Below are 57,671 nucleotides of genomic sequence, written 5' to 3'. Positions count from 1 at the left end.
TGTGACACCGCTCGGCGTTTCCGACCACAGCATCGTCATCGAGGCGTTGAACCGTAATGCGAGGTATATCCGCGGCAGGCTCGGGCAACAGCTTCGGCAGATGAAATACATGCCGGAGGTGCGGTTCCGCGACGATACCAGCTTTGACAACTACAAGAAAATCGACGAGCTGCTGCGTTCGCCCGAGGTGCAACGCGACCTCGACGGCGATAATGACGAACAATAAACAGAAGAGACGCATGTCCAAACCACGCAAACCCAAGGGCCGGCCGATTTCCGGCTGGCTGATCCTCGACAAGCCGGTGGATTTCGGCTCGACGGAAGCCGTTTCCAAGATCAAGTGGCTCTTTAAGGCGCAGAAGGCCGGTCATGCCGGCACGCTCGATCCGCTCGCCTCCGGCATGCTGCCGATCGCGCTCGGCGATGCGACCAAGACCGTTCCCTATGTGATGGACGGCCGCAAAATCTATGAATTCACGGTCAGCTGGGGCGAGGAACGCGCGACGGACGATCTCGAGGGCGACGTGACCGAAAGCTCGGACAAACGCCCGAGCGAACAGCAGATCCGCGATATCCTAGCCAGCTATATCGGCACCATCAGCCAGGTGCCGCCGCAGTTTTCGGCGATCAAGATATCGGGTGAACGCGCCTATGATCTGGCGCGCGAAGGCGAAGTTGTCGAGATCCCCTCGCGCGAAGTCGATATCTTCCGGCTGACATTGCTCGCCTGCCCGGATGCCAATACCGCGCATTTCGAAGTCGAATGCGGCAAGGGCACCTATGTCAGGGCGCTCGCCCGCGATTTCGGCCGGGAGCTCGGCTGCTATGGCCACGTGTCCGGGCTGCGGCGCACCTTCGTCGCGCCGTTCGCGGAAGAGGCCATGGTGCCGCTCGCAGACCTTGTGGCGCTGGAGGCAATCGAGGATATGGACGAGCGGCTTGCCGCCCTCGATGCGCTGCTGATCAACACCTGCGAGGCGCTTTCCGCCCTGCCCCATCTCGTCATCAACGACGATCAGGCGCACCGGCTGAAGATGGGCAACCCGATCCTCGTGCGTGGCCGCGATGCGCCGGTTGCCGAAAGCGAAGCCTATGCGACGGCCCGCGGCAGGCTGATTGCGATCGGCGAGATCGGCCAGGGCGAGTTTCGCCCGAAGCGGGTTTTCGGCTGAGTCTGTACAGCTAACGATTGTCAGGCGTTAGCGATGCGATATCTTCCTTTCGGGCCGTGGCGGCCCGAAGGGCCATGGCGGCCCGACAAGGGGATGATTATGCGCGCAACCACTATCGGCATACTGACGTTCTTTTCGATGTTCCTGACTGTTGCCGGCGCTCAATCCGCCGAGCGCTGGGCCGAGCTCCCGGCCTTTCCTGCAATGCCCGTGCCGAAGACGAGCGGCATGGCCGATGTGAACGACATCAAGATGTATTACGCCGAATATGGTGAAGGCGACCCGATCCTCTTCATCCATGGAGGTCTTGGAAATGCCGAGGTCTGGGGTCATCAGATCGCCGATTTTGCCAAGGATCATCTGGTCATCGTTGCCGACAGCCGCGGACATGGGCGCTCGACGCGCAGCCGACAGCCCTTCGGCTACGATCTGATGACATCGGATTATGCCGCGCTTCTCGACCATTTGCAGATCGGCAAGGTGACGCTGGTGGGATGGTCCGACGGCGGCATTATCGGCATCGACATGGCGATGAAACATCCGGAAAAGCTGACGCGCGTCATTGCGCAGGCCGCCAATGTCACCACCGACGGCGTCAAGCCTGACGTCTTGAGAAACAAGACCTTCAACGACTACATCAACGTCGCCGGTGAACAGTACCGGAAGCTGTCGCCGACGCCGAACGAATATGATGCCTTCGTCACCCAGATTTCCGAGATGTGGGCGACACAGCCGGCCTGGACGGCGGCGGATCTTGGAAAGATCACGATACCGGTCACGCTCGCCATCGGCGACCATGATGAAGCCGTGAAGCTCGACCATACGGAGATGATGGCCAAAGAAATTCCGGGCGCAAAGCTCGTGATCCTGAAAGACGCCAGCCATTTCGCCATGCTGCAGGATCCCGCAGGTTACGATGCAATGATCCGGGAGGCCATGGCGGGCCGCTGAAAACCGCCGCGGGAGCTCCCCTCTTTCCATCGCTGCTTATTTGGTTTATAGGCAGCGCCAGCGTCAGGTTCGCCTGCTCGCATTCACGGCCAAAGCTGGACGACATCCCGGCTTTTGGCGACCTTTATCTCCTCTCTTAGAAAGGATCACCCGATGTCGATCACTGCTGAGCGCAAGTCTGCGCTGATCAAGGAATACGCAACCGTCGAAGGCGATACCGGTTCTCCGGAAGTCCAGGTCGCGATCCTGACCGAACGCATCAACAACCTGACCGGACACTTCAAGGACCACAAGAAGGATAACCATTCCCGCCGTGGCCTGTTGACGATGGTTTCGAGCCGCCGCTCGCTTCTTGATTATCTCAAGAAGAAGGATGAAGGCCGCTATTCCAAGCTGATTTCCAGCCTGGGTATCCGCCGCTAAGATTGTCCGGCGGGCGCTTTCCAAGTGCCCGCCGGATCTGTTTCGGGACATGGTTCCCGATGAAATGTTCCAGCCGCGCCCTATCTTCAAGCGGTGGAAAAGACCGGCGGACCCGGATGGGCCGGTTCTGCCAAACCAACCGTTGACCTGTCATGGGGCAGGATTGCCGGATGCTTTCGGCCAAGGCTTCTCGAGGCTTTGGCTTGGTTTTCTCAGGGACCCTCGGATTTATCGAGGAAACCAAGGATGAAAAGCCTCCCGTTGTCTTGCCCGTGATACGTCACATTATTTGCGGTCGACTGTGCGCTGCGCCTTGATATCGGCGATGGCGCGTGCTCCCGCATTGAAGGACAAGTCATGTTTAATACCCACACAGTCGAAATCGAGTGGGCCGGCCGCCCGCTGAAGCTCGAAACCGGCAAGATAGCCCGTCAGGCCGACGGCGCGGTTCTCGCCACCTATGGCGAAACCGTGGTTCTCGCCACCGTCGTTTCCGCCAAGGCTCCGAAGCCCGGCCAGGACTTCTTCCCGCTGACGGTCAACTATCAGGAAAAGACCTACGCAGCCGGCAAGATCCCCGGCGGCTACTTCAAGCGCGAAGGTCGTCCGTCTGAAAAGGAAACGCTGGTTTCCCGCCTGATCGACCGCCCGATCCGCCCGCTGTTCCCGGAAGGCTACAAGAACGACACGCAGGTCGTCGTGACCGTCGTTCAGCACGACCTTGAAAACGATCCCGACGTATTGTCGATGGTTGCTGCGTCTGCAGCGCTCACGCTCTCCGGCATTCCCTTCATGGGCCCGGTCGGCGGCGCGCGCGTCGGCTACATCAACGGCGAATATGTTCTCAACCCGCATCTCGACGAGATGGACGAATCGAGCCTCGACCTCGTCGTCGCCGGCACCTACGACGCCGTGCTGATGGTCGAGTCCGAAGCCAAGGAACTGAACGAAGACGTCATGCTCGGCGCCGTCATGTTCGGCCACAAGGGCTTCCAGCCGGTTCTCGACGCGATCATCAAGCTCGCCGAAGTTGCCGCCAAGGAACCGCGTGATTTCCAGCCGGAAGACCATTCCGAACTCGAAGCCGAAATGCTCAAGCATTTTGAAGCTGAACTGCGCGAAGGCTACAAGATCACCCAGAAGGCTGATCGCTATGCAGCCGTCGACGCCGTCAAGGCAAAGGTCAAGTCTCACTTCTTCCCCGAGGGCGTCGAGCCCAAGTACAGCGCCGAAGTCATCGGCGCCGTCTTCAAGCACCTGCAGGCGAAGATCGTTCGCTGGAACATCCTCGACACCAAGAGCCGCATCGACGGCCGCGACCTCGAAACCGTTCGTCCGATCGTTTCGGAAGTCGGCCTCCTGCCGCGCACCCATGGTTCGGCGCTGTTTACCCGCGGTGAAACGCAGGCGATCGTGGTTGCCACGCTTGGCACCGGCGAAGACGAGCAGTATGTCGACAGCCTGACGGGCATGTACAAGGAGCGCTTCCTGCTCCATTACAACTTCCCTCCCTACTCGGTTGGCGAAACCGGCCGCATGGGCTCCCCGGGCCGCCGCGAAATCGGCCACGGCAAGCTCGCATGGCGCGCGATCCGTCCGATGCTGCCGACGCCTGAGCAGTTCCCCTACACGCTGCGCGTCGTCTCCGAAATCACCGAGTCGAACGGCTCGTCCTCGATGGCGACCGTCTGCGGTACTTCGCTCGCTCTGATGGACGCCGGCGTTCCGCTGGCAAAGCCGGTTGCCGGTATCGCCATGGGTCTGATCCTGGAAGGCGATCGCTTCGCCGTCCTCTCCGACATTCTCGGTGACGAAGACCACCTCGGCGATATGGACTTCAAGGTTGCAGGGACCGCCGACGGCATCACCTCGCTGCAGATGGACATCAAGATCGCCGGTATCACCGAAGAGATCATGAAGGTCGCCCTTGGCCAGGCCCAGGGCGGTCGCGCCCACATTCTCGGCGAAATGTCCAAGGCCATCACCGAAAGCCGCGGCCAGCTCGGCGAATTCGCTCCGCGCATCGAAGTCATGAACATCCCGGTCGACAAGATCCGTGAAGTCATCGGCTCCGGCGGCAAGGTCATTCGCGAAATCGTCGAAAAGACCGGCGCGAAGATCAACATCGAGGACGACGGCACCGTCAAGATTGCCTCCTCCTCCGGCAAGGAGATCGAAGCGGCGCGCAAGTGGATCCACTCGATCGTTGCCGAGCCCGAGATCGGCCAGGTCTACGAGGGCACGGTCGTCAAGACCGCCGACTTCGGCGCCTTCGTCAACTTCTTCGGCGCCCGCGACGGCCTCGTCCACATCTCGCAGCTCGCTTCCGAGCGTGTTGCCAAGACGCAGGACGTCGTCAAGGAAGGCGACAAGGTCTGGGTCAAGCTGCTCGGCTTTGATGAACGCGGCAAGGTTCGCCTGTCGATGAAGGTTGTCGACCAGGCCACCGGCCAGGAGATCCCGAACGAGAAGAAGAAGGAAGAAGCGGCCGAATAAGCCGCGCCTTCCAGATTTAATTCCGGGCGCGGGAATGCTTCCGCGCCCTTTTTGTATCCTGGTTTTGCGCATGTCGTGGTCGCAAAACCGCTCAACACCTTTGCGCGACATGCTTTTAACGAGACGAGACCCATGAGCCGCGAGACGCTGAAGACCCTGTTCCATCCCTTTGCCAGCGACACAGTCGCGGTGCCCAGTGAGGGCGAGCGCGTGCTCTTCCTCGGCGCCGAGGCCGGCTTTGCGCTGCCGGACGGCTTTGCCGCCTCGCTCAGCGCCGTCCAGGGCTTCCGGCCGCTCTACCGGCAGCTGCTGGCGCAGCGGATCGAAGCAAAGCCCGAGATCGACGGCGAGGACTACGATGCCGCCCTGGTGCTCTGCACGAAGCACAAGGGCGAGAACGAGGCCAATCTCGCCGCGGCAATCGCCCGCACGCGGGTCGGCGGCCTGATCGTCGTTGCCGGCGCCAAGGAAGACGGCATCCAGCCGCTGCGCAAGCGCCTTGAAGGTTTCAACCTCGCAATCGACCATATGCCGAAATATCACGGTGTAGCCTTCTGGTTCGGCCGCCCTGCCGATGGCGACGACATCGTCTCCAAGCTGGTAAAGGCGCCGGTGCGCGTCGACGGCCGATTCCATGCGACCGCCGGCATGTTCTCGCATGACCGGATCGATGCCGGGTCGGAACTGCTCGCCTCGCGGCTGCCGCAGGATTTTACCGGCGACGTTGCGGATTTCGGCGCCGGATGGGGTTATCTCTCCGTCGAGATGGCGCAGAAGTCGCGCGGACTGACCCGCCTCGACCTCTACGAGGCCGATCACGCGGCTCTGGAGGCTGCGAGGGATAATCTGGCGGAGAACTGCCCGAAAGCGCCTGCGCGCTTTTTCTGGCATGATCTGGCGGGAGAGCCGGTCAAGGACAAATACGATCTCGTCATTATGAACCCGCCCTTCCACGAAGGGCACGCCGCCGATCCGGCTCTCGGCCAGGCAATGATCAAGACAGCCGCATCCGCGCTTCGCGGCGGCGGCCGCCTGATGCTCGTCGCCAATCGCGGGCTGCCCTACGAGCCGGTTCTGGCGGCGAATTTCAGGGAAAGCGGCGAAACCTGCCGCAACGCCCGTTTCAAGGTGCTGTGGGCGAAGAAGTAAGGGTCAGGGCTCGAACCGTTCCCTTTCGTCGATCGAAAGAAAAAAGGCCGTGCGCACCATCTGCGCACGGCCTTTTGAGTTTCAGATCGAGATAGCAGCTAGTCGACGTCCGCCCTGCGCAGCGTGTCCAGCGTCGGCATGGAGGTGACATTGAAGCCGGCGTCGACGAAATGGATTTCGCCGGTGACGCCGGCGGAAAGGTCGGAGAGCAGGTAGAGAGCCGAACCGCCGACCTGATCGATGGTCACGGACTTGCGCAGCGGCGCATTGCGCTGGTTCCAGGAAAGGATCGCGCGCGCATCGGAGATGCCGGCGCCGGCCAGCGTCCGGATCGGGCCGGCTGATATGGCGTTGACGCGGATGCCGCGCGGACCGTAATCGGCGGCGAGATAACGCACCGAAGCCTCGAGCGCTGCCTTGGCGACGCCCATGACGTTGTAATTCGGGATCACGCGCGTCGAACCGTTATAGGTCAGTGTCAGCATCGCACCGCCGTCTTCCATCAACGGAGCACAGCGCTTGGCGATCTCGGTGAAGGAGAAACAGGAAATGACCATGGTGCGGCTGAAATTCTCCCGCGTCGTATCGGCGTAGAGACCCTTCAGCTCGTTCTTGTCGGAAAAACCGATGGCGTGGACGATGAAATCGAGTTTGCCCCAGCGCTCGCTGATCGCGTCGACCACGGTATCGACCGAGGCGACGTCCTCGACATCGCAGGGCAGCACGAAATCCGAGCCGACTTCGGCAGCCAGCGGCTTGACGCGCTTGCCCAGCGCATCGCCCTGATAGGTGAAGGCGAGTTCCGCACCCTGTGCGGCGAGAGCTTTTGAAATCCCCCAGGCGATCGAATGGTTGTTTGCGACGCCCATGATGAGGCCGCGCTTACCCTGCATGATTCCCGACATGTTATTATCCGTTATAACGCTGGAAGACCAGCGTGGCGTTGGTGCCGCCGAAGCCGAAGGAGTTGGAGAGGGCGATATCGATCTTCGCATCGTCGATACGCTTGCGCACGATCGGCACGCCTTCGAATTCCGGATCGAGCTCTGAGATATGAGCGCTTTCGCCGATGAAGCCATGTTGCATCATCAACAGGGAATAGATCGATTCCTGCACGCCGGCAGCGCCGAGCGAATGACCGGTCAGCGACTTGGTCGACTGAATATGCGGGATCTTGGCGCCGAATACCTCGCGGATGGCGCCGATTTCCTTGCTGTCGCCGACCGGCGTCGAGGTGCCGTGGGTGTTGACGTAGTCGACATCGCCTTTGACGGTGGCGAGCGCCTGGCGCATACAGCGGATGGCGCCCTCGCCCGAGGGGGCGACCATGTCGTAGCCATCCGAGGTTGCGCCGTAGCCGACGATTTCGGCGTAGATCTTGGCGCCGCGGGCCTTGGCGTGCTCCAGCTCCTCGAGCACCAGCACGCCGGCGCCGCCGGCGATGACAAAACCGTCGCGGTTGACATCATAGGCGCGCGAAGCGGTATCGGGCGTATCGTTGTACTTGGAGGACATGGCGCCCATGGCGTCGAAGAGGTTGGACATGGTCCAATCGAGATCCTCGTGGCCGCCGGCAAACATCACGTCCTGCTTGCCCCACTGGATCATCTCGGCGGCGTTGCCGATGCAATGCGCCGATGTCGAGCAGGCAGACGAGATCGAATAATTGACGCCGTGGATCTTGAACCAGGTGGCAAGCGTCGCCGATGCGGTCGAGGACATCGCCTTCGGCACGGCGAAGGGGCCGATGCGCTTCGGGCTGTTGTTCTTCACGGTGATCTCAGCCGCCTCGATCAGGGTGCGGGTGGACGGACCGCCGGAGCCCATGATGATGCCGGTGCGCTCGTTCTGAGCGTAGTCCTTCTCTTCCAGCCCGGAATCGGCAAGTGCCTGCTTCATGGCGACATGGTTCCAGGCGCCGCCCTGCGACAGGAAGCGCATGGCGCGGCGATCGACCAGTTCCGCCAGCTCTGCCGAACCGAGCTTGGGGCTGCCCCAGACCTGGCACCTGAAGCCGTGCTCTGCGAAATCGCTGGAGAAGGAGATACCGGACTTTGCCTGCCGCAAGGATTCGGTGACTTCGGCGGCGTCGTTTCCGATCGAGGACACCACACCCAGACCCGTGACAACTACCCGTCTCATCTGATCAAACCTTTTTTGTTTCGTGAGCCGCTTGAGATACGGTTCAGGCCGTCTTGTCTTTCGAGAGACCGACGCGAAGATCGGCCGCCTGGTATATGGTCTCGCCGTCAGCCTTCAGCCAGCCGTCGGCCGTGCCGAGGACCAGACGGCCGCGCATGACACGCTTGAAGTCGATGCCGTATTCGATCAGCTTCGTCTGGGGCCGGACCATGCCCTTGAATTTCACTTCGCCTGTCGACAGGGCCATGCCGCGGCCTGCCTCGCCGAGCCAGCCCAGGAAGAAGCCGGTCAGCTGCCACATGCCATCAAGGCCGAGGCAGCCCGGCATAATCGGATTGCCTTCGAAATGGCAGGGAAAATACCAATCGTCAGGGCGTACGTCGTATTCGGCCCTGAGATAACCCTTGTCGAAAGTCCCGCCCGTTTCGGAAATATCGGTGATGCGGTGAACCATCAGCATGGGCGGCAGGGGAAGCTGCGCATTGCCGGGCCCGAACAGCTCGCCATGTGCGCAGGCGATGAGTTCGTCGTACGAGAAGCTGGACTGTCTTGTCGTCATAAAGTTTCTTTTCCCTCCCGCGTGAGCCCATGGTTATGAACATGTAGTCCAGATTCTTCAGAAAATGAAGCACGAGCAAGGCAGCTTCATTCACGGTCCCGGACCAAGCTTGCGCTATTATTTGGTGGTCGCATACAGGAAGGCCAGGGCTGCGACCAGACCTATTTGCGTCAAAAGCCCGTTTTGGCCGCGTTTATCAGGCTCTTGTCCCCATTGAACTATTGAAAGGCTCCGGTGCAAAAGTTATACCGCTTGAAGAAACATGATTGAATTATGCAGGAATAACCGGAGTTGGTTTTGATGACGGGTGCACTCCCGATCGCAATAGAGGTAAGGCTGCGCGGCGCGGGCCTGCGCCCCACCCGCCAGCGTGTCGCGCTCGGCGACCTCCTGTTTGCCAAGGGCGACCGGCATCTGACCGTTGAGGAACTGCATGAGGAGGCGGTTGCAGCCGGCGTTCCGGTGTCGCTGGCAACGGTCTACAACACGCTGCACCAATTCACTGAAGCCGGTCTCATCCGCGTTCTCGCCGTCGAGAGCGCCAGGACCTATTTCGACACCAATGTTTCCGACCACCACCATTTCTTCGTCGAAGGCGAAAACGAGGTACTCGATATTCCGGTCAGCAACCTGACGATCGCAAACCTGCCGGAGCCGCCGGAGGGGATGGAAATCGCCCATGTCGACGTGGTGATCCGTCTGCGGGCGAAGCAGGGCTGACGACACCGCTTCTTCACATCACATCGTCGGGATGCCGGCCGGGCTTGTGCCTGTAAGTCGGGAAGGTCCAGCCGAACCACAGTGCTCCGCCGCGCACCGCAAAGGCCGCCACGACGCCGCAGGCAGACGCCAGATAGAGCGGCATTCCCAGCGCATTGGCGAGCGTGAACACACCGGCGCCGACGAGGGCTGCGGTGACGTATATTTCCGGCCGCAAGAGCACCGAAGGCTCGTTTGCCATCAGATCGCGCAGAATGCCGCCGAAGGTCGCCGTCAGCGTGCCGGTGACGATCGCGATGGTCGGCGAACCGGTGGCGGCAAGGCCCTTGGCGGCGCCGAGCACGCAATAGGCGGCAAGACCGATCGCATCCAGCCAGATCAGCAGCCGATAGCGCGATTCCAGCAGGTGGGCGGTGAAGAAAACGACGACGCCCATGACGCAGCAGACGAGGATATAGGCGGGGTTCAGCACCCAAAAGACCGGCACGCGGCCGAGCACGATATCGCGCACGGTGCCGCCGCCGGTTCCCGTGACCATGGCGAAAAATAGAAAGCCGATCAGGTCCAGCTGCTTGCGCGAGGCGGCAAGCGCGCCTGTCGCAGCAAACAGCGCAATGCCGGCATAATCGAGATAAACGAGCAAGGACATGCGGCCCCCAGAACCGGCTTATGTTTTTGCCGAAAGAACCATGATGGCAAGGGCGGCGCAAGGCGGCGGCGCCATAAAGCCAAAGTCTTTATACGATGCATGCCGTTGTCCCAAATCCGCTGCACACATTCGGGCGACATGCATCAGGCTGCAGAGCCTTTATCCAAAAGAGGAAAGCCGTGAAAACGCTGGTGCTCGCCGTTCTGAATATCGTCCTGCTGCTTTTCACGCCGGCTGTCGCCTTCGGCCAGCAATCGCTGATTTCCGATCCGGAGATCTACGAGAAGAAACATTTCCAGGAGCAGTGCAAGACGGCCGAGTTCGCCGACGGCTTCATCATCCGGCAGGACATCAACAATGACGGCCTGATCGATGCGGTGGTCAACGAGGGCCAGCTGACCTGCGACGGGCAGAAGGGGCCGCAGTGCAATGACGACGGCTGCACCTATAATTTCTATCTTCAGGTGGCGGAAGGCGGTTATTTCATGATCGCGACGGCGCAGATCTATGGCTACGACTTCGTCCAGCGCTTCGGCAACATGGTGCTGGCAATGAAGATGCATCCGCGTTTCTGCGACCGCACCGAAGGTGATCCCTGCACGGTGACGGCCCGCGTGCGCGGCACGAAATTCGTCACCATTTCAAAAAAGTAACTCAGCCCGGATAGAGCTCCGATGTCCGGCCGGCGAGATAATAGCCGACCAGGCCGTACCATTCGCGGATCGCCGTCGCCATGTTCTGGGCGTTGAGGCTCGGCTGGGTGAAATCCAACCCCGGCCTCACCTCACCGTCGGTGCGATAATCGGTCGGCCAGGGCACGATATCGATGCCGAGCTTGCGGAAGATGCCGACGGAGCGCGGCATATGAAAACCCGAGGTGATCAGCAGGCAATTGGCAAGCCCCTGGCTTGCGAGGAATTCCTTGGTGTTGACGGCGTTTTCGAAGGTGGTGCGCGATTGCTTCTCCTCGATCAGGCGATCCCTGCCGACGCCGAAGAGCGGGAAGAACCGCTCGGATGCCGCCGCATCGCCTTCGTAGATGCCCGAAAGCGAGCCGTCGCCGCCCGACACCAGAATGCGCGACTGCGGAAATTTCTGTGCGAGCCGCAGAGCTTCGACGAAGCGGTCGGCCGCGGCGTTGAATTCTATGCCATGGCGCGCCGTGTTCACCTCGTTTTCGAAAGCACCGCCGAGCACGATCATGCATTGCAGGCTATCCGGATCGGCGGCGGGCTTGGCGAAGCGCTGCTCGAGACCCTGCATCATGAGGTTGCCGGCCGTGGTGTAGAGCGTGACGAAGAGGATAAGGGCCGAACCGGCTGCGCCGAGGATACTTAAGGTACGCCAGCGCAAAAGGCCGGCAATGAGGGCAATGATGAGGAGGAAGAATGCCAGCGACAACGGCTGAGCGAAAATCCAGACGAGCTTCGAAATCAGGAACAAGACCTACTCCTTGAGGATGGGCGGCGGTCCTTCCTATCCGATTCGACGGTAACAGGAATGCGACGGCTCTATTTCGCCCGCGCGACGGCCGATCGATGCGGCGCGATCTTCTGGTTGAAGCGCCGCTGAAGCGGCCGGGGGATGAACATGGCGGCAAGCGCAAGCACCATCGCAAAAAGGGAGACCAGCCACAGCGCATACGCGCCGGTCAGTCGCGTCACGAGGGCGCCGGCAATCGCCCCGAGCAGCATGCCGCCCCAGGGCACGATCTGGATCGTCCATTCGATACGGCGATCGCCGATGATCCAGCGGCCGATGCCGCGGCCGAAGCGCGACAGTGCGCCTGTGACATAAGTCAGCCCGATCGGCAGGCCCTCGATTTGCTCGACGGCGGCGTTCACCATGCCCATGGCAAGAACGATCAAATAGAAGCGCGACAGCAGCAAGTTTTGCATCGTCATCATCGAAGCAAGTGCCAGGACGAGGCCGACGCATCCAAGCACCACGAAAATGCGGCGTTGCGAAAAATGGGCGACTACAATGCCGGCCGCATTGCCGAGCACGAAAACCAGAATGGCGGAGATCAGTACCGCCGCGTGATAAAGGTTGCCCTGGCTCAAGGCCAATGCCGCCCGCGTCGTATTGCCGGTCATGAAGGAGACGAAATCGCCGGTCAGCAGCAGGCCGGTCGCATCGGTCATGCCGGCAAGAAACGAAATCGAGCCAACGAGGGCGATCCCGGTCATGGTCCGTCGGGTGCGGATGAGGCGACGGCGTCGTGCTCTGGTCATTGCGGAGGGTCCTGGGGCCGAATCGCTGAGATGCGGCAGAAGGATAATTCCTTTTGTTGAGGAATTGGCAAAGACGACTGCGGTTGGCTGATGCCACGCTCGGAAATGCTACTCTGAGAGACACCAGGAAAGAAGTGGTGATGCCCTGTTTTGCCGACAGGTCGGAGAGAAGCACGGCCGTCAGCTGAGGGAGCATAGGTCGGCTCGCTTGTTCTCACAGAACGACGGCGATCCGTTGCTGGGTACGCACCTTGGGCGCTTTCCTGGGCAATCGCCTTTCCCGTCTTACTATTGGTGCTGCCGGTGATGAAGCCGGTGACAGCGGTTATCGTCGAGATGTGAGGCTCGAGGCGCCGGTGGGCTGTGGGAGCGGCCTGCCGGGGCGACGCGGGGCGGTTAGAGTTTACCTGGATCCGAATGCGGCTGGACCAGTCTCTTGCTGGCAAAAGCCCTGCCGGAATGCGATTTCAGATATGCTTCGAATTCAAGCGCTTTGTGTTTGTCAGGAAAGGCGCAATACCAGAACAAAATCCATGGTGCGAATTTGGCCGTGTGGGTGGATTTTCCGGCATTGTGAGCGGCGAACCGTTGTTTCAGATCTGCGGTGGACCCGGTATATTCCTGATCGAGAAAATCGACGCTGCGGAGAATATAGACATACCACATCAGCGTTTCAGCCCGTCGTCGCCCTTCGGGCTATGCCGGGCACTGCTTCGGCCTAACGGTTTCTCGCGGCTGCGCCACGCGAAGCCCGTAAGGGCGAAGCGTGGTGGAGCTAAGCGGGATCGAACCGCTGACCTCTTGCATGCCATGCAAGCGCTCTCCCAGCTGAGCTATAGCCCCATCAAGGTGGTCCGGCGCAGGGCCGGTCCTGGGATACTCCTCAAGGCGTGCCCTTCGGAGTGGCGGCTTATTACTTCCGGTTTTCGGAGATAGCAAGCCTAAAAAATCCGGCCCGGAGAATTTTTTCCTCACCGGGCCGAAATGCAGTGGTCAGACTTCGTCGTCGTCGCCGGTCACGCCGATGATGTCGCTCATGTCATCGTCGTCATCGTCTTCGTCGGGTGTGAGGAAGGTATCGTCGTCGTCATCGCCTTCGATTTCGACATCGTCATCGCCGATATCGGGGATGTCGTCGCCGCTTGCGGCCTCATCGGCATCTTCCAGCGAAACCAGTTCGACTTCGGTGTTTTCAGTATCGACTTCCGCGACCTCGTCTTCCTCGGCAACCTCGGCGATCGCCGAGGTTTCCTGGAAGAAGGACAGGGGGTAGGACTTGCCGGTATAAGGAGAAACGACCGGATCCCGGTTCAGATCATAAAACTTCTTGCCGGTTTCCGGATCGGTACGCTTGGTTCCAAGTTCCGCTTTCGCCACTATAAGCCTCGTGAGAATGGCCGAATGCGAGATTCGGCAAATGCCGATCAAGCCGGCGTTCCATCGGAATTTATAAGCCGGTCCCCTTAATCGCTGTGGCTTCCCATGTCAAAGCCAAACTTTATGATCAGAGCGCAGGCTATTTCCGCCGCCGCCGGATGACCGGCCGGCGGGTGTATGGTAACGAGCCGCGGCAGCCGCAGAACGTAGCGAAGATTGTCGCCGAAAAGGACGGCCTTGCGAAGGAAATGCTATGCGTTTACAAATGATTACGCCATGCTTGGCTCCAGCCAGAGCCTGTAAGCCCGCTGCTCCAGGATTGATCACATGACAACGAAGACCTTCACCATCGCCATCGATGGCCCGGCGGCGGCCGGCAAGGGCACGCTTTCGCGCCGCATCGCCGAGCGATACGGCTTCCATCATCTGGATACCGGCCTGACCTATCGCGCCACAGCCAAGGCGCTGCTCGACGCCGGCCTGCCGCTCGACGACGAGGCGGTGGCGGAAAAGATCGCGCGGGAGGTTGAACTCGCTGGATTGGATCGCGATATACTTTCCAAACATGAGATCGGCGAAGCCGCCTCGAAGATTGCCGTGATGCCGGCGGTGCGCCGGGCGCTGGTCGAGGCGCAGCGGCGGTTTTCGATAAAGGCGCCGGGAACCGTGCTCGACGGGCGTGATATCGGCACGGTCGTCTGCCCGGATGCGCCTATCAAACTCTATGTAACGGCGACGCCGGAGGTCCGTGCAAGACGCCGTTACGACGAGATCCTCGGCAAGGGGGCGACGGCCGATTTCGATGCGATTTTCGAAGACGTCAAACGGCGCGACGAACGCGACATGGGACGGGCCGACAGCCCTTTGAAACCAGCTGATGATGCGCACTTGCTTGATACGTCGGAAATGAGTATAGAGGCCGCGTTTCAAGCTGCACAATCGATCATCGATGCGGTCTTGAGCCGAAATGCCTAAATTGAAGCGATTTTGCATGCTCAGGAGCATGGATCGCTGTTAATGCAGCCTGAAATTCCGTCCAAGCGCCGGATTGCCCTCGTGAAAGAGGGCGGACTGGGTTCAGGCCCGTTCAACGCAAACCAACCGGCGCGTACGTGTCCGCTTCGCTATTCAGGACACGCAGGAGATTTTATGTCAGTAGCTACTCCCTCTCGCGAGGATTTCGCGGCCCTTCTCGAAGAGTCTTTTGCCAAGAACGATCTGGCCGAAGGCTATGTTACCAAGGGTATCGTCACGGGCATCGAAAAGGATGTCGCCGTTGTTGACGTCGGCCTGAAGGTCGAAGGCCGCATCGCGCTCAAGGAATTCGGCGCCCGCGCCAAGGACGGCCAGCTCAAGGTTGGCGATGAAGTCGAAGTTTACGTTGAGCGTATCGAAAACGCGCTCGGCGAAGCAGTTCTGTCGCGCGAGAAGGCTCGCCGCGAAGAAAGCTGGGTCAAGCTCGAAGCCAAGTTCGAAGCCGGCGAGCGCGTCGAAGGTGTGATCTTCAACCAGGTCAAGGGTGGCTTCACGGTCGACCTCGACGGTGCGATCGCCTTCCTGCCACGTTCGCAGGTCGATATCCGCCCGATCCGCGACGTCACTCCGCTGATGCATAACCCGCAGCCCTTCGAAATCCTCAAGATGGACAAGCGCCGCGGCAACATCGTGGTTTCGCGCCGTACGGTTCTGGAAGAGTCCCGTGCCGAGCAGCGTTCTGAAATCGTTCAGAACCTCGAAGAAGGCCAGGTTGTCGACGGCGTTGTCAAGAACATCACCGATTACGGTGCGTTCGTCGACCTCGGCGGCATCGACGGCCTGCTGCACGTCACCGACATGGCATGGCGCCGTGTGAACCATCCGTCGGAAATCCTGAACATCGGCCAGCAGGTCAAGGTTCAGATCATCCGCATCAACCAGGAAACCCATCGCATCTCGCTCGGCATGAAGCAGCTCGAGAGCGATCCGTGGGATGGCATCCAGGCCAAGTATCCGGAAGGCAAGAAGATTTCCGGTACCGTTACGAATATCACCGACTACGGTGCGTTCGTCGAGCTGGAGCCGGGCATCGAAGGCCTGATCCATATCTCGGAAATGTCCTGGACCAAGAAGAACGTTCACCCCGGCAAGATCCTGTCGACCACCCAGGAAGTCGAAGTCGTCGTTCTCGAAGTCGATCCGTCCAAGCGCCGTATCTCGCTCGGCCTCAAGCAGACGCTGGAAAACCCGTGGGCAGCATTCGCCCGCAGCCATCCGGCCGGCACTGAAGTCGAAGGCGAAGTCAAGAACAAGACCGAATTCGGCCTGTTCATCGGCCTCGACGGCGATGTCGACGGCATGGTGCACCTCTCCGACCTCGACTGGAACCGTCCGGGCGAACAGGTCATCGAGGAGTTCAACAAGGGTGACGTCGTCAAGGCCGTCGTTCTCGACGTCGATGTCGAGAAGGAACGCATCTCGCTCGGCATCAAGCAGCTCGGCAAGGATGCAGTCGGCGACGCCGCTGCATCAGGCGACCTGCGCAAGAATGCAGTCGTTTCCTGCGAAGTCATCGCAGTCAACGATGGCGGCGTTGAAGTGAAGCTCGTCAACCACGAGGACATCACTTCCTTCATCCGCCGCGCTGACCTTGCCCGCGACCGCGACGAACAGCGCCCTGAGCGCTTCTCGGTCGGCCAGGTCTTCGACGCCCGCGTCACCAACTTCTCCAAGAAGGACCGCAAGATCATGCTGTCCATCAAGGCTCTGGAGATTGCGGAAGAGAAGGAAGCCGTTGCCCAGTTCGGTTCGTCCGACAGCGGCGCTTCGCTCGGCGACATCCTGGGCGCAGCCCTGAAGAACCGTGGCGGCGAATAAGCCTCGCATCCGCCTTTTGAATTGAAGAACCCGCCGGAGCGATCCGGCGGGTTCTTCATTTTCGGGCTAGAGCGCGTCGCATCAAAGTTGATCTAGCGCGGCGCTTTGGTCCTTGGTTTTTATGCATTTCGTTATCCCGGAACCGCTGCACGCTTCCTGATGACTTGGATTATGGAAATTTATTCCCAGCCGACCATGCGCTGATAGAGCGCATAAACAGGGTCTTCGGCCGCGCCTGGCTGATGTGGCGTCGGCTCGGAATCAATCATCCTCGGCGTCCTGCGCTCAGGTGCCGCGTTGGCAGCTTCCAGATCGGGCGTGGCATCCCCGCTGCCCGATTGCGCCTGCTGCTGATCCTCCTGCTGCTGGTCTGGCGGTGCCCCATCGTGGTGGTGCTGATGCTGGTGGCTCGTTTCACCGGCCTTCTCGTTCGACGGAACATCCTTGGCGAACTGATAAGGCAGCTGCGTATAGGCAAGCCCCTCCGGCATTCTTGCGGCCAGCGGCAGATAGGACGCCTCGGCCGTCTCGGAAATCGGCATCATTGGCGGTGGCGCGGCGATCTCTTTCGGCTGACGGGCAGCCGCAGTCACGATCTCGGTATCCATCGGCGAAGGGTGAAGCGCTGCGGACTGGCGCGCATCCGGTGCTGCGAACTCCGCCGGCTGCCTGGTCAAGGTTTCGGTCGCATCGCTGATGACGGCTTCGTCGAGGATCACATCGATCTCAACGGCCGCCTCGACGGGACCATCCTCCACGACGGCTTCAATATCCTGCTCGCCGATGATGGTGACAATCATCGCGGAGACCTCTTCGGTCATCGAAGCGACAATTCCTGCCCAGTTCCTGGGAATGACGGGATCGCCCTTTTCCAACACCGCGCGAGGCTGGATGGCAGACGCCTCCGGCGTTTCCCGCGCGTCCTCGGTCGCTGTGGCTTCGGTCGGCAAGGCCGGCGCGGCTTCGATCTCCTGCGGCGCGGATTTTTCCGGGGCGACCTCGCTTGCCGCCGCCGACGCGGACTGAGCCCGGTTTTGAGGCTGCTGCGTTTCCGGATCTTCTGCGTCCACGGCCTCGGCGACGACCACTTCCTCGGCGGTCGCCAGAGCCGCGGCCTCGATCAGCAAACTGGCCGGCGCGGATAGCTTGTCTGCCGGCTGGCGCGTGGCGGCAGACCCACGATCCTCATGAAGTTGGATCTCAGGACGAGCTTCGGCGCGCATCGGCGAAGCGTCGTTCTGGCCGTAGGAGCGGACGACGGCGCGGGCGGCGAGATCGCGATCCTTGTAGCGGACGATTTCCAGATAGGCGACGATGCGGGCTGCTTCCGGGCCTGTGGGGTTCTTCAGGGCTGCGGCGATCATCCGGAGCGGCAGGCTATGGCCCTCTGCGGTGAATTGGCGCTCGACCTCGTCGATCCTGAGAGCCGGCAGCCGCTGGATGGCATCGGCGAGCCGGGAGGCGAAGGCAAGATTGGTCTCGTCCTCGCCGCGATCCAGCGAGATCGCGCGGCCGGCGGCATCGATGGCATCGAAAAGGGCTTCGACCATGCGCTCACGCGCGGCAAGGAGCAGGATATTGAGCTTGCCGGCAATGGCGGAATTCAGGTCGGCGGCTTCGACGGGATTGACAGGCGCCGGCGCAATCACAGAACGGCCGAGGCCGCCGGCGACGATCGCCGCAGTCTGGCCTTGGGACGAAAAGCTTGCATTGGACGCTGCACGAACGGGAGTCAACATGGCATGCTCCTTTCGCAAAGTGACGATGAAAGCAGGCTCTATAAAAGGACCGCGCTCATCCGGCCCCCTTGCATCCCAGCAGATCCTCCTGTCCGCATGACGCAATAGCCGCGTCATCGAAATGCATAAACATTAATGGGAATTTTAGGAAAGAGGCGTTAACGAATCGCTAACGCCGCGGACACGCCAGTCCACGGCCTTTGTCTGTCTGCGTGTCGCAGGCAATTTAATCAGCTGTGGGCGAAGATATCGGCCTCTTCCCAGCCGAGCAGGTCGAGCTTGGCGCGGGTCGGCAGGAATGCAAAGCAGGCCGTCGCATGGTCGAACCGGCCGTCGCGAAGCAGGCGTTCCGTCAGCTTGTCGCGCAACGCGTGCAGATAGAGCACATCGGACGCGGCATATTCGAGCTGGGCTTGAGATAGCGGCTCGGCCGCCCAATCGGAAGATTGCTGCGCCTTGGAGACATCAACGTCGAGCATCTCCTTGAGATTATCCTTGAGCCCGTGGCGATCGGTATAGGTCCGGATCAGGCGCGAGGCGATCTTGGTGCAGAACACCGGCGTCGTCGTGACGCCGAAAGTATGGAAGAGCACGGCAATATCGAAGCGGCCGTAATGAAAGATCTTCTGATGGGTGGGATCTTCGAGCAGGGCGACGAGATTGGGGGCCTCTTTCTGGCCGGCGGCGATACGGATGACGTCGGCGGTGCCGTTACCCGGCGAAAGCTGGACGACGCAGAGCCGATCCCGGCGCGGCACTAAGCCGAGCGTTTCGGTGTCGATGGCGATTGCGCCGGTGTAACGGGCGGCATCGGCCGCGGAAATATCGCCTTGGTGATAACGTATGGTCGCAGCCATGAGACTATCTTTCGTTCGAATGTCAGGCTGAACCGGCCTGAAATCGTCGTGTTTTAGCGCTATAGCGCAACGCCGCAAAATGCGAAACTGCTTCCTGTACGGGTGGGTCAGAATGTCGGCGGTGTGTTGATCCAGAGAAGCACGGTTTCGCCGTCGTGGCGGTTGCGCCAGGAATGATAGCGGCGGCTTTCGAAATAGAGCGAATCGCCCGGGCCTAGATCGAAAAACTGATCGCTGTCGAGCACCAGCTCGAGCCGGCCGGCCAGGACATGCATGAATTCCTCGCCCTCGTGACGATAGGCGCCCTCGCTGGCCGCCCCCGGCGCCAGCACGAAACGATGACAATCCATCATCCTGCGGCCTTCGGCGAGCAACTGCACCGCGACTCCAGGCGTTGTTTCAGGCCAGGTGCGCCACGCCCCGGCACGCACCACAGCCGATCCCTCCTCGCTTTCCTCGCCTGAAAGGCGCGAGACGGTGGTGCCATAATACTCGGCGAGGTCATGTAGGGTCTTGAAGCTCACGCCCTGCGAAGTGCGCTCCAGCGTCGAGAGCGTCGAAGCGGTGATGCCGATGTCGCCAGCCACCTGATCGAGCGTCTTGCCGGCGGCATGGCGCAGGCTGCGCAGCTTGCGGCCGAGGCCCGCGCCCTGGCTTGCCTCCGCACCATCGGCCGGAGGCTCCTCCCCTTCCAACGCCTCACGGATTGCCGCGGGATTGAGGCCACGCTCGACACGAAACCAAGAGATGCGCTTCAACCGCGCCACATCGTCGGCGCTGTATTGCCGATGGCCGGTTTCCGAACGGCCAGGAACCAAAAGGCCCTGGCTTTCCCAGAGGCGCAGCGTCGAGGCCGAAACGCCCGCCAGCCTTGCGGCCTCCGCCACCTTGTAGCGCACAGGTCCGCTATCGTTCATCCAGAAACATCCCGATTCCAATCGCTGCGAGCATTCATCAAAACGCGTGATGTTTGAAGCAAAAAATCCCGCTTGTTTTCTTGCAGGAAAAATGTAGGAGTTTTCTACATAGCTTGCAGAACTTCTGCAAGATAATTCCAGCCCCCTTTCAGCGCAGGAGCACACCCGATGAACGCGACAAGCCTTACCGACCGGAAGAACGCCGCCATCTCCCGCGGCGTCGGCATGACGACCCAGATTTATGCCGATCGCGCAGAAAATGCCGAGATATGGGACAAGGAAGGCCGCCGCTACATCGATTTCGCCGCCGGCATCGCCGTTCTCAACACCGGCCACCGCCATCCGCGGGTGATCGCCGCGGTCAAGGATCAGCTCGACCGTTTCACCCATACCTGCCATCAGGTGGTGCCCTACGAAAGCTACGTGCACCTCGCCGAACGGCTGAACGTGCTCGTGCCTGGTGATTTCGAGAAGAAGACGATTTTTGTTACGACGGGTGCCGAAGCGGTCGAGAACGCCGTCAAGATCGCGCGTGCCGCCACCGGCCGCTCGGCCGTCATCGCATTCGGCGGCGGCTTCCATGGCCGCACTTTCATGGGTATGGCGCTGACCGGCAAAGTCGTGCCCTACAAGGTGGGCTTCGGCGCAATGCCCGGCGATGTGTTCCATATTCCTTTCCCGGTCGAGCTGCACGGCGTCACCGCCGATCAGTCGCTCACAGCCCTGAAGAAGCTTTTCGCCGCCGATGTTGATCCGCAGCGCGTCGCCGCCATCATCATCGAGCCGGTGCAGGGCGAAGGCGGTTTCTACTCCGCACCCGCCGCCTTCATGAAGGCGTTGCGCGAACTCTGCGACCAGCACGGCATCCTCTTGATCGCCGACGAGGTGCAGACCGGTTTTGCCCGCACCGGCAGGATGTTCGCAATGGATCATCACGAGGTGGCGCCGGACCTGACGACGATGGCAAAGAGCCTTGCTGGCGGCTTTCCGCTCGCCGCCGTCACCGGCCGCGCTGAAATCATGGATGCGCCGGGACCGGGCGGGCTCGGCGGCACCTATGGCGGCAATCCGCTCGGGATCGCTGCCGCCCACGCCGTGCTTGACGTCATCAAGGACGAAGATCTCTGCGGCCGCGCCAACCAGCTTGGCGGACGGCTGAAGCAGCGGCTGGAATCGCTGCGCGAGACGGTGCCCGAGATCGTCGATATCCGCGGACCGGGCTTCATGAACGCCGTCGAATTCAACGACCGGACGACGGGATTGCCAAGTGCGGAATTCGCCAATCGGGCGCGGCTGATCGCGCTCGACAAGGGCCTGATCCTGCTCACCTGCGGCGTCCATGGCAACGTCATCCGTTTCCTCGCGCCGATCACCATCCAGGATGAGGTTTTCGGCGAGGCGCTCGACATTCTCGAGGCCTCGATGCTCGAAGCGAGTTCGACCAAGTGACGCGACAGGAACCGGATTTCGACGGCCGTCGGCAACCGGCAGCCGCTCCCAAGGAGATATGAGATGGCTTTTACCACCGCCCTGACCAGACACGTTCCCTTCTCTTCGCCCTTCCTGCGCGCTGCCGGCTATATCAACGGCGTCTGGACATCAGGCGATACCGCAAAGACCTTCGACGTGCTCAACCCGGCAACGGGCGAGTTGCTCGCCTCGCTGCCCGATATGGGTGCTGAAGAAACGCGAACGGCGATCGATGCGGCGCATGCCGCCCAGCCGGGCTGGGCTGCCCGTCCGGCCAAGGAGCGCAGCGCCATCCTGCGCAAATGGTTCGACCTGATGGTCGCCAACTCAGACGCGCTCGCCGCGATCCTGACCGCCGAAATGGGCAAGCCCTTCCCGGAAGCGCGCGGTGAGATCCTTTATGCCGCGGCCTATATCGAATGGTATGCCGAAGAGGCCAAGCGCATCTACGGCGAGACGATCCCCGCGCCTTCCGACGACAAACGGATGATCGTCATCAGGCAACCGGTCGGCGTCGTCGGCACGATCACGCCGTGGAATTTCCCGGCAGCGATGATCACCCGCAAGATAGCGCCGGCACTTGCCGTCGGCTGCACGGTGGTGTCGAAGCCCGCCGAGCAGACGCCGCTGACGGCAATTGCGCTTGCCGTGCTCGCCGAACAGGCGGGTATTCCGGCTGGCGTCTTCAACCTCGTCGTCGGCGTCGACGGTCCGGCGATCGGCCGCGAGCTCTGCGGCAATGACAAGGTGCGCAAGATCAGCTTCACCGGCTCGACGGAGGTGGGCCGCATCCTGATGCGGCAGTGCGCCGACCAGATCAAGAAAGTGAGCCTGGAACTCGGCGGCAACGCGCCCTTCATCGTCTTCGACGATGCCGATCTCGACGCCGCCGTCGAGGGCGCGATCGCCTCCAAATATCGCAATGCCGGCCAGACCTGCGTCTGCGCCAACCGCCTCTACATCCAGTCGAACGTCTATGACGCCTTTGCGGCCAAGCTTGCTGCGAAGGTCGCCGAAATGTCAGTCGGCGACGGCTTCAAGCCGGGCGTCATGATCGGGCCGCTGATCGACGAGCAGGGTCTTGCCAAGGTGGAAGACCATGTCGGCGACGCGCTTGCAAAGGGCGCCAAGGTGCTGACCGGCGGCAAGCGCATCGACGGCGCCGGCACCTTTTTCACGCCGACGGTGCTGACCGGCGTCGCCCGCGGCATGAAGGTGGCCCGCGAAGAAACGTTTGGCCCGGTGGCGCCGCTCTTCCGCTTCGAGACGGTCGAAGATGTCATAGCTGAGGCCAATGACACGGAATTCGGCCTGGCCGCCTATTTCTATGCCGGCGATCTGAAGAAGGTCTGGCGCGTGGCGGAAGCACTGGAATACGGCATGATCGGCATCAATACCGGCATCATGTCGTCCGAGACCGCGCCCTTTGGCGGCATCAAGCAATCGGGCCTTGGCCGCGAGGGCTCGCGGCACGGCGCCGACGATTATCTCGAAATGAAATATCTCTGCATCGGCGGCGTCTGATCAGCCAGCCAAGGAAATCCGGCACGCGGTATCCGCCGCGTACCGGCAGCGCGCCGTCAATAATGCGGCGGGCGGGTAATTGCCGGCGCGTCCAGCGACTGCTCCTCGAGCGACAGGAAACGTTCCGTCAGCCGGTCGAGCTTGGTGCGCATCTGCTCCACGATCTTCCATTGCTCGGTCAGCTGATCGGAAAGCTCCTCTATCGTTTTTGCCTGATGGGCCAGCATTTCCTCCAGCCGGGTGATGCGGTTCGTCTCGTCGGACATCGATCCTCCTTTGCCGAAACCGGCAGAACAGATGGTTCTCCCAAAGCGGAAATAGGCCAGCGCGTCAATGCTTTCGATGGCTGGCGGAGCGATGCGCCAAACTGTACCGTTTGGTTACCAAAAGACCTTGCCGTGCCTGATGTTGTGGGGTAGGCCCTTATCCATCAGGGAGGAATACTGATGGATGCAGGAAACGGCTTTCTTCATCCGGACCGGCTCTTTCCGGCCGATCCGGCAACACGGACCATTGCGCGAGATCTCTACGAGACGGTGCGCAATCTTCCAATCGTCAGCCCGCACGGGCACACCGAACCCGCCTGGTTCGCCGACGACAAGCCCTTCGAAGACGCCGCCTCGCTGCTGGTCATTCCCGATCACTATCTCTTCCGGATGCTGCACAGCGTCGGCGTCACCTTGGATGAGCTCGGTGTGCCGCGACTCGATGGCAAGCCGGTGGCTGCGGGACGGGCGATCTGGCGGACCTTTGCCGCGCATTATCACCTCTTCCGCGGAACGCCTTCGAGCCTCTGGGTCGATCACGCGATGTCGGCCGTGCTCGGCTGCACCGAGCCGCTGACACCTGACAATGCCAATGCGCTCTACGACCATATCAATGCCCAGCTCGCCCTTCCCGAATTCCGTCCGCGGGCGCTGCATCAGCGATTCGGGATCGAAACGATCGCGACCACGGACGGCGCGCTCGACCCGCTTGTGCATCACCAGAAGCTGGCGGCGGACGGCTGGATCGGCAAGGTGCGCACCACCTACCGGCCGGACAGCGTCACCGATCCCGAAGCCGTCGGCTTCCGCGACAATCTGGTCAAATTCGGCGAGATCACCGGCACTGAGGTGACGCGCTGGGACGGACTGATCGAGGCGCATCGGCGCCGACGCGCCTATTTCCGCCAGTTCGGCGCTACCGCAACCGATCACGGTGTACCCACAGCCTTCACCGCCGATCTGCCGGTTGCGGAAAAACAGGCGCTGCTCGACAAGGCGCTGAGGGGCCCGCTTTCGCCAGAAGAGGCCGAGCTCTTCCGCGGCCAGATGATGACCGAGATGGCCGGGCTTTCGGCCGAGGACGGCATGGTGATGCAGATCCATGCCGGTTCGAGACGCAATACCGACCGTGGGCTCTTTGCCACGCGCGGCCCGAATATGGGCGCCGATATCCCGAAACCCACGGATTGGGTCGGCGGCCTCGATGCGCTGCTTTCGAAATACGGCCATGCGCCGGGGCTGCGCGTGCTGCTGTTCACGCTCGACGAGACGACCTATGCGCGCGAGATGGCGCCAATGGTCGGCCACTGGCCCTGCCTGATGATCGGCCCACCCTGGTGGTTCCACGACAGCCCGCTCGGCATTCGCCGCTATCTCGACCAAGTGGTGGAAACGGCGGGCTTCGCTAATATGGCTGGGTTTAACGACGATACGCGGGCGCTGCTTTCAATCCCGGCGCGGCATGACGTCTGGCGCCGCGAAGTCTGCGGCTTCCTCGCTGGGCTCGCCGCCGAGCACCGGATTTCCACGAAAGAAGCCGAGATCGTTGCGGGCGAACTCTCCTATGGCAATGCAAAGAAGGCCTACAAGCTGTGACCGAACGACTGCAGACCCTTTCCGGCCTCGCCCCGACGGCGAAGCTTCCGGCCTATGACCGCAGCCAGCTGAAAAGCGGCATTCTGCATCTGGGGCCTGGCGCGTTTTTCCGTGCGCATTTCGCGCCGTTTACGGATGGTGCGCTTGCAGCCGCAGGCGGCGACTGGGGTATCGAGGTGGCAAGCCTGCGCACGCCTGATGTCGCCGACAATCTGAGCGCCCAGAACGGGCTCTATACGACGCTGATCCGCGATACATCGGGCACGACGGCTGAGGTGATCGGTTCGATCCTGAAGGCGCATGTGGCGCCGCGCGATCCAGCCGGCCTGCTGGCGCGGCTCGAAGATCCCGCGATCCGCATCGTCAGCATGACGGTGACGGAAAAGGCCTATGGTTTCAATCCGGCAACCGGCGGCCTCGACCTCAAACATCCCGATATCGTCGCCGACCTCGCCAACCGGCATGCGCCGCGCGGCGTCATCGGCTATCTGGTGGAAGGCCTTGCACGCCGCCGGCAGAAGGGCATAGCCCCCTTTACGCCGCTGAGCTGCGACAACCTGCCGAGCAACGGCGCCGTTCTGAAATGCCTCGTGCTCGAATTCACCTCCCGCATCGATGCCGATCTGCATACCTGGATCGAAGCGAATGTGCCCTTCCCGTCGACGATGGTCGATCGCATCACGCCGGCGAGCACCGACGCGACCTATGCCGATGCCGAGCGGCTGACGGGCCGCACCGATTTGGCGGCGATCGAGACGGAGCCCTTTACGCAATGGGTCATCGAAGACCATTTCGCCAACGGCCGGCCGGCCTGGGAAAAGGTGCGCGGCGCACTGATGGTCGAAGACGTCTCGGCCTATGAGAAGATGAAGCTCAGGATGCTGAACGGCGCCCACTCGCTGCTCGCCTACCTCGGTTATATCGGCGGCTATGAACTCATCCGCGACGTGATGGATGATGAAGCCCTGGCAGCCCTTGCCTACCGCCATATGCATGCGGCGGCGAGAACGCTCGATCCGGTTCCCGGCATCGATCTCGACGACTATGCCAATGAATTGATAGCCCGCTTTGCAAACAAGGCGATCGCCCATCGGACCTATCAGATCGCCATGGACGGCACGCAGAAACTGCCGCAGCGGCTGCTGGAACCGGCTAGCGAGGCGCTGGCGCATGGCGACAGGGCGGAAACCTATGCGATCGCCGTTGCAGCATGGATGCGCTATGCGCTCGGCGAACACGGCAACGGCGATCGCTACGAACTACGTGATCCCCGTGCTCAGGAAATTGTCGCTTTGATCGCCGATGTCCCGCGCACCGGCCCGGCGATTTCGGCGGCGCTATTCACCCTTCCCGGACTTTTCCCGGCGGCTTTGACCGGACACCGGGCGTGGACGCAGGATGTGTCGGATAAGCTGGAGATCCTGATCCAGGACGATCGGTTGCCGCTATTTTGAGCCTTTCCGACATAGGAGAGGGCGCGCCCTCTCGGAACGCTCGAGCGCACAGGAATTCGACCCGTCACGCCTTCACCCGCGCCATATCGGGATCGTAGAGCGGCGCCAGCGACACCTTGCAGGGAATGCGTTCCCTGGCGACATCGAGCTCATAAGTGCCGGAGAGGACGAAATCCTCCGTCACGCCGTCGGGGCTGCGGACATAGCCGTAGCCGATCGGCTTGCCGAGCGTATAACCGAAGCCGCCGCTCGACAGCCAGCCGACGCGCTTGCCGTCGCGATAGATCGTTTCGCGGCCGAGCAGCACGGCATCGGCGTCGTCGGGAACGAAACAAGCGAGGCGCTTCTTCACGCCGCCCGATAGTTGCCGTTCGATCGCCTCACGGCCGCGGAAGGCAATGTTCTTCTTGATCTTCACCGCCCAGCCGAGGCCGGCTTCGACAGGCGTATGGTCGGGACCGATATCGGACCCCCAGGCGCGATAACCTTTTTCCAGCCGGCAGCTCTCGATGGCGCGGTAGCCGGCATTGACGAGGCCAAGCTCGGCGCCGGCGGCCATCAGCACGTCATAGACCGTTGTCGCATATTCAATCGGGATATGCAGTTCATAGCCGAGTTCGCCGACATAGGTGATGCGCAGCGCCCGCACCGGGCAACCCGATATGCCGACGGTTCTGACCTTGCCGAAGGGGAAGGCCGCATTCGAAACGTCGCTGCCGGTCACCTTTTGCAGCACGGCGCGTGCATTCGGTCCCATCAGCGACAGCACGCAATAGGCTGAGGTGACGTCGACCAGCTCGGCATGCATCTCCGCCGGAATATTGCGGGCGATCCAGTTGAAGTCATGGGTGGCGAAACCGGTGCCGGTGACGATGTAATATTCGTCCTCGGCGATGCGGGCGACCGTCACGTCGCATTCGATTCCTCCCTTGTCATTCAGCATCTGCGTGTAGACGAGCGATCCCACAGGCCTTGCGACATCGTTGGAGGCGATCCAGGAGAGTGCCGCCTCGGCATCCCTGCCCTTCAGCACGAATTTGGCGAATGAGGTTTGGTCGAAGATGACGGCCGCCTCGCGCACTGCCTTGTGCTCGCGGCCGACGGCGGCAAACCAGTTCTGGCGGCCATAGCTATAGACATCCTTCGGCTCCTCGTTGGCGAAAAGATCGGCAAACCAGTTCGGCCTCTCCCAGCCGAGCTTTTCACCGAAACAGGCGCCCTGCGCCTTCAGCCGGTCATAGAGCGGCGATTTGCGGCAGGGGCGGCCGCTCGAATGCTCCTCGAACGGCCAGGCCATGGTGTAGTGCTTGCCATAGGCTTCGAGCGTGCGCGTGCGCACCCAGTCGGTATCGAAATGCGGGCGGCCGAAACGGCGGATGTCGACCGGCCAGAGATCGTAGGGCGGCTCACCTTTCGTCACCCATTCGGCAAGCGCCATGCCGGCGCCGCCGGCCGAGGCGATGCCGAAGGCGTTGAAGCCGGCGCCGACGAAGAAATTCTTCAGCTCCGGCGCCTCGCCGAGAATGAAATTGCCATCCGGCGTGAAGCTTTCCGGGCCGTTCAGCAGCTGTTTGACGCCGACATTCTCCAGCGCCGGAACGCGGCCGAGCGCCTGTTCCATGATCGGCTCGAAGTGGTCGAAATTACTGTCCAGCAGCGTGTAGTGGAAACCTTCGGGGATCCCGTCTTTCGCCCAGGCAATGGGGTTCGGCTCGTAGCCGCCCATGACGATGCCGCCGACTTCCTCCTTGTAATAGGTCAGGCGATCGGGATCGCGCAGCGTCGGCAGATTGGAAGGCACGCCGAAGGATTCGGTGATGATGTATTGATGCTCGACGGAGACCAGCGGCACATTGACGCCGAAACGGGCAGCGAAGGTGCGCGTCCATTGGCCGGCGCAGACGACGACGCGCTCGCATTCGATGCGCCCCTGCGCCGTGACGACGGCGCGGATCCTTCCGTTGTCGATCTCGAGATCGAGAACTTCGGTATCCTCGAAGATCGAAACACCAGACATGCGGGCGCCTTTCGCCAGCGCCTGAGTAATGTCGGAGGGATTGGCCTGGCCGTCGGTGGGAAGGAAAGCGGCCCCGACCAGATCATCGACCGTCATCAACGGCCAGAGATCGAAGGCTTCCTGCGGCGTCAGCAATTGCATTTCCAAGCCGAAGGAATGGGCGGTGGTCGCCTGGCGTCTGACCTCCGTCCAGCGCTCCTCGTTGCAGGCAAGCCGTAGGCCGCCATTCATCTTCCAGCCGGTGCCGAGGCCGGTTTCCTGCTCCAGCCGTTTGTAGAGATCGACGGAATAACCGAGAAGCTGGGTGATGTTGGCGCTGGTGCGCAACTGGCCAACGAGGCCGGCGGCATGGAAAGTGGTTCCCGAGGTGAGCTTCTTGCGCTCCAAGAGGACGGTATCGGTCCAGCCGAGTTTGCCGAGATGATAGGCCGTCGAGCAGCCGATGATACCGCCGCCGATGACAACGGCTTTTGCCGTCTTCGGTAATTCCTTCGTCATTTATTGTCCTGCTCAAAAGCTTGATAGGCGCGTTCGAAGCGCGCGAGATTTTCGGCCGTATAGCCGGAATAGTCGAAATCGATGGTGGAATGGATTTCCGAAATCATGCTCCAGAGCGTCTCGCGCAGCAGCGAGGCGCATTTCATCGCGCCATAGCGCCGGCTGAGGTCATCGGTCAGCGGCCGGTCGAAATAGATCTCCAACATCATGCGCTCGGCCGCATCAGGGAGTTCGTTGTTCGAGGCCAGTCCGCCGAGGTCGAACAGCGGCGTGTTGAAGCCGGCATAGTCCCAGTCGATCAGCCAGAGCCGCTTGCCGTCATCAAGAAAGTTGGCGGCCAGCAGGTCATTGTGGCCGAAGGCGATCTCGAACGGCCCTGCCGCTGCTTCCAGCGTCTCGGTCTTGCCGATCAGCGCCGACAGCAGCGGGAGATAGGCGCTGCCCGACGCCTTCAGATTGGCGGCGTAGTCGCGAATGACGTGGAAGACCCAGAAGATCATTGCCTGACCACGGAAATGCCTGGCGATATCGCAGTGGCAGGCACGGACCAAGGGGACGATCCGGGTCAGCATTTCCGGTGTCCTGACATCCTCCGGTGAAAGCGCCCGTGCCTCGATATATTCGAGCACCAGCACGCCGGGCGAATGGTGGATGACAGCGGGCGATATGCCGGCGGCATGGGCCGCACGGCTTGCGGCAAGCTCGTTCTGCCTGTTGATGTGGTGGATCGGAATATCGGTGCCGAGCCTCACCACGCAGCGCGCCACGGCATCGCTGACTAGGTAATTCCGGTTGGTAATGCCGCCGGATATCGGCGAAATCTCGATTGGGCCCTGCCAGATGCCAAGGGCATGAATCCTATCTTCAGGCGTCATGCTTGTCCCCCAGAGCATGATGCCGAAAAGTGTGAGCGGTTTTCGGACGACATCATGCTCTAACTAATTAAGTTAGAACAGGATTCATCCTGTTCCAACGGCCCCATCCAGAAATGATGGGGCAGAGGGGGATCGGCTGTCAAGAAGGGCGGTTAGATCGTTTTGCCGGCGGCATCGAAGACGTGACAGCGGGCCGGATCGAAGGAAGTCTTCACATTGGCGCCGCGCTCGACCTTCTGCTGGCCGTCGAGCGCAACGGTCAGGAGCTGGCTATCGGGCGTCGTCGTGTAAAGCATGGTGGCGCCGCCGAGATTTTCGACGAGATCGATGTTGACGGTCGACAGTGCGATGGCGCCCTCGGCGAGGGAAAGATGCTCGGGACGGATGCCGAAGGTGACGTCCTGGCCAGCCTCGCCTTTCAGCCGGCGCGGCAGGCGAACCGAATTGCCGCAGACATGGATGCTGGTTTCAGCCTCGTCGACCTGCTCGATGCGGGCCTTGAGAAAGTTCATTTTCGGGCTGCCGATGAAACCGGCGACAAAGCGGTTGGCCGGGTTGTTGTAGAGATCGAGCGGCGCGCCGACCTGCTCGACGCGGCCGGAATTCAACACCACGATCTTGTCGGCCATCGTCATGGCTTCGACCTGGTCATGGGTGACATAGATCATGGTGTTACCCAGGCTGCGGTGCAGGCGGGAGATCTCGACGCGCATCTGCACGCGCAGTTCGGCATCGAGGTTCGACAGCGGTTCGTCGAACAGGAAGATCCGCGGTTCGCGCACGATGGCGCGGCCGATCGCAACACGCTGACGCTGACCGCCGGAGAGCGCTTTCGGCTTGCGCTCCAGCAGCTTCTCGATCTGCAGGATCTCGGCGGCACGCTTCACCTTCGGCTGGATATCGGTCTTCTTGTAACCCGCCGTCTCCAGGCCGAAGGCAAGGTTCTTGTAAACCGACATATGGGGATAGAGGGCATAGGACTGGAAAACCATGGCGATGCCACGTTTGGCGGGCGCCACCTCGTTCATGCGCTCGCTGTCGAGAAGCAGCGCGCCGGCGGTGATCTCCTCGAGACCGGCGATCATGCGCAGAAGGGTCGATTTTCCGCAGCCGGAGGGGCCGACGAAAACGACGAATTCGCCGGGATCGATCGTCAGGTCGATGCCATGGATCACATCCAGCGAGCCGTAGCGCTTCTCGACCTTCTGAAGAACGACACTGGTTGCCATCTTCTCAAAACCCTCTCGTTTTATTTATCGGTTACTTCGTTCTTGCGCGCCAATCGGCGTATTTCGGACTGTCAGGACCGACCGGCAGCGGCACGTCGGCGCCGCTGTCGGAAGACTGGTAAATGGCGGTCACCAGTTCCAGCGCGCGACGAGCATCCACCGTCGTCACCGGCAGCGGCCCCTGGCCGCTGAGGAAGGCGTGGAACTGGCCCATCTGGGTGGTGAAACGCGGCGCGACCGGCTGCCAGTCGGCAATCACCCGGTCGATCTTCTCCCGCACCTCGTCATTCGCAGCGATAATCTTCCAGGGATCCTTGCCTGGTGTGTAGGGTTCGTGGCTGCTTTCGAACGTGACGTTCTCGAAGTGCAGCCTTAGCCGGCTCAATTGTTCCTGCGAACCAAGCGTGCAGGACAGCGAGACAAAGGCGCCGTTTTCCATCAGCAGGCTGGCGGAGGCGCAATCCTCGACCTCGATATCGTTGACGCGGGTGGCGACACGGCCGAAGACCCTTGCTGCCGGGCCCATCAGATGCATCATCATGTCGTGCAGATGCAGCGCATGGGTAACGAGCACGCCGCCGAGTTCTGTCGCCCATTTGCCGCGCCAGGGAACGGCGTAATATTCCGGCTTGCGCAACCAGAAGGTTTCGACCGAAGCCGTATAGGCCTTGCCGGCAATGCCGGCATCGATGATCCGCTTGGCTTTCTGGATACCGTCGCCATAGCGATATTGGAAGATCGGCATCAGTACGCCTTTGGCGGCTTTTTCCGCTTCCATGATGGTATCGACACCGGCCAGCGAGCCGGTCAGCGGCTTTTCGCAGACGACATGTTTGCCGGCGGCGAGCGCCGCGACCACCTGTTCCAGATGAATGCCGGGTGGGGTGCAGATATCGATGATGTCGATCGTGTCGTCGGCCAGCAGTTCTGCAAAAGAGGTGGTGCGGCGTTCGATACCGAACTCGTCGCCGACCGCCGACAAACGCTCTCCGTTCAGGTCGCAGATCGCCACGACCTTGAACTTGTCGGAATGCGGCAGGTAGCCTTCGACGATGTGGGAGCGGCCGATGCCGCAGCCGACGATCGCCACCGTCTTCATGCTCATGTCGCTTTTTCCCGCTATCGCCGTCAACGCTTCATGCCCGTCGTGGCGATGCCCTCGATCAGCAGACGCTGGAAGAACAGGAAGAAGAAGAATACCGGCACCAGCGTCAGGGTCGACATGGCGAACAAACCGCCCCAATCCGATGCGCTGGTGGAGTCCACGAAGGTCCGCAGGCCGAGCTGGATCGTATAGGTGTTCATGTCGTTCAGGTAGATCAGCGGACCGAAGAAATCGTCCCAGGTCCATATGAAGGAGAAGATGGCGGCCGTCGCCAGCACCGGCAGCGACAACGGCAACATGATCTTCCAATAGATGCGCCAGGCGCTGCAACCATCCATCATCGCCGCCTCGTCGAGTTCGCGCGGGATACCGCGGAAGAACTGCACCATCAGGAAGATGAAGAAGGCATCGCTTGCCAGGAACTTCGGCACGACAAGCGGCAGGATGGTGTTGACCCAGCCGAGATCGAGGAAGAGCACATATTGCGGGATCAGCGTCACGTGATAGGGGATCATCAGCGTGCCGAGCATGATCGCGAACCAGAAATTCCGGCCGACGAACCGCAGCCGCGCAAAGGCGAAGGCCGTCAGCGAACAGGCGATGACATTGCCCGTCACCACCAGCAGCGAAATGACCAGCGAATTCCAGAAGAACCGGCCGAAGCTGACATCGAGGCCGACCCAACCGCGCGCATAGGAGGAGAAATCGATCGACGACGGGATGAGCGAGGTCGACGAGAAGATCTCGGTTTCCGGCCTGACCGATGCCGAAACCATCCACAACAGAGGATAGAGCATCAGAAGCGATGCGGCGATCAGCAGGGCGTGGATGATGAGCGACGCCGGCAGACTGCGTTTGGTGATGTCCGATGGCGGCCTGGCCGCAGTGACGGAAGCGGTCATCTCAGTCATCGTAGTGCACCCAATAACGCGAGGTCAGGAAGGAGAAGGCAGTGAAGATCGCGATAATCACCACCAGGATCCAGGCGAGCGCCGAGGCATAGCCCATGCGGAAATTGCCGAAGGCTTCCTGATAGAGGTAGAGCGTGTAAAAGAGCGTCGAGTTGATCGGACCGCCCGTGCCGCCGGAGATGATGAAGGCGGGCGTGAAGGCCTTGAAGGCATCAATCGTCTGGACGACGGCGTTGAAGAAGATCACCGGCGTCAGAAGTGGCAGCGTGATCTTGTAGAATTGCCGGAATTTCGAGGCGCCGTCGAGGCTCGCGGCCTCATACATATCCTGCGGGATCTGGCGCAGGCCGGCCAGGAAGATGATCATCGGCGAGCCGAACTGCCAGACGGACAGCGCCACCAGCGTGTAGATCGAATAGTTCGGATGCGAGATCCAGCTCGGTCCCTCGATGCCGATCTGGGCAAGGGCCGCGTTGATGAGGCCGTCACTGGCGAAAAGCTGGCGCCAGAGCACGGCGATCGCCACGCTGCCACCCAGCAGTGAGGGGAGGTAGAAGATGGCGCGATAGATCGGCAGCCCACGCAGGCCGCGGTTCAGCGCCATGGCGACCAGCAAGGCGAAGGTCAGCTTGAACGGCACCGATAAGACGACATAAGTCAGGGTTACGTGCATGGCGGCCGAGAATTTCGGATCCGCCGTGGCGATGCGCACGTAATTCGCAGCCCCCACCCACCGCGGCGACTGGATCATGTCGAAGTCGGTGAAGGAAAGGTAGAGCGAAATCAGGGCCGGCCCGAGGGTCAACCCGAAAAAGCCGATGAGCCATGGCAAAAGGAAGAGATAGCCGGGAGCATTGGCATTCCAGAGACGCCGGAAGCGTCCTTCGGCCACGGCACCCTGATAGCTTTCCACTGATATGGCCCCTGCGGGCGTGCGCATCGCATTGCTCATACGGGATCAGCCTCGTGCGAGAATCTGCGTGATTTCAGTGACGAGCTGTTTGCCGCCATCGGCGGGAGACAGCTGTCCGAAGCCGACCTGTTCGGCGATGTTGCGCAACATCAGCTCGCCCTCACCGGCGCCGGCCGGCGGCGGCGGCGGCAATTTGCCGGCGAGGTCGCCAAGACCGCTGACATATGCCAGGGCAACCTTGCCGTTCTCATCGAGCTTCGCCGCGACGACCTCGCGCATGGCGGCCGATTCCGGAATGCCGCGTTCGACATCCAGGAGCACCGCCGCCTCGGGGTTCTTGACGAAGAAATTGACGTAGTCGACCGCTTGCTCCACCGATTTCGACTGGGCCGAGACCGAGAAGAACATCGAAGGCTTGCGATAGTGGCCACCCTTCGAATCCGCCTTGATGCGCATGTAGTTGGTGAGCGCCAACTTGTCCTTGCTCATTGCCTGATAGGCGACGAACTGGTTGGAATGGGCAAAGCCGGCCGCAGATTTGCCGAGCGATACCGTGTTGGTTTCGATGTCGTTCTTGTCGAGCGCCTGGACGTCGGCAGGAACGCAGGCGCCGGCCTCACGGAACTTGGCCCACATGTCGTACCATTCCGATGCATCGTCGACGTCGAAGGCGATCTTGCCGTCGGCGGTATAGAGGCCCTTGCCGCGCTGACGCAGCCAGTTTTCGAACAGCGGTTCACCGCCGCTGCCGTCGGCGATGCCGAACATGCCCTTGCGTTTGCCCGCCTTGGTGATCTCGGCGCCCATGCGGCCGAATTCTTCCCAGGTTGTCGCCTGCGTCGGCAGATCGACACCGGCCTCCTTGAAGGCGGTGGTGTTGAGCACCGTCGCGGCCGAGTTCGCCCCGAGGCTGACGCCATAGAGATGGCCGTCGACACTGCCGCCTTCGACCTGCGCCTTGTCGAAATCGTCGAGGTTCAGTTTCGCCGGCATATAGGATTCCAGCGGCGCAAGCGCACCGCGCCGCGCATATTGAACGATATAGCGATAGTCCATCTGGATGATATCAGGCGCATTGCGGCCGGCGACCTGGGTCGCAAGACGCGGCCAGTAATCGCCCCAGCCGAGGAATTCGCCGGTGATCGACGTACCGGCATTCTTTGTCTGGTAAAGTTGGGAGACCTTGTTGGTGCGGTCGGCGCGCGGCTGCGAGCCCCACCACAGGAGACGCAGGCGCGTTTCCTGTGCCAAAGCGCTGGTTCCGAGCGCCGAAAGCGAAAGAAGCGTTGCGCCTCCCGCCACGAAATTACGTCTGCTTACACGTAGGCTCATTTTTTCCTCCTCCTAAGGGGAAGCGCCTCCACACGCTTCCGATGTAGTTACCCTTGCATAAATAACTAATTGGTTACAAGCTACGGGCAAAGCGGCAAGCGTGTCAAGCGGGGTGTCGGTTGTTGCTGGCCGCCCTTCTAAATTCGGTTTTTACAATTTCGCACCGAAGGCTTATGAGCGCAACATCCGAGACGGAGGGGAAACGATGAACGACAACGCGGAAAACGGAGAAAAGAAAAAATCCCGGCGCCCATCTCAGGAACGCACGGCGCAACGCGATCCGGAGCGGACACGCGCCGCGATCCTGGAAGCGGCAACCCGCGAGTTCGCCGAAAACGGCATGGGCGGGGCCCGCGTCGATGCCATCGCCGAACGCGCCGGCACCAACAAGCGCATGCTCTACCATTATTTCGGCGACAAGGAGCAGCTCTACCTCAGAGTGCTCGAAGAAGCCTATGTCGGCATCCGCACGGCCGAGCGCGCGCTTCATATCGGCGACCGTAGCCCGGAAGAAGGCATCGGCGAACTCGCGCTCTTCACCTGGCGTTATTTTCTCCAGCACCCGGAATTCCTGAGCCTGCTCGGCACGGAAAATCTGCATCGCGCCCGCTGGCTGCGCCAGTCCGTTCGGCTAAAAGAACTGCACTCGCATCTGATCGGCGAGCTTTCGGATGTACTCGAGCGGGGAAAGAAGCAGGGCGTCTTCGTCGAGACCGCCGATCCCCTGCACGTCTATCTGACGATCGCCTCGCTCGGCTATTTTTACCTGTCCAACCAGTACACGCTTTCGACGATCTTCGGCCGGGACCTGATCGAGCCGACCCATCTCCATGCCTGGGAAAGGCATATCGTCCACGTGACGCTCGCCTCGATCAAGCGCTGAATCCCGAAAACAGGATTTGACTATTGACAGCCTCGCTGCTCTTCTGCCATCAAGTAACTGTTTAGTTACTGACTTGGGAGGGTCGGGCCGGATGCCCGCTCCCGCCGCAAAAAATTGCAAGGGAGGAAAAATGGCACGCTTGGGGATCATCTTGCACGGCGTTACCGGCCGCATGGGGTACAATCAGCACCTGGTGCGTTCGATCCTCGCCTTCCGCGACCAGGGCGGCATCACGCTGAAATCGGGCGAGAAACTCGAGATCGACCCGATCATCGTCGGCCGCAACGGCGCCAAGATGGAAGAGCTGGCGAAGAAGCATAACATCGGGCGCTGGTCGACCGACCTCGATGCCGCTCTCGCCAATCCCGACGACACGATCTTCTTCGACGCCGGCACGACGCTGATGCGCGCCGAGCTGCTGTCCAGGGCGATCGATGCCGGCAAGCATGTCTATTGCGAAAAGCCGATCTCCGACGATCTGCAAGTGGCACTCGACCTTGCCCGCAAGGCGCGCGGCTCCGGGCTCAAGCACGGCGTCGTGCAGGACAAGCTGTTCCTGCCGGGCCTGCGCAAGCTGGCGCTGCTGAAGGATTCCGGCTTTTTCGGCAAGATCCTCTCGGTGCGCGGCGAATTCGGCTACTGGGTCTTCGAAGGCGATTGGGGCGTGCCCGCCCAGCGTCCGTCCTGGAATTATCGCAAGGGTGATGGCGGCGGCATCATCCTCGACATGCTCTGCCACTGGCGCTACGTGCTCGACAATTTGTTCGGCGAGGTAAAGGCTGTCTCCTGCCTCGGCGCCACCCATATCGGCCAGCGCATCGATGAGCAGGGCAAGCCCTATGATTGCGACACCGATGATGCGGCCTATGCGACCTTCGAGCTCGAGGGCGGCGCCATCGCGCAGATCAACTCCTCCTGGGCTGTTCGCGTTCGCCGCGACGACCTCGTCACCTTCCAGGTCGACGGCACGCATGGTTCGGCTGTCGCCGGCCTGACGAAATGCTGGAGCCAGCACCGCGTCAACACGCCGAAGCCGGTCTGGAACCCCGACCAGCCGCAGACGATCGACTTTTACAAGACCTGGGACGAGGTCCCGGACACGCAGGCTTTCGACAACGGCTTCAAGGCGCAGTGGGAGATGTTCATCCGCCATGTCGTCGAAGATGCGCCGTGGCCCTATGGCTTGGAAGCCGGCGCCAAGGGCGTGCAGCTTGCCGAACTCGGCCTGAAATCCTGGGCAGAGCGCCGCTGGCTCGACGTTCCCGCATTGGAGTTCTGACCGTGACGACGATCAATCTCCCCCTCGACGGCAAGATCGTCCCCTACACACTGACCGGCACGCCGATCGAACTGAAGAAGCGCGACGCCAAGGCCTTCCCGCGCATCGCCTTTGCCGCCGCCCATGTCGTCGCCGATCCGCTCGCCGACAACGACCCGTGGCTGACGCCGGCGATCGACTGGGACCGAACGCTCGCCTTTCGCCACCGGCTCTGGGATCTCGGCCTCGGCGTCGCCGAAGCCATGGATACGGCGCAGCGCGGCATGGGCCTCGGCTGGTCGGAAGCGCGCGAGCTCATCCGCCGCGCGCTTGGCGAAGCGGCCGGTCGCAAGGATGCGCTGATTGCCTGCGGTGCCGGCACCGACCATCTAACGCCGGGACCCGACGTGACCGTCGACACGATCCTCAAGGCCTATGAGGAGCAGATCGAAACGGTGGAGGCAGCCGGCGGCCGTATCATCCTTATGGCGAGCCGGGCGCTTGCGGCCGCCGCCAAAGGGCCGGATGACTATATCCGCGTCTACGACCGCATCCTCCGCCAGGTCAAGGAACCGGTCATCATCCATTGGCTGGGCGAGATGTTCGATCCGGCGCTCGAGGGTTATTGGGGCAACGGCGACCACCTCAAGGCGATGTCCACCTGCCTCGAGGTGATCGAGGCACATGCCGACAAGGTCGACGGCATCAAGATCTCGCTGCTTTCTAAGGAGAAAGAAGTGGCGATGCGCCGCCAACTGCCTAAAGCCGTGCGCATGTATACCGGCGACGACTTCAACTATGCCGAACTGATCGCCGGCGACGAAGAGGGTCATTCCGATGCGCTGCTCGGGATTTTCGATGCGATCGCGCCGGCAGCGTCCGCTGCGCTCGACGCGCTCGGCCGCAAGAGTAACCACGAATTCTTCGATCTGCTCGAGCCGACCGTGCCGCTGTCGCGCCACATCTTCAAGGCGCCGACGCGCTTCTACAAGACCGGCGTCGTCTTCCTCGCCTATCTCAACGGCCTACAGGACCATTTCGTCATGGTCGGCGGCCAGCAGAGCACCCGTTCGCTGACGCATCTGGCCGAACTCTTCCGCCTGGCCGACAAGGCGCGGGTTCTCGCCGATCCGGAACTCGCAACGGCGCGCATGAAGCAGGTGCTTGCCGTCCATGGCGTTCACTAAGCGCCGGCACGGCAATGAGAGGGAATGACATGCAGGTCGAAGGACTTTCGATCAATCTGGCGACGATCCGCGAACAATGCGGTTTCGCCGAAGCCGTCGATATCTGCCTGAAACACGGCATCACCTCGATCGCGCCGTGGCGCGACCAGGTCGCCAAGGCCGGTCTCGACGAAGCGGTGCGGATCGTCAAATCGAACGGCATCAAGCTGACCGGACTTTGCCGCGGCGGCTTCTTTCCGGCGGCAAACGATGCCGACTGGCAGAAGAACCTCGACGACAACAGGCGCGCCATCGACGAGGCCGCGGCCTTCGCAGCCGATTGCCTGGTGCTCGTTGTCGGTGGATTGCCCGGCAGCTCGAAGGATATTGTCGCCGCCCGCCAGATGGTGTTTGACGGCATTGCCGCCGTGCTGCCGCATGCGCAGGCTGCCGGCGTCAAGCTCGCCATCGAGCCACTGCACCCGATGTATGCCGCCGACCGGGCCTGCGTGAACACGCTCGGCCAGGCGCTCGACATGTGCGATAAGCTCGGTGAGGATGTCGGCGTTGCGATCGATGTCTACCATGTCTGGTGGGATCCCGATCTTGCCAACCAGATTGCCCGCGCCGGGCGCATGAAACGCATCTTTGCCCATCACATCTGCGACTGGCTGGTGCCGACCAAGGACATGCTGCTTGACCGCGGCATGATGGGCGATGGCGTCATCGACCTCAAGGGCATACGACGGATGGTCGAGGCTGCCGGTTTCTTCGGCGCGCAGGAGGTGGAGATTTTTTCGGCCGAGACCTGGTGGAAACGCCCGGCCGACGAGGTGATCGCCACCTGCGTCGAGCGCTTCCGCAGTTGCTGCCAGATCTGATTTTCAATTCGTTTCATCACGCATGCAGGAGGTTCATTCGATGGAGAAACGCCGTTTTGCCCTGATCGGCACCGGAAACCGCGGCACCACGATGTGGGGCAAGGACCTGCTTGCCGGCTGGCGCGAACATGTCGATCTCATCGCGATCGTCGAGAAGAATTCGCTGCGTGGCGAACGTGCCCGCAATATGATCGGCAGCAACGCGCCGATTTACGACGATATCGACGCGATGCTGGCCGAACAGAAGCCGGATCTGATCATCGTCTGCACGCCTGATCACACCCACGACGACATCGTCGTGCGGGCGCTCGAAGCCGGTATCGACGTCATCACCGAAAAGCCGATGACAACAGCGGTCGACAAGATCAGGCGGATCATCGATGCCGAGAAACGGACCGGCCGGCGCGTCGACGTCTCCTTCAACTACCGCTACGCGCCGACGGCGGCGCGCATTAAGGAACTGTTGAATGCCGGCGAGATCGGCCGGGTGACCTCCGTCGACTTCCATTGGTATCTCAACACCAAACACGGCGCCGACTACTTCCGCCGCTGGCATGCCTATACCGAAAATTCCGGCAGCCTGTTCGTCCACAAGGCGACGCATCATTTCGATCTGTTGAACTGGTATCTCGACAGCGACCCCGAAGCCGTCACCTCCTTTGCCGACCTGCAAAACTACGGCCGCAAGGGCCCATTCCGCGGCCCGCGCTGCAAGCTCTGTCCGCACGCGCATGAATGCGACTATTATCTAGATCTCGAGGCCGATCCGTTCCTCGATCAGCTCTACGAGGATCCCTCGAAGATTGACGGCTATTTCCGCGACGGCTGCGTCTTCCGCGAGGATATCGACATCCCCGACACGATGGTGGTCAGCCTGCGCTATCGCAACAACGTCCATGTCTCCTATTCGCTGAACACCTTTCAACCGATCGAAGGCCATCACCTCGCCTTCAACGGCACCAAGGGGCGCATCGAGCTTCGCCAATATGAGGCCCAGCCCTGGGAAGAGCCGAAGGAAGACACGATCCTGCTGATCCGCAATTTCCCGAACGGCAAGGAGGCGGTCGAGCGCATCGTCGTTCCGCATTTCACCGGCGGCCATTACGGCGGCGACGACCGGATGCGCAATATGATCTTCAAGCCCGACATAGAAGACAGGCTCGCCCAGCGCGCCGGCACGCGGGCCGGCGCCATGTCCGTGCTCTGCGGCATTGCGGCGTTGACAAGCTCGCGCACCGGCAAAGTGGTCAAAATTGCCGATCTGATGCCCGAGCTCGCCGATGACGGTTCGCCCAATTCGCTGCGGACATCACGCTGATATCTCGTCGCCTGGGTCGCTCGACGCGCCTCAGGCGATGTTTTCGAGATTCGCCTGGTGGATCTGGTAAAGCAGCGGCCGGCCGATCATGAAGCGCTCGACCTCGTCCACCGCCATCTCGCCGAGGCGCGCCCGTTCCAGCCCGATGGCGCCGGCAATATGTGGCGTCAGAAAGACATTCGGCAGATCGTAGAATACCGAGCCGGGGTCCGGGATCTCCGGATCGGTGACGTCGATGACCGCATCGATGCGGCCGGTCTTCAGCTGCGAAAGCAGCGCCACCTCATCGACGAGGATGCCGCGCGCGGTGTTGATCAGCGTTGCGCCCTCCTTCATCAGCGACAATCTTCGCGCATCGATCATATGCCGGGTCGAGGGCAGCGACGGCGCGTGCAGGGAAACGATATCGGCGCGGCGCATCAATTCGTCGAGATCGACCTTCTCCGCGCCGAGTCCGGCGACCTCGGCAGCATCGAGCATGGGGTCGAACAGCAGCAGCCTGTAGCCGAAGGGTTTCAAGAGCTCGATTACCCGCCGGCCGATGCGCGAGGCGCCGACGATGCCGACGATGCGGCCATAGTTTCCGATCGCTTCGCGCTGCATCGGATAGGTCCGGTCGCGGTTGCGGTCGGCGACATAGAGATCACGGAAACGGAAGGCCCGCTTGCCGGCGAAGATGATCGCCGCCAGCGTGAATTCGGCGACCGGCACGGCATTGGCCTCGGCCGAATGGCTGACCACTATGCCGGCTTCGAAGATGCTGTCGTCGATGACGCCCTTTACCGTGCCCGCCGCATGAACGATGAGGCGAAGGTGCGTTGCTGCGGCGGGAATGTCAGGCCCGACATAGGGCGCGCCCCAGCCGGTGATCAGGATTTCGGCTTCGGCCAGCAGGCGTCTGGCCCGCTCGTCGTTGAAATGCTGCAGCGGCTTGGAATCCAGCAGGTGACCGACGGTGTCGAGCCGTTGCAGCAAACCCTCCGGCAGGACGTGTTCCGTGCGCGAGGGCTCCATCGCAAGAACAATGGCCGGGCGGCTCATGGCATCTGTCCCGGCGCTTCGATGGCGCTGACGGTCACGCCTTTTTCCCGCACCAGGGCCTCCAGCATCGCAATATCGGGCGCTTTCGGCGGCTTCGTCCAGGCAGAGGAGACGGCGGCGGGATCGTCGAGCGCCAGCACTGCCGTCACCAGGATGGTTTCACCGGCCGGGATCTGGCCGCGCAGCTGCGGCACGATGGTTTTCGCAACGATCACATTGGTGTTGGGTTGCGCCTTCTGGGCAAGGCCGGCGCGCCTGACCGAAGAACCGAGATCTACAATGCCGGTGAAATCGGCTTCGCCGATCGCGTAGGCAGCCCCATCGGACGCCGAGAGCCTGTCCAGCTCGAAATCCCGGCGGCCGATGGCAAAGCCGCCTTCGGCGATGCGTAACGGCCGGTCAGACCTGATCCGGTGGAGGCGGATATGCCAGGGGGCTTGAGGCAGCAGCCAGGTTTCGACAGCGACAGCGGGGAAAGGCGACCATTTCGCATAGAGCACCTCGCCTGCAAGCTTTGCTTGCTCATTCGTTTCGCGCACGCGGTAATGCAGGCCGTCATCGCTGAAGGCCAGCATCGAATCAAAGGCGGCAAGCGCGAAGCCACGCTCATCGGACTCGACACTGAAGCCGTAGCGGGTGGAATAAGCGAACTTCGCGTATTTTTCCGTGCCGAAACGCATCTGCAGATTTTCCTGGCCCGCAGACAGTGCCACGACATCGCCGCCTGCCCGCATCATCACCATGCCGGGATGACGCTGGGGGACGATAGAGGGTGCCTGCTCCGGCGCCTTTTCCTCAGCGGTCCAGAACGGATGATCCTCGGCGATGGCGAGCGGCAGGAAGGCCTTGAGCGCCCAATAGGGCGAGCCCGCGGAATTGTAGCTTTCCGACATCAGCAGGTTCGGATAGCCAAAACCAATCGACAGCACGCCGTCGCGATCGGCAATCGGCTTATCTTTCCACCAGCGTAGATGCTGCAGGCAGAGATGCTTGACCTCGCCCCAGGGCAAAGCCTCGACATCGGCAAAGGCGAGCGCCGACCAGAAGCCGGCACAGGCAAAGCGATAGGTCAGGCTGCGGCCGAATGGGATCGTCGCGCCGTCGGCGGCAAACCAGTGGCGGAAGTCCCGGGCAAAGAGGATGGCGCGCTCCCGGTAGCGTTTTGCATAATCGTCGTCGACGAGCTTGGAATAGATCAGACCATAGAAATGCATGGCGAACGGAATGTAGTGGTCGATGCGGCGCACGTTGCCGTCGCGATACCAGCCATCGCCGATATAGAAGCCTTCGAGCTCCTGCAGATATTGCCGGGTCAGGCTGCGATCGAAATCGGCGCCGAGACGATCGAGCGCAATATCGACAAGGATCCGGAAGAATTTCCAGTTATTGTCGGCATAGTCGAACTGCCTGGCATGCTTGAGATAGGCGACGACATTGCCGCGGGCGCGCTGATCGAGCGGCTCCCAGATCTTTTCCGGCACCAGCGCCAGGGCAAAACCGAGAGCGGCAAGCTCGACCATCCGCTGATCGCGGCCATTGACCGTTCCCCAATATTCCGGATGGGCGGGATCGGTGCCGTTTGCGAGACCTTCGGCAAAACGATGCCAGTGGGCGAAGTCGCCGTTGCCGGCGCCAAGCGGCGCCAATCCCCAGAGCGGGCGGGCGAAGCCTTCGAGATCGGCTGCCGCCCGGTCGAAATGGGCGGCGCCGCCGCTCAGCCTGACGCGGGCATTGCCTTTTGAAAAACAGACAAGAAGCGGATCGAAGAGATCAAGCAGAGCCCGGCTCATATCGGCGCGGGTTTCGAGCGGATTGCCTGCAAGCGGGTTGGCGCTGGCGGGATCATAGGTCATCAGCATCACTCACGGTTTTTCGGCATTCGGAACGGTCCCTCCCGCAACGGCAACGACCGCCTGGCAGATGTGGCGCGCCGCCGCCGTCCTGTTGCGGAAACGGGACAGCATCAGGAAGACGGCCTCGCGCCCGAGGGCGGCGCGGTCGACGCGCATGGTGGAAAGCCGCGGATTGGTCATCAGCGCGCAGGGCAGATCATCGAAGCCGACGATCGCGAAATCCTCCGGCACACGCATACCGGCTTCGGTGACGGCCTCGAGCACGCCGACGGCGATGAAATCATTCATGCAGAAGGCGGCGGTGAAACCGGCATTTTCGGCAAGGACCGCGGCAGTGCGTTCATGCGCCTCGCGGCTGGCGCTGCCCTCCAGCACCAGAGGCACGAAACGACCCTCGGCGTCGGGGACGGCGGCCACCGCAGCCTCAAAACCGCGGATACGCTCCCGGATAGTATAGCGGTGCGAGCCGCTCAGATGCAGGATGCGGCGATGGCCGGCCTTGATCATTCGGCTGGTCGCTTCATAGGCGCCGAAAAAATTAGCCGGCGAAACGCCATCAAACTGCATTCTGGGATCGGTGCCGTTGACGAGCACGGCCGGCGTCATGGTGCCCTGCAGCCAGTCACGCAGCATCTCGTTCGGGTCGATGCCGACCAGAAAGAGACCCTCGGCATCTGCTGCCTGCATATAGTCGCGCACGGCGTCCGGCGTGATGCGATCCTCGCGAACCATCCGGATCTCGAAGGGCATGCCGGCTTCGGCGGCTCCGGCGCGCAGGCCCTCGACGATCGCTTCATAAAAGACGCTGAGACCGCCGGTGACGCCGTCGCTGGCAATGAGCGCCAGCCCGCCGGCAACGGCTTCGGTCGCAGATTTCACCGGATAGCCGTGCTCGGCCGCCACCTTCAAGATCTGGCGGCGCACGGTTTCGCTGATGCCGGGTTCGTTGGCGAGCACACGCGACACCGTGGAGACGGAGACGCCGGCCAATGTAGCGATATCGGCCTGACGCGGCCGTCTGATTTTTTGGTCGTTGGTTTCTTGGTCGTTGGTTTTTTGTTCATTCATGGGCAAACCTTATGCAAATTATGCAAATTTGCAAGATAAACGTTATTTATTGCAATAATTATTTTTTTGCGTACTCTATTGCAAAATGCACGCCAACGCCGTTGGAGGATGGTAGCGGGCATGTTGCGACAAGGAGGAGGATATCATGCAGGTCAACCGCCGTTCATTTCTGATGGGTTCAGCCGGAGCAGCCGCCGGCCTCGCCTTCGGCGCGGGAAGCGCAATTCCGGCTTTTGCCGAGGACGCGTCGCTGCGCGCCATGTGGTGGGGGTCGAACGACCGCGCCAAGCGCACGCTCGAAGTCGCCAAGCTCTACCAAGCGAAGACGCCCGGCGTCACGATCGTCGGTGAATCGCTTTCGGGCGACGGCTACTGGACCAAACTCGCAACGCAGATGGCCGGCCGCTCGATCGCCGACGTCTTCCAGCTCGAGCCGGGAACGATCTCCGACTATTCCAAGCGCGGCGCGTGCATGCCGCTTGACGAATTCCTGCCTTCGACCCTGAACGTCCAGTCCTTCGGCGCCGACATGCTGAAACTGACCACCATCGACGGCAAACTCTATGGTGTCGGCCTCGGCCTCAACTCCTTCTCGATGTTCTTCGACACGGTCGAATTCGAAAAGGCGGGCATCCCGTTGCCGACACCCGACCTCACCTGGGACGAGTATGCCAAGCTCGCCGTAGCACTCGCCAAGTCCTCCGGCAAGAGCGGCGGCCCCTATGCCGCACGCTACGCCTATGTGTTCGACGCCTGGCTGCGCCAGCGCGGCAAGAGCCTCTTTGCGAAGGAAAGCGTCGGGCTCGGCTTCACAGCCGACGATGCCACCGAATGGTTCGACTACTGGGAGAAGCTTCGCAAAGCGGGGGGCACCGTTGCTGCCGACGTCCAGACGCTCGATCAGAACACCATCGACACCAATTGCCTCGGTATCGGCAAATCGGTGATCGGCATGGCCTATTCCAATCAAATGGTCGGCTATCAGCTGATCATCAAGAACAAGCTCGGCATCACCATGCTGCCGCGGGAAAAGAAGGGTGGGCCGTCGGGCCACTACTACCGTCCCGCGCTTATCTGGAGCCTCGGCGCCACGACAAAGAACGGCGAGGCAGCCGCGAAATTCATCAACTTCTTCGTCAACGATATCGAGGCCGGCAAGATTCTCGGCGTCGAGCGCGGCGTGCCGATGTCCCCGTCCGTGCGCGAAGCCATTCTACCGCAGCTCAACCCGACGGAGCAGGAAACAGTCAAATACGTCAATCTTCTCAAGGATCAGGTCGGCGAATATCCGCCGCCGGTGCCGATGGGCGCAACCCAGTTCGACCAGCGCGTGCTGCGCCCGATCTGTGACGAACTCGCCTTCGAACGGATTTTGCCCGCCGATGCGGCAAGCCGGCTCATCGAAGAGGGTAAGGCGACGATCAAAGGATGATCGATCGCCCGACATGAGAGGAGAGGCCCGCAAACCCCGGCGGGCCTCTCTCCTTTCCGGGCGGTCAGTTGGCCAGGCCTTCGACGACGCGCCAGTCCGGCCGGCCGAGATCGAACGGCCAGGCATGCACATCCCGGTCGTTGAAATAGACGACTTCCTGAAGGTTCGGAAAGGCGCTCTGCTTCAGCGTCGCGGTTTCGATCCAGGGCCTGACATAGGCGTCGCCGCCTTGATAGCCTAGCTCCGCCACCCAGATCGGCTTTCCGTAGCCGGCGACGAGATCGTAACCCTGCTTCAGCGCTTCCGAAAACGTCCGATGCTTGGTGTAGGCAAGCTCGTCGTAGCGTTCCAGGCCAAAGACCGAGAGCCCGACGAGATCGACATAATCATCACCGGGATAGTAGTCCTGCAAGCCTGGCTCGCCCTTCGGCGACCACATCAGCTTAGTGCCCGGCGCCTCTTGGCGGACGATATCCATCATGCGCTTGTAGGCCGTGATATAGTCCCGCGGGTTCCATCCGGACCACGAAAACCGCCCGGACTTGTCCTCCATCTCCTGGCCCCAGCGAATGATCACCGGACTTTTCAGCTGGGATATCATCTGCGCGATCGCACGCATGTTGACATCGTAATCGCCGCGCAGGACCTTTTGACGAAGCTGGCCGGAGGTCAGCCGCCAGTCGACATCCCAGGACCACGGCTCAACCGATATCAGCAGATTGCGGCCTCTGGCCTGCGCGTAGGCATCGGCAACGCGTAGCGTCTCCAGATCGACGTCCTCCCAAGGCAGGAACAGGGCTTCGGTCGCGACATTCGATTGTGCGCCAAAATCACCATTTGGATCATAGGCGCCGAACTTGATGCCGTCGGCATGAAGAACGGGGCGTTTGTCGATGATCGTCTGGACGCCTGCAGCCGGGTTCGGGGCAATGCCCGCATATTGCATCTCGCTTCGGCCCGGCATATCGGCGACACACAGCAGCAGCACCGCCATCGCTGCAGTCGAGAGGTTTTTTTTCAGTAGCTTCTTCATGGCTCACCCTCCTTTTCGGGCTACTTCCTGGCTCAGCAGGACCTGCTTCAGGTCACGCGCTTTCGCACTGACCGAATCCATGGGAACGAGCTTGCCAAACTCGTCATCGCCGCGCACCGACGCATGACGGAAGACATACCAATTGCCGTCCGGCTGGCGCCGCTGATAGATCGTGTTGCCGATTTTGCGATGGCCGAAACAGGTGCTGGCGCGGGCCGCACCTTCTGCATTCGTCCAGGTGGCGCGCATGCAGAGCTGGCCGAGATCGTCGACCACCCACGTGCCTTCGGCGAAGGACTGTTTGCCCTTGTCATTGGTCCAGGCGACGAACCGCCGGCCGTCATCGACGAAACGACCGCCGCCGGTGTTCCAGATCCAGGTCTTGTCGCCGTAGATGCGGTAGAGCTCATAGGCGCTGAGCGGCGTCGGCGCCTTCTTGCCAGCTGCCTCGGCGCAATGTGCCGCCACCGGCAGACACAGGCTGAGAGCAAGGGCTGCTCCATAAAGTTTCGATCCGATACACATTACATCCTCCTGTTCGACACTTGCCGGACTGCCGGCTACACACCCTGTTCGTCCCGTCCCATGTTGCCGAACCCATTCCATTTGAGACGAAATTTGGTGATCCTGGTCTTGCCGCCGCCGAGGCCGGCACCGGCGACGGCAAATTGTGATTCGGTGAAACTGATGAATGGCTGGCCATGGGAAAGAGCTTCGAGGCTGCTGAGGCCATGGCTGCCCAGCTGCATGCCGCCGGTAACCCAGATCGCAAGCCCCATGGCAGTCGCAAGCCGTAGCCCGTGCGATTGCGGCAGCAGCGGCAGACTGCTCTCAATCGCATGGCGAACGACGATCAGTATCGCTAGCAACAGATAGATCGAGAGGTTCATCGCGGCGAAAATGTAAAAGCCCTGAGCGGCAGCGACCTCGCTGGCAAGCGCCATGGCGACGGCGCAAAGCCCGGCGAGCGCGATATAAGGGGCGACGACGCGCAGCGGCAAAGAATGCTGCTGCTGTTTTCCCTTCGGGGTGATGCGGAAGTCGACGAAGGAGCCGGAGATATGATCGCGAACGGCCGCAAGGCTGCCGGCGAGCGACCACGGCCAGCGCAGGAAGATGAAGGCCAGCCCCTCCCAGCCGAAAAGTTTCGCATCATGCGGCCTGAAGGTTCCCCTCGCCCGCCAGAATACGGAAAACAGCGTCAGTACCACCGATATGGGTAGGAAATGCAGCAGGAAATCCGGGTAGGTGACGTCGACGAAGACGTGGCCCGTCAGCAAGGCGGCAACCGGCAGCAGGAACATTACGGCCATGAAGGCGGAAAACAGCGGGTACCACAGCTGCGAGAACACGAACTGAAATTTCAGTCGCCATGGCAGATGGACGACATAGCGGCTGGAATGTTGCAGCAGAATGGTGACGAGGCTGCGCGACCACTGAAATTCCTGGACGACGAGATCGGCAAAATTCGCCGGGCCGTCGCCATGGGCGATCGCATCGACGGCATGGACGCCGCGCCAGCCGCCGGCATTCATCATCAGCGTCGTCGAATGGTCTTCGGCGAGTTCCGGGCCGAGGCCGCCGATCTGGCGAAGTGCGGCGGTGCGAACGGCATAGTGGGAACCGATGCAGAGCGGCGCCCAGCCATTGTTGTAACCTGTCTGCAGCGAACCGTGCAGGCTGGCCTCGGCATAGAGCCTGCCGCGCGCGGCCCAACTCGTACCGGCATTCGCATCGCAGATGCTCGGCGCGGAGACATAACCGATTTCAGGGTCGGTGAAGGGGCGCAGGATTTCACGGAGATAGGTCGGCGTCGGCACATGATCGGCGTCGAACTGGGCGACGAAATCATAACGCTCATAGCCGAAATGGTCGTAGAAATAGGCAAGGTTGCCTTCCTTGCATCGCGTCCGGCGCGGCCAGCTTGCGCGATGATATTCCGCCACCCCCTTTCGGGTGGAGATCAGCACGCCGTGCTGCGCGCACCAGCGCCTGGTCTCCTCGGAAGGATCCTCGTCGGCCAGCCAGACATCGAACTCGACGCCGGTCTGGTCGAGCATTGCCTGAAGCGTGGCGCGAACGACGGCAAAAGGCTCGGACGGCGCCTTGGTGACGACCATCGCCACTCGCCCTTCCGGCAGCGGAGCGCGGGGGCTGATCGTCCTAGCATCGAGAAAGATCAGGATGAAATAGGCCGGCACGAGCGTGATCCAGCCCAGTACGAGGGTAATGAGCACAAAGGCGGTCCAGGAAATGATATGGGCGGACTGGCACCACCAGATCCAGAAAAACCCAAGTGCGGCCAGCCAGCAAAGGATGCCGAAACCATAGGCGACGCGGTTCCAGCCGGTAAAAACAGGCTCGAATGCATCCGCGGTGGCGGCTTTAGCCGTACTGACGCCGTGGCCGATTTGCGAAACGTTGCTCACGCTGTCATCTCCAGTCCAAAGGTCGGGCCGGCGGTACGGATGATCGTATCGATATCCGAGAGGGTGGGAGCGAAGCCGAGTTCCGCCTTCGCTCTCGCCGTGTTGGCAAAGAGGATCGGCGGATCGCCGGCCCGGCGGGGGCGATAGCGGACGGGGACTTCACGGCCGGTCGCGCGATAGATGGCTTCGAGGATCTCGAGCACCGAGGTGCCGCGACCGGAGCCGAGATTGACGCTGAGCGAGCCGCCGTCGGCCATCAGATGATTGACGGCGGCAAGATGCGCCTGCGCGAGATCGCTGACGTGAATATAGTCGCGCACGCAGGTTCCGTCCTCGGTCGCATAGTCGGTGCCGAAGATATCCAGCCTCTCCAGCCTGCCGGCGGCAGCGAGAAGGGCGCGGGGGATTAGGTGGGTTTCCGGCTGGTGGCGCTCGGCAAGCTCACCCTCCGGATCGGCGCCGGCCGCGTTGAAATAACGCAGGGCGGCGAAGCGGATGCCATAGGCGGCGGCAAAATCCTCGAGCGCCATCTCGAAGATCAGTTTTGTGCGACCATAGGGGTTGACCGGCAGCTGCGGGCTTTCCTCGCGTATCGGCAACGAGGCGGGAACGCCATAGGTGGCGCAGCTGCTCGAAAAGACGATCCGGTTGATATCCTGGTCGAGGCAGGCCTCGAGCAGCGTCAGACTGCCGACGACGTTGTTTCGGTAATACTTCCTGGGCATCTCGACGGATTCGCCGACGTAGGCATTGGCACCGCAATGAATGACGCAATCAGGCGAAAACTCGGCAAGGGTCCGGCGCAGCGTGGCGGCGTCGGCTAGCTCGGCCCGAATAAGCGGCCCCCAGCGGACGCTGTCGGCATGTCCCGTCGAGAGATTGTCGTAGGTAACCGGGATCATGCCGGCGCGCGACAACGCTTTGCAGATATGACTTCCTATGAAACCGGCGCCGCCGGTAACCAGAATGTAGCGGGGCATCTCATACGACCTCCGCCTTCTCGGTTTCGGCGAGCAGCCCGTCGAAATAATCGACGGTGCGCGCCAGGCCGGCTTCGAGGCCGATGCGGGGTTGCCAGCCAAGATCGGCCAAGGCTCGGGAAATATCCGGCCGGCGCTGACGGGGGTCGTCGGTGACCGCAGGCAGGTGAACGATCCGGGAACGGGAATTTGTCAGGTCGCGGATGATTTCCGCCAGGCGGCGAACGGTGATCTCAGCGGGGTTGCCGAGGTTGATTGGACCGTGGCAGGCGTTGCCGGCGGCCGAGAAACGCAGGAATCCCTCGACGAGATCGTCGACATAGCAGAAAGAGCGGGTCTGCTGACCATCGCCGTAGATCGTCAGGTCTGCATTGCGCAGGGCCTGCACGATGAAATTGGAGACCACCCGGCCGTCATCCAGACGCATGCGCGGCCCATAGGTGTTGAAGATGCGGCCGACCTTGATGTCGACGCCGTAGGTCCTGTGATAGTCGAAGAACAGGGTTTCGGCGCTGCGTTTGCCTTCGTCGTAACAGGCGCGCGGTCCGATCGGGTTGACATTGCCGCAATAGGATTCCTGCTGCGGGCTCTGGCTCGGGTCGCCATAGACTTCCGATGTCGACGACTGAACGACGACAGCACCGGTCTTGCGGGCGCAATCCAAGGTGTTGACGGCGCCGAGCACATTGGTGAGCAATGTTCCCACAGGATCCCGCTGATAATCGGGCGGGGAGGCGGGCGAGGCAAAGTTGAAGATGAGCGACGCTTCGATATCGAAAGGCTGGCGAACGTCGTGCTCGACCATGTGAAAACGGGCGTTCGCGGCGAGGTGATCGACATTCACTCGGCGGCCGGTCGAAAAATTATCGAGGCAGATGACGCGGTGGCCACGCTGCAGCAGCCTTTCGCAGAGATGTGAACCGAGGAAGCCGGCCCCACCATTGACAAGAGCGGTGCCCAGTTGCCTGAGCACCGGTATACGAGTTACCTCAGAATTTCCTTCGCTGGGAACGAAACTACGCATTACAAACTCCTTCCCATGTATTTAGTCTTTTGATTTAGTTATGCACTGCATGTCTCCTCATCCGGCTGGATATTCATTGTATCGACTATCTCAATACGAATAACTTTTTAGTTATTCTTCGGATGACTGAATTACTATTTAAACAATAAGACGATTACAGCTGACGTCAACTTCAAAAATTCTGATTATCCAAAATAACTACGCAACTATTCTTCAGAATAATAAATGATTAATCATTTTATTCCTGCTTCTCACGCGCCACGGGTAGCCTGAGGTCGCTTAAGCCTCACTCAATACAGCAGATGTAGAAGAAAGGAGTAAGGTTGGCCGCGCCGGATTGCGCGACCGGTCTTGCATCCGGAAGCGCCATGTGCGAGGGGTTTTGCTATGTTGAAAAAACAAGATGCAGCGCAGCCGAAAGGCTGGCGTCTATTTCGTTTTGCGATGTTCGCCTGGGGAACGACGCTTATGGCGATCGGACCGAGTGCCTGTGCGGTCGCTGACGACGACATAGCCGTCGTCGCGAAAAAAAGTGTCGTCGTGGTCGAGGCGCCGCGTGTCTCGAAAGACTATACCTATCCGGCAGATCGGCCCGAGCGCCCTGCTGCGGCAACGGTTCACGTCGCCTATCACGGCTCAGCGCCTTATATCTGCTCGCCAAGCGGCTTCGGACAGAAGTCGCACTGCTTCGCGCGCCCCTCGATCTGAAGCGACAGCGTTAAAGCATGTCGCCCAACATCGCGATACGCGTTTCGATCAGTTGCGCCACCGGCCGGACATGTCGTCATCGCCGGCGGGATGCTCATTGAAGAAGCGGGACGCAGCTTCCGTGCGGTTTCGCACGTTCATCTTTTTGTAGATATTGCGGACGTGAACCTTCACGGTGTTTTCTGATAGATGCAGCTTGTCGGCGATGATCTTGTTTTGCGTGCCCTTGCAGATGAGATCCAGTATCTGAACCTCCCGGGTGGTCAAACTGGAGATGCTGTCGCGTCTCAGCTTCAGCGCATTGCTGCGTGCCGCATCGACCGACCTTGTCTGATAGAGGGAGGGCTCCAGTTGGGCGTTCTTGTTGGTGAGGCGATTGAGAAGTGCTGAGGGAAAATGTTCGCCGCCCTTCATCAGTAGATCCACTGCGGCCATGAAGACATCGAGACGCAGGTTGAGCGGCAGGACGCCATCGATGATCCTTGCCTCCACCAGCCGGCTGACATAGGGTTCAAGCATATCGATCGCCTCGACGACGAGTCCGACGGAGGTCTCCGGATGGTTTTCGCGGGCAGCCTGCAGTGCTTCATGAAGCTCCGGCGCCGGTATATGATAGAATAAAACGAGCTTTATATCGCTGGTATCCTTTTCCAGCATCGGCTTTGTGCTCGTTATGCTTGCCACTTCACAGTTCGGAAATTTCTTTGCCAGAGCTTCTACCATGCATTCCGAAAACAGATCCGCCTTGGCAACCACCAGTATAGTATTTCCAGATGAATCCAACTTCCGTCCCTGGTCAGTATTCTCCATCCCTGAGCCTGTCATGAACATATACGCCTCCCGTAGCGTTACACTTTACTCAAACTTGGAGCGATGGCGGGTATTAAATAGTATGAAATGCCGGCCCTTGATGTCACCGCTTTATTTTTTAGACATTTCTTAATTATGTTAATACGGATTGAGAGGGAAGGAAATGGCCCAAAGTGATTAGTTTTAGCGGGCAAAAAACGATAATATACTAAGCTTTGGTTGTATTTTTACTGTGATGGGTACTTCGAGGTTATATCTGCTCCCAATATAGATCAGAGCTTGATGTAATATTTCAGTACAGATTGTTATATTTTCGTCCTGCATGGAGTGTCGTGTACGAGGCGGGCAGCCATCGAATGGTTGCTCTCAGCCCAGCGGCGAGCGCTTGCCCTGCATCAAGATGACCTGGCCGCCGAAACTTTCCGCCAGGTCGGAGAGATCGGGCCACATCTCATCCAGGCGCATTACAAACGGGGCATTGCCCTTGCGGCCAACAAGCGATTGGGCGAAGCGGAGGCAGTCTTCGCTGCGATCCAGGATGTGCATTCGGACGATCCGGCCGCACTCGACTATGCGGCCAAGGCAAGTGCAGCCCTCGAACGGATCCGCACGAGCGTCGAGCCAGCTCCTCATAAGACCGACGTCGCGCAGGAGACTGTCCTCCGCTGGAATCGGGGACGGCAGCTCAGCAAGCGACGCCGGCCGCGTCTGCATTGACGGGATTTTCGCCGGTTGCGCAAAAATGCGTTTGGGCGCTTCCTGAATGCGCAGTCGCCATGGTCTTTGATTTTGAGCTGCGATCGTTGCTAAAAGAGGTGCAAGCCTATTTTGCAACTCCTCAGTAGGAACTCATGCAGACCAATGCAGATGGCGCCGAAAGAGAACGGCTTCTGGCCATTCTCGATTTCTGGCACAAGATCGAGTTCTTCATTCCCTATGATCTATCCAGTCGTGTCGTCACAGGTGAGGGCCGAAGTGTCTTCTGGCTGCATGCAAGGACGCTTGAAGATGACGGTGCATCACTCCGCCGTCCCGCGATCCCCGAGGGGAAGCAGATCACGGGTTTTACGCTGTTCCTCGGCGTCTTCAGCAAATCCGAAGTCACCGACATCCGCAGGCGCTTCGATAGCGTTGCAGCCGATATCGCCGAATATGAGGATGCCGAGCGCGGCGATCTCGATGGCGATACCTGCTTTGCCAGCCTGCAGCTCACGCCCTTGGGACAGCCGATCTTCGAGACATTTTCGGTCTCCACGCTTCCTTGGGCTCTGGGTCGCGTGCAGAAATCCGGCCTCTCCTCGCTCAGCTACGAGGCATTTGCCGACTGCAAGCGGCAGCTATCGGAACTGCTTCAAAATTTTCGGGCGCAGCGGCATTTGAGATCGCCATCCTTCGGGGACACAGACGATCAACCGATCGACGCCGGCGAGATTCTGACGCTGCATGAATTGCTCTGCGATTGGGCCGGCTTTGCCTCGCCTCGGGAGATGCCCATCGCCGCCGTTGAGATACGCTACAAAGACAAGGCGGAAAGGCCTGAAGTCCTGTCGCTGCCGCCTCAGCAGGAGAGCCATGCGCCCGATGCCGAGGATGAGGAGGATGACAGTGCAAGCGTTGAAGAAGAGATCGGTATCCTGAACAGCTTCTTCATCGAGGATATCGAGCGGGCGATGATGCGCGTCAAACACGGCGATATTCCCGAGCCGCTCAGGCGATATCTCACCCCGCTTGCGCAGGAGAAGCGGATCGACCTCTATACGGCGGACGGACGCCAGGCGATCGTTCGGGCCTTGCATCCGGGAAATATCAACCGCGGACGCTGGCTCAGCGAACCTTATCACGCGATGAGCCTCATGCAGCAGTTCGCGATCAATTCGGCCATCGGCGAGCTTTCGAAAACCGGACTGTTTTCGGTCAACGGCCCGCCGGGGACGGGAAAGACGACGCTGCTTCGCGATCTGTTCGCGGATAATATCGTTCGGCGCGCCCGCGTGCTCTCCTCCTTGAAGACGGCGCGCGATGCCTTCGACGGACCAGCGCGCCGCGCCATCTTCGCAGACCGGAGCACCGCCACGATATCGGCACTGATCCCGGCCCTTACCGGTTTCGAAATGGTCGTCGCCTCCTCCAACAATGCCGCCGTGGATAATATTTCGCGCGACCTTCCCAAGCGAAGCTCGATCGCCAGGGCGTCTTCCTTCCACTATCTGCAGACGGTCGCGCACAAGGTCGCTTGTCAAAAGGACAATGGTGCCGCCGTCAAGCTTTCCGACGGCGACCGTCCGTGGGGGCTGATCGCCTGCGCGCTCGGCAACTCCAGGAACCGTCGCGCCTTCAAGGAACGTTTCGCCTTCATGGAAATCACCGAAAGGCCGAATCCCGGCTGGTCCGGCGCGGCCAGGCCGCAGACCATCTGGGAATGGCTTAAGAGTTACGAGGGGCCGAGTTTCGCCGAAGCATCAACGGCCTTTGATGACGCCGATGCCCTGGTTCTTGACAAGATCGGTCAATATGCACGCTATGCCGATCTCTATGACGACATCGCCGGGGTGTCAGAGGATACGTTCTGCAGCGAGACGCTTAAAGGGGTCGGGGAAGCCGCCGCCGAACTCCGGGGCGTGCAGGGCCGTTGCGACACGGCGGCGGCCGAAATGCTGCGTCTCCGCGAAGGATTGTCGGGTCTGAAGGAGGAAGAACAGCTGCTCGACCGCAGCGCGCCTGCGTGGTGGGAGCGAGCGCTGCCGAGCAACTCTACCCGGCAGCATCGGCAAGACGTCGGCGCCAATGCGCGTCGGCAGCTGGAATTGCGCAAGGCACTGGCAGAATGCGAGGACCATCTTGCGAAAATCCATGAACCTCAGCTGGAACAGGCGTTGCTCAAGCATGAACGGGCCGAACAGGCACTGCGGTCTCGGCGGAAAATCTGGTCCAGGAAAAGAAGTGAATTCGACCGTCTGGGGGAAATTTTCAATCATCCTGCCGCACCCGACCGTCTCGCCGATCTCGAGACCGACCAGTTCCAGATCGACGGCCTGTGGCATCAGGACGAACTGGCAGGTCTGCGCTCGGCATTGTTGGAAGCAGCATTGACGCTGCATGAAGCATGGCTGGCGGAGGTTGGCAGGAAGGGCGGGGGTTTTGGTGGAAACATTGTCGCCATCAGCAAACTGCTTTCCAACAATAGCCCCGTCGATGGGGAGCACATTGTGTCGATCTGGCAAAGCCTTTTCATGATCGTTCCTATCGTCTCGACAACATTTGCCTCCTTCGCCCGGCAATTCCGCGGGCTCGAAGCTGGTTCGATCGGCTGGGTCTTTATCGATGAAGCGGGTCAGGCGGTGCCGCAAGCGGCGGTCGGAGCCCTGCTGCGGGGGCGCCGTGTCATGGCGATCGGCGATCCCCAGCAGATCGAGCCGGTCTTTACACTTCCGAGCGCGCTGATCACCGCCGCTTCGTCTCTCTCAGCCCACACGGCGACAGGACAATATTCACCGAACCGGGCGTCGGTGCAGATGCTGGCCGATGCCGCAAACCGCTACGGAACGACAGTCCCCGGCGAGGAAGCGGATGGACTCTGGATCGGCTGTCCTCTCCGGGTGCACCGGCGCTGCATCGATCCGATGTTCGGCCTTGCCAACCGGATCGCCTATCAGAACAAGATGGTATTCGGGCTGGAGAAGCGCCGCCCTGCTGGCGACGCACCGCCGTTTTATGGCGACAGCGCCTGGATCGACGTCAGGGGTAGGGTCGCGGGCAAACAGACCGTTGCAGAACAGACGGACTTCATCGTCAACGTCCTCACTGCCACATATCGCCGGAATGGCGCATTGCCGGATCTCTATATCATCTCGCCGTTCAAGGAGGTCAAGAACAGCCTGAGGCAGGCTCTGGCCCATGCAGCATGGATGGACCGGAACGGAAATATGCGGTCCCCTCCATCGAGACTGTCCAGGTGGCTGCGGGAAAGGATAGGCACGGTGCATACCTTCCAGGGCAAGGAGGAAGACATCGTTTTCATGGTTCTCGGCGCCGATGCCGATCATAGCGGAGCCGCAGCCTGGGCCGCATCCAAGCCGAACCTGTTGAACGTGGCGCTGACACGCGCGAAGCGCCGCTTCTATATCGTCGGCGACCGCACTCTCTGGCAAACCTTGCCGTACTTCAGGGAGACGGCGGATGCCTTGGAGACAATTCAAGCAGGGGAATTCCTGGCTCGGAATGGTTTGGACTGATGACCTGCCACTGCGAATTTCTTCCAGAATTGATTAGAGTCCGGCCTTACGAAGGACGGACGAATGAAGAAGCAGAGATTTACAGAAGAGCAGATCATCGGTGTGCTGCGTGAGCAGGAGGCTGGCG

At 61.0% G+C, this 57,671-nt stretch carries 50 protein-coding genes, 1 tRNA gene and 1 pseudogene (1 of these 52 running past the window's edge); 23 read left to right on the top strand and 29 right to left on the bottom strand.

Going from position 1 to position 57,671, the window contains the following annotated elements:
* The 6 genes from rbfA to HJB82_RS24045 all read left to right on the top strand — a co-directional run.
* Positions 1-226, top strand: partial view of a 30S ribosome-binding factor RbfA gene (gene rbfA, locus HJB82_RS24070; protein WP_164006026.1) — the 3' portion only. Its footprint begins 179 nt before the window's first position; only the last 226 of its 405 coding nucleotides appear in the window; its start codon lies beyond the left edge, outside the window; its stop codon occupies positions 224-226.
* A 13-nt stretch (positions 227-239) separates the two neighbouring features.
* The gene (gene truB, locus HJB82_RS24065) at positions 240-1,172 is read left to right on the top strand and encodes a tRNA pseudouridine(55) synthase TruB (RefSeq protein ID WP_207582407.1); all 933 of its coding nucleotides are present in this window, start codon (positions 240-242) and stop codon (positions 1,170-1,172) included.
* Between the two features lie 99 nt (positions 1,173-1,271).
* Entirely contained in the window at positions 1,272-2,123 is an 852-nt protein-coding gene (locus HJB82_RS24060; RefSeq protein WP_207582406.1) for an alpha/beta fold hydrolase, read from the top strand.
* A 153-nt stretch (positions 2,124-2,276) separates the two neighbouring features.
* On the top strand, positions 2,277-2,546 hold the full coding sequence (gene rpsO, locus HJB82_RS24055) for a 30S ribosomal protein S15 (RefSeq protein WP_007634179.1): 270 nt from the start codon (positions 2,277-2,279) through the stop codon (positions 2,544-2,546).
* Positions 2,547-2,903: 357 nt separating this feature from the next.
* The gene (pnp, locus tag HJB82_RS24050; RefSeq protein ID WP_207582405.1) at positions 2,904-5,042 is read left to right on the top strand and encodes a polyribonucleotide nucleotidyltransferase; all 2,139 of its coding nucleotides are present in this window, start codon (positions 2,904-2,906) and stop codon (positions 5,040-5,042) included.
* Positions 5,043-5,174: 132 nt separating this feature from the next.
* Positions 5,175-6,191, top strand: a complete 1,017-nt coding sequence (locus HJB82_RS24045; protein WP_221132947.1) for a class I SAM-dependent methyltransferase — start codon at positions 5,175-5,177, stop codon at positions 6,189-6,191.
* A gap of 98 nt (positions 6,192-6,289) precedes the next feature.
* Here HJB82_RS24045 and fabI read toward each other — a convergent pair whose 3' ends face one another.
* Genes fabI through fabA form a run of 3 tightly spaced genes read right to left on the bottom strand, consistent with a single transcriptional unit; the run spans position 6,290 to position 8,892 of the window.
* The gene (fabI, locus tag HJB82_RS24040) at positions 6,290-7,096 is read right to left on the bottom strand and encodes an enoyl-ACP reductase FabI (protein ID WP_221132946.1); all 807 of its coding nucleotides are present in this window, start codon (positions 7,094-7,096) and stop codon (positions 6,290-6,292) included.
* A 4-nt stretch (positions 7,097-7,100) separates the two neighbouring features.
* Complete coding sequence (fabB, locus tag HJB82_RS24035; RefSeq protein WP_207582402.1) at positions 7,101-8,333, bottom strand: beta-ketoacyl-ACP synthase I; 1,233 nt, start codon at positions 8,331-8,333, stop codon at positions 7,101-7,103.
* Positions 8,334-8,376: 43 nt separating this feature from the next.
* A complete protein-coding gene (fabA, locus tag HJB82_RS24030) occupies positions 8,377-8,892 on the bottom strand; it encodes a 3-hydroxyacyl-[acyl-carrier-protein] dehydratase FabA (RefSeq protein ID WP_007634186.1) in 516 nt (171 codons plus the stop codon).
* A gap of 300 nt (positions 8,893-9,192) precedes the next feature.
* On the opposite strand from fabA, the gene irrA reads away from it, so the two are divergent.
* The gene (gene irrA / locus HJB82_RS24025) at positions 9,193-9,612 is read left to right on the top strand and encodes an iron response transcriptional regulator IrrA (protein ID WP_164006019.1); all 420 of its coding nucleotides are present in this window, start codon (positions 9,193-9,195) and stop codon (positions 9,610-9,612) included.
* A gap of 13 nt (positions 9,613-9,625) precedes the next feature.
* On the opposite strand, the gene HJB82_RS24020 is transcribed toward irrA, so the two are convergent.
* On the bottom strand, positions 9,626-10,261 hold the full coding sequence (locus tag HJB82_RS24020) for a trimeric intracellular cation channel family protein (protein WP_221141759.1): 636 nt from the start codon (positions 10,259-10,261) through the stop codon (positions 9,626-9,628).
* Positions 10,262-10,440: 179 nt separating this feature from the next.
* Here HJB82_RS24020 and HJB82_RS24015 point away from each other — a divergent pair, with 179 nt between their 5' ends.
* The gene (locus HJB82_RS24015) at positions 10,441-10,914 is read left to right on the top strand and encodes a hypothetical protein (RefSeq protein ID WP_207582400.1); all 474 of its coding nucleotides are present in this window, start codon (positions 10,441-10,443) and stop codon (positions 10,912-10,914) included.
* A gap of 1 nt (position 10,915) precedes the next feature.
* Here HJB82_RS24015 and HJB82_RS24010 read toward each other — a convergent pair whose 3' ends face one another.
* The 5 genes from HJB82_RS24010 to HJB82_RS23990 all read right to left on the bottom strand — a co-directional run bounded on the left by HJB82_RS24010 (position 10,916) and on the right by HJB82_RS23990 (position 13,872).
* On the bottom strand, positions 10,916-11,704 hold the full coding sequence (locus HJB82_RS24010; RefSeq protein ID WP_221141758.1) for a YdcF family protein: 789 nt from the start codon (positions 11,702-11,704) through the stop codon (positions 10,916-10,918).
* 68 nt (positions 11,705-11,772) lie between these two features.
* On the bottom strand, positions 11,773-12,495 hold the full coding sequence (locus HJB82_RS24005) for a YoaK family protein (RefSeq protein WP_207582398.1): 723 nt from the start codon (positions 12,493-12,495) through the stop codon (positions 11,773-11,775).
* Between the two features lie 396 nt (positions 12,496-12,891).
* Positions 12,892-13,161 (bottom strand): GIY-YIG nuclease family protein, encoded by a 270-nt coding sequence (locus HJB82_RS24000; protein WP_207582397.1) that lies wholly within the window; start codon positions 13,159-13,161, stop codon positions 12,892-12,894.
* 101 nt (positions 13,162-13,262) lie between these two features.
* Positions 13,263-13,338: transfer RNA gene (locus tag HJB82_RS23995), tRNA-Ala, on the bottom strand.
* Between the two features lie 150 nt (positions 13,339-13,488).
* Complete coding sequence (locus tag HJB82_RS23990) at positions 13,489-13,872, bottom strand: TIGR02300 family protein (RefSeq protein ID WP_207582396.1); 384 nt, start codon at positions 13,870-13,872, stop codon at positions 13,489-13,491.
* A gap of 327 nt (positions 13,873-14,199) precedes the next feature.
* On the opposite strand from HJB82_RS23990, the gene cmk reads away from it, so the two are divergent.
* Together cmk and rpsA are read left to right on the top strand one after the other, a co-directional pair.
* Positions 14,200-14,847, top strand: a complete 648-nt coding sequence (gene cmk / locus HJB82_RS23985) for a (d)CMP kinase (RefSeq protein WP_221133208.1) — start codon at positions 14,200-14,202, stop codon at positions 14,845-14,847.
* A gap of 174 nt (positions 14,848-15,021) precedes the next feature.
* Entirely contained in the window at positions 15,022-16,725 is a 1,704-nt protein-coding gene (gene rpsA, locus HJB82_RS23980) for a 30S ribosomal protein S1 (protein ID WP_007634197.1), read from the top strand.
* A gap of 179 nt (positions 16,726-16,904) precedes the next feature.
* On the opposite strand, the gene HJB82_RS23975 is transcribed toward rpsA, so the two are convergent.
* From HJB82_RS23975 to HJB82_RS23965, 3 genes are all read right to left on the bottom strand, one after another.
* Positions 16,905-18,464, bottom strand: coding sequence for a hypothetical protein (locus HJB82_RS23975; RefSeq protein WP_207582394.1), 1,560 nt, complete (start codon positions 18,462-18,464; stop codon positions 16,905-16,907).
* 230 nt (positions 18,465-18,694) lie between these two features.
* Entirely contained in the window at positions 18,695-19,321 is a 627-nt protein-coding gene (locus HJB82_RS23970; RefSeq protein ID WP_207582393.1) for a ribonuclease D, read from the bottom strand.
* A 107-nt stretch (positions 19,322-19,428) separates the two neighbouring features.
* Positions 19,429-20,238 carry a MerR family transcriptional regulator gene (locus HJB82_RS23965; RefSeq protein ID WP_221116459.1) on the bottom strand — a complete coding sequence of 270 codons (810 nt, stop codon included), beginning with the start codon at positions 20,236-20,238 and terminating at the stop codon, positions 19,429-19,431.
* A 168-nt stretch (positions 20,239-20,406) separates the two neighbouring features.
* Here HJB82_RS23965 and HJB82_RS23960 point away from each other — a divergent pair, with 168 nt between their 5' ends.
* Positions 20,407-21,687 (top strand): 4-aminobutyrate--2-oxoglutarate transaminase, encoded by a 1,281-nt coding sequence (locus HJB82_RS23960; protein WP_221141757.1) that lies wholly within the window; start codon positions 20,407-20,409, stop codon positions 21,685-21,687.
* 63 nt (positions 21,688-21,750) lie between these two features.
* Positions 21,751-23,232 carry an NAD-dependent succinate-semialdehyde dehydrogenase gene (locus HJB82_RS23955; RefSeq protein ID WP_207582390.1) on the top strand — a complete coding sequence of 494 codons (1,482 nt, stop codon included), beginning with the start codon at positions 21,751-21,753 and terminating at the stop codon, positions 23,230-23,232.
* Between the two features lie 56 nt (positions 23,233-23,288).
* On the opposite strand, the gene HJB82_RS23950 is transcribed toward HJB82_RS23955, so the two are convergent.
* Positions 23,289-23,498, bottom strand: coding sequence for a SlyX family protein (locus HJB82_RS23950; RefSeq protein WP_164016000.1), 210 nt, complete (start codon positions 23,496-23,498; stop codon positions 23,289-23,291).
* A gap of 180 nt (positions 23,499-23,678) precedes the next feature.
* Between HJB82_RS23950 and uxaC the strand changes: the two genes are divergently transcribed.
* Positions 23,679-25,094 carry a glucuronate isomerase gene (uxaC, locus tag HJB82_RS23945; protein ID WP_221141756.1) on the top strand — a complete coding sequence of 472 codons (1,416 nt, stop codon included), beginning with the start codon at positions 23,679-23,681 and terminating at the stop codon, positions 25,092-25,094.
* Positions 25,091-26,548: a mannitol dehydrogenase family protein gene (locus HJB82_RS23940; RefSeq protein ID WP_221141755.1), complete on the top strand. Its 1,458-nt coding sequence runs from the start codon at positions 25,091-25,093 to the stop codon at positions 26,546-26,548. Before uxaC ends, HJB82_RS23940 begins: the two co-directional genes overlap by 4 nt.
* A gap of 64 nt (positions 26,549-26,612) precedes the next feature.
* Here the strand turns inward: HJB82_RS23940 and HJB82_RS23935 are convergent, their stop codons facing one another.
* From HJB82_RS23935 to HJB82_RS23905, 7 genes are all read right to left on the bottom strand, one after another.
* The gene (locus HJB82_RS23935; protein ID WP_221141754.1) at positions 26,613-29,063 is read right to left on the bottom strand and encodes an FAD-dependent oxidoreductase; all 2,451 of its coding nucleotides are present in this window, start codon (positions 29,061-29,063) and stop codon (positions 26,613-26,615) included.
* Entirely contained in the window at positions 29,060-29,938 is an 879-nt protein-coding gene (locus HJB82_RS23930) for a phosphotransferase (protein ID WP_207582386.1), read from the bottom strand. The genes HJB82_RS23935 and HJB82_RS23930 overlap by 4 nt, the downstream gene beginning before the upstream one ends.
* A gap of 152 nt (positions 29,939-30,090) precedes the next feature.
* Positions 30,091-31,167 (bottom strand): ABC transporter ATP-binding protein, encoded by a 1,077-nt coding sequence (locus tag HJB82_RS23925; protein WP_221141753.1) that lies wholly within the window; start codon positions 31,165-31,167, stop codon positions 30,091-30,093.
* A gap of 31 nt (positions 31,168-31,198) precedes the next feature.
* Positions 31,199-32,272 (bottom strand): Gfo/Idh/MocA family protein, encoded by a 1,074-nt coding sequence (locus HJB82_RS23920; RefSeq protein ID WP_207582384.1) that lies wholly within the window; start codon positions 32,270-32,272, stop codon positions 31,199-31,201.
* 23 nt (positions 32,273-32,295) lie between these two features.
* On the bottom strand, positions 32,296-33,183 hold the full coding sequence (locus HJB82_RS23915) for a carbohydrate ABC transporter permease (RefSeq protein ID WP_405049021.1): 888 nt from the start codon (positions 33,181-33,183) through the stop codon (positions 32,296-32,298).
* Entirely contained in the window at positions 33,176-34,135 is a 960-nt protein-coding gene (locus HJB82_RS23910) for a carbohydrate ABC transporter permease (RefSeq protein WP_207582383.1), read from the bottom strand. Before HJB82_RS23910 ends, HJB82_RS23915 begins: the two co-directional genes overlap by 8 nt.
* 6 nt (positions 34,136-34,141) lie before the next feature.
* Positions 34,142-35,428 carry an ABC transporter substrate-binding protein gene (locus tag HJB82_RS23905; RefSeq protein WP_207582382.1) on the bottom strand — a complete coding sequence of 429 codons (1,287 nt, stop codon included), beginning with the start codon at positions 35,426-35,428 and terminating at the stop codon, positions 34,142-34,144.
* A gap of 205 nt (positions 35,429-35,633) precedes the next feature.
* Here HJB82_RS23905 and HJB82_RS23900 point away from each other — a divergent pair, with 205 nt between their 5' ends.
* The 5 genes from HJB82_RS23900 to HJB82_RS23880 all read left to right on the top strand — a co-directional run bounded on the left by HJB82_RS23900 (position 35,634) and on the right by HJB82_RS23880 (position 40,934).
* The gene (locus HJB82_RS23900; protein ID WP_207582381.1) at positions 35,634-36,311 is read left to right on the top strand and encodes a TetR/AcrR family transcriptional regulator; all 678 of its coding nucleotides are present in this window, start codon (positions 35,634-35,636) and stop codon (positions 36,309-36,311) included.
* A gap of 130 nt (positions 36,312-36,441) precedes the next feature.
* On the top strand, positions 36,442-37,590 hold the full coding sequence (locus tag HJB82_RS23895) for a Gfo/Idh/MocA family protein (protein ID WP_207582380.1): 1,149 nt from the start codon (positions 36,442-36,444) through the stop codon (positions 37,588-37,590).
* A 2-nt stretch (positions 37,591-37,592) separates the two neighbouring features.
* Positions 37,593-38,756 carry a dihydrodipicolinate synthase family protein gene (locus HJB82_RS23890; RefSeq protein WP_207582379.1) on the top strand — a complete coding sequence of 388 codons (1,164 nt, stop codon included), beginning with the start codon at positions 37,593-37,595 and terminating at the stop codon, positions 38,754-38,756.
* 29 nt (positions 38,757-38,785) lie between these two features.
* A complete protein-coding gene (locus HJB82_RS23885) occupies positions 38,786-39,616 on the top strand; it encodes a sugar phosphate isomerase/epimerase (RefSeq protein ID WP_221141751.1) in 831 nt (276 codons plus the stop codon).
* Between the two features lie 40 nt (positions 39,617-39,656).
* Positions 39,657-40,934 carry a Gfo/Idh/MocA family protein gene (locus HJB82_RS23880; protein ID WP_221116449.1) on the top strand — a complete coding sequence of 426 codons (1,278 nt, stop codon included), beginning with the start codon at positions 39,657-39,659 and terminating at the stop codon, positions 40,932-40,934.
* A 30-nt stretch (positions 40,935-40,964) separates the two neighbouring features.
* Here the strand turns inward: HJB82_RS23880 and HJB82_RS23875 are convergent, their stop codons facing one another.
* Genes HJB82_RS23875 through HJB82_RS23865 form a run of 3 tightly spaced genes read right to left on the bottom strand, consistent with a single transcriptional unit; the run spans position 40,965 to position 44,896 of the window.
* Positions 40,965-41,975 (bottom strand): hydroxyacid dehydrogenase, encoded by a 1,011-nt coding sequence (locus tag HJB82_RS23875; RefSeq protein ID WP_221141749.1) that lies wholly within the window; start codon positions 41,973-41,975, stop codon positions 40,965-40,967.
* The gene (locus HJB82_RS23870; RefSeq protein ID WP_207582375.1) at positions 41,972-43,828 is read right to left on the bottom strand and encodes a DUF2264 domain-containing protein; all 1,857 of its coding nucleotides are present in this window, start codon (positions 43,826-43,828) and stop codon (positions 41,972-41,974) included. Before HJB82_RS23870 ends, HJB82_RS23875 begins: the two co-directional genes overlap by 4 nt.
* Positions 43,829-43,837: 9 nt before the next feature.
* Positions 43,838-44,896, bottom strand: coding sequence for a LacI family DNA-binding transcriptional regulator (locus HJB82_RS23865; protein WP_221116446.1), 1,059 nt, complete (start codon positions 44,894-44,896; stop codon positions 43,838-43,840).
* Positions 44,897-45,041: 145 nt separating this feature from the next.
* Here HJB82_RS23865 and HJB82_RS23860 point away from each other — a divergent pair, with 145 nt between their 5' ends.
* The gene (locus HJB82_RS23860) at positions 45,042-46,328 is read left to right on the top strand and encodes an ABC transporter substrate-binding protein (protein ID WP_221141747.1); all 1,287 of its coding nucleotides are present in this window, start codon (positions 45,042-45,044) and stop codon (positions 46,326-46,328) included.
* A gap of 64 nt (positions 46,329-46,392) precedes the next feature.
* Here the strand turns inward: HJB82_RS23860 and HJB82_RS23855 are convergent, their stop codons facing one another.
* From HJB82_RS23855 to HJB82_RS23835, 5 genes are read right to left on the bottom strand one after another with little or no spacing between them, the layout of a single operon-like run.
* Positions 46,393-47,361: a glycoside hydrolase family 26 protein gene (locus HJB82_RS23855; protein WP_221116444.1), complete on the bottom strand. Its 969-nt coding sequence runs from the start codon at positions 47,359-47,361 to the stop codon at positions 46,393-46,395.
* A 3-nt stretch (positions 47,362-47,364) separates the two neighbouring features.
* A complete protein-coding gene (locus HJB82_RS23850; RefSeq protein ID WP_207582371.1) occupies positions 47,365-47,886 on the bottom strand; it encodes a DUF995 domain-containing protein in 522 nt (173 codons plus the stop codon).
* A 35-nt stretch (positions 47,887-47,921) separates the two neighbouring features.
* On the bottom strand, positions 47,922-49,790 hold the full coding sequence (locus HJB82_RS23845; protein ID WP_207582370.1) for a glycosyltransferase family 2 protein: 1,869 nt from the start codon (positions 49,788-49,790) through the stop codon (positions 47,922-47,924).
* On the bottom strand, positions 49,787-50,770 hold the full coding sequence (galE, locus tag HJB82_RS23840) for a UDP-glucose 4-epimerase GalE (RefSeq protein WP_221116441.1): 984 nt from the start codon (positions 50,768-50,770) through the stop codon (positions 49,787-49,789). The genes HJB82_RS23845 and galE overlap by 4 nt, the downstream gene beginning before the upstream one ends.
* 1 nt (position 50,771) lies before the next feature.
* Positions 50,772-51,794: a UDP-glucuronic acid decarboxylase family protein gene (locus HJB82_RS23835; protein ID WP_207582368.1), complete on the bottom strand. Its 1,023-nt coding sequence runs from the start codon at positions 51,792-51,794 to the stop codon at positions 50,772-50,774.
* Positions 51,795-52,181: 387 nt separating this feature from the next.
* Here HJB82_RS23835 and HJB82_RS23830 point away from each other — a divergent pair, with 387 nt between their 5' ends.
* Complete coding sequence (locus HJB82_RS23830) at positions 52,182-52,502, top strand: hypothetical protein (RefSeq protein ID WP_207582367.1); 321 nt, start codon at positions 52,182-52,184, stop codon at positions 52,500-52,502.
* 48 nt (positions 52,503-52,550) lie between these two features.
* Here HJB82_RS23830 and HJB82_RS23825 read toward each other — a convergent pair whose 3' ends face one another.
* Positions 52,551-53,333 carry a response regulator transcription factor gene (locus HJB82_RS23825; protein ID WP_207582366.1) on the bottom strand — a complete coding sequence of 261 codons (783 nt, stop codon included), beginning with the start codon at positions 53,331-53,333 and terminating at the stop codon, positions 52,551-52,553.
* 363 nt (positions 53,334-53,696) lie between these two features.
* Between HJB82_RS23825 and HJB82_RS31745 the strand changes: the two are divergent.
* Positions 53,697-54,029, top strand: a pseudogene (locus HJB82_RS31745) (cellulose biosynthesis protein); the annotation flags it as partial.
* 134 nt (positions 54,030-54,163) lie between these two features.
* Positions 54,164-57,544, top strand: a complete 3,381-nt coding sequence (locus HJB82_RS23815; protein WP_207582364.1) for a DEAD/DEAH box helicase — start codon at positions 54,164-54,166, stop codon at positions 57,542-57,544.
* The last annotated feature ends 127 nt before the right edge of the window (positions 57,545-57,671 follow it).

It is taken from the genome of Rhizobium sp. NZLR10, from assembly GCF_019685125.1.
Lineage (GTDB): Bacteria > Pseudomonadota > Alphaproteobacteria > Rhizobiales > Rhizobiaceae > Rhizobium.
The sequence above is the reverse complement of the archived record's forward strand: the minus strand, read 5'-3'. Positions and strand labels throughout refer to the sequence as shown.

Coding starts and splice junctions, on each gene's coding strand:
- pnp (WP_207582405.1), top strand. CDS start 2,904: ATGTTTAATACCCACACAGTCGAAATCGAGTGGGCCGGCCGCCCGCTG.
- HJB82_RS23815 (WP_207582364.1), top strand. CDS start 54,164: ATGCAGACCAATGCAGATGGCGCCGAAAGAGAACGGCTTCTGGCCATT.
- HJB82_RS24045 (WP_221132947.1), top strand. CDS start 5,175: ATGAGCCGCGAGACGCTGAAGACCCTGTTCCATCCCTTTGCCAGCGAC.
- rpsA (WP_007634197.1), top strand. CDS start 15,022: ATGTCAGTAGCTACTCCCTCTCGCGAGGATTTCGCGGCCCTTCTCGAA.
- HJB82_RS23910 (WP_207582383.1), bottom strand. CDS start 34,135: ATGAGCAATGCGATGCGCACGCCCGCAGGGGCCATATCAGTGGAAAGC.
- fabA (WP_007634186.1), bottom strand. CDS start 8,892: ATGACGACAAGACAGTCCAGCTTCTCGTACGACGAACTCATCGCCTGC.
- galE (WP_221116441.1), bottom strand. CDS start 50,770: ATGCCCCGCTACATTCTGGTTACCGGCGGCGCCGGTTTCATAGGAAGT.
- HJB82_RS24000 (WP_207582397.1), bottom strand. CDS start 13,161: ATGTGGTATGTCTATATTCTCCGCAGCGTCGATTTTCTCGATCAGGAA.
- HJB82_RS23915 (WP_405049021.1), bottom strand. CDS start 33,183: ATGACTGAGATGACCGCTTCCGTCACTGCGGCCAGGCCGCCATCGGAC.
- HJB82_RS24020 (WP_221141759.1), bottom strand. CDS start 10,261: ATGTCCTTGCTCGTTTATCTCGATTATGCCGGCATTGCGCTGTTTGCT.
- HJB82_RS23935 (WP_221141754.1), bottom strand. CDS start 29,063: ATGACGAAGGAATTACCGAAGACGGCAAAAGCCGTTGTCATCGGCGGC.
- HJB82_RS23885 (WP_221141751.1), top strand. CDS start 38,786: ATGCAGGTCGAAGGACTTTCGATCAATCTGGCGACGATCCGCGAACAA.
- fabI (WP_221132946.1), bottom strand. CDS start 7,096: ATGTCGGGAATCATGCAGGGTAAGCGCGGCCTCATCATGGGCGTCGCA.
- cmk (WP_221133208.1), top strand. CDS start 14,200: ATGACAACGAAGACCTTCACCATCGCCATCGATGGCCCGGCGGCGGCC.
- HJB82_RS23975 (WP_207582394.1), bottom strand. CDS start 18,464: ATGTTGACTCCCGTTCGTGCAGCGTCCAATGCAAGCTTTTCGTCCCAA.
- HJB82_RS23905 (WP_207582382.1), bottom strand. CDS start 35,428: ATGAGCCTACGTGTAAGCAGACGTAATTTCGTGGCGGGAGGCGCAACG.
- HJB82_RS24060 (WP_207582406.1), top strand. CDS start 1,272: ATGCGCGCAACCACTATCGGCATACTGACGTTCTTTTCGATGTTCCTG.
- HJB82_RS23895 (WP_207582380.1), top strand. CDS start 36,442: ATGGCACGCTTGGGGATCATCTTGCACGGCGTTACCGGCCGCATGGGG.
- HJB82_RS23835 (WP_207582368.1), bottom strand. CDS start 51,794: ATGCGTAGTTTCGTTCCCAGCGAAGGAAATTCTGAGGTAACTCGTATA.
- HJB82_RS23925 (WP_221141753.1), bottom strand. CDS start 31,167: ATGGCAACCAGTGTCGTTCTTCAGAAGGTCGAGAAGCGCTACGGCTCG.
- HJB82_RS23825 (WP_207582366.1), bottom strand. CDS start 53,333: ATGTTCATGACAGGCTCAGGGATGGAGAATACTGACCAGGGACGGAAG.
- HJB82_RS23970 (WP_207582393.1), bottom strand. CDS start 19,321: ATGGCTGCGACCATACGTTATCACCAAGGCGATATTTCCGCGGCCGAT.
- HJB82_RS23855 (WP_221116444.1), bottom strand. CDS start 47,361: ATGAAGAAGCTACTGAAAAAAAACCTCTCGACTGCAGCGATGGCGGTG.
- HJB82_RS23930 (WP_207582386.1), bottom strand. CDS start 29,938: ATGACGCCTGAAGATAGGATTCATGCCCTTGGCATCTGGCAGGGCCCA.
- HJB82_RS23870 (WP_207582375.1), bottom strand. CDS start 43,828: ATGACCTATGATCCCGCCAGCGCCAACCCGCTTGCAGGCAATCCGCTC.
- HJB82_RS23955 (WP_207582390.1), top strand. CDS start 21,751: ATGGCTTTTACCACCGCCCTGACCAGACACGTTCCCTTCTCTTCGCCC.
- HJB82_RS23860 (WP_221141747.1), top strand. CDS start 45,042: ATGCAGGTCAACCGCCGTTCATTTCTGATGGGTTCAGCCGGAGCAGCC.
- HJB82_RS23920 (WP_207582384.1), bottom strand. CDS start 32,272: ATGAGCATGAAGACGGTGGCGATCGTCGGCTGCGGCATCGGCCGCTCC.
- HJB82_RS23850 (WP_207582371.1), bottom strand. CDS start 47,886: ATGTGTATCGGATCGAAACTTTATGGAGCAGCCCTTGCTCTCAGCCTG.
- HJB82_RS23880 (WP_221116449.1), top strand. CDS start 39,657: ATGGAGAAACGCCGTTTTGCCCTGATCGGCACCGGAAACCGCGGCACC.
- irrA (WP_164006019.1), top strand. CDS start 9,193: ATGACGGGTGCACTCCCGATCGCAATAGAGGTAAGGCTGCGCGGCGCG.
- HJB82_RS23950 (WP_164016000.1), bottom strand. CDS start 23,498: ATGTCCGACGAGACGAACCGCATCACCCGGCTGGAGGAAATGCTGGCC.
- HJB82_RS23960 (WP_221141757.1), top strand. CDS start 20,407: ATGAACGCGACAAGCCTTACCGACCGGAAGAACGCCGCCATCTCCCGC.
- truB (WP_207582407.1), top strand. CDS start 240: ATGTCCAAACCACGCAAACCCAAGGGCCGGCCGATTTCCGGCTGGCTG.
- HJB82_RS23865 (WP_221116446.1), bottom strand. CDS start 44,896: ATGAATGAACAAAAAACCAACGACCAAGAAACCAACGACCAAAAAATC.
- fabB (WP_207582402.1), bottom strand. CDS start 8,333: ATGAGACGGGTAGTTGTCACGGGTCTGGGTGTGGTGTCCTCGATCGGA.
- HJB82_RS23830 (WP_207582367.1), top strand. CDS start 52,182: ATGTTGAAAAAACAAGATGCAGCGCAGCCGAAAGGCTGGCGTCTATTT.
- HJB82_RS23965 (WP_221116459.1), bottom strand. CDS start 20,238: ATGAACGATAGCGGACCTGTGCGCTACAAGGTGGCGGAGGCCGCAAGG.
- rpsO (WP_007634179.1), top strand. CDS start 2,277: ATGTCGATCACTGCTGAGCGCAAGTCTGCGCTGATCAAGGAATACGCA.
- HJB82_RS24005 (WP_207582398.1), bottom strand. CDS start 12,495: ATGACCAGAGCACGACGCCGTCGCCTCATCCGCACCCGACGGACCATG.
- uxaC (WP_221141756.1), top strand. CDS start 23,679: ATGGATGCAGGAAACGGCTTTCTTCATCCGGACCGGCTCTTTCCGGCC.
- HJB82_RS23900 (WP_207582381.1), top strand. CDS start 35,634: ATGAACGACAACGCGGAAAACGGAGAAAAGAAAAAATCCCGGCGCCCA.
- HJB82_RS23875 (WP_221141749.1), bottom strand. CDS start 41,975: ATGAGCCGCCCGGCCATTGTTCTTGCGATGGAGCCCTCGCGCACGGAA.